This is a genomic window from Mesorhizobium silamurunense (assembly GCF_014843905.1).
In the GTDB taxonomy this organism is placed as follows: domain Bacteria; phylum Pseudomonadota; class Alphaproteobacteria; order Rhizobiales; family Rhizobiaceae; genus Mesorhizobium; species Mesorhizobium silamurunense.
The window spans coordinates 109,552-165,996 of record NZ_LPVS01000027.1; the positions used below are offsets into that span (position 1 = coordinate 109,552).

A 56,445-nucleotide genomic window follows, 5' to 3' on the forward strand; every position below is an offset into this window, starting at 1 on the left:
CCCATCACCACTTCCGGGATCGGGAAGGACACGATGTAGCCGGCAAGCCCCTTCTTCGATTCCTTGGCCGCGATCTGGCCGAGCACGTAGCGGCCTTCATAGAAACGCGCATTGTAGATGCCGAGATTGTCGCCGGTCTTGTAGCCGGTGGCATGCTCGAACATCACCTTGGGAAACTTCTTGGCGACCTTCACCTCGGCGTCCATGAAGCCGAACGAGGTGCCGAAGATGATCTTGCACTTCTCTCGCGCCAGGCGCTCGAAGGCGCGGTCGGCGTCGGGGCCTTCCGAGACGTTCTCGAGATAGGCGGTCTCCACCTTGTCGCCGAGTGCCTTCTCCACCTCGAGGCGGCCCTGGTCGTGCTGGTAGGAATAGCCGAAATCCCCGATCGGACCCGTATAGACCCAGCAGGCCTTCAGCTTGCCTGCCGCTTCGGCGGTCGCCGCCAGCGATAGGGCCCCGGCCGTGGTCATAAGGGCAATAAGCAGTTTTTTCATCGTGTTACCTCTCTGAGTTAAGCCTTGGAGCTTCCCGTCTTTTTGTTGTCGTCAACGATCCGGAACGAATGGCTGCCCCAAAGAAGCCGGCGTGTTCATCATCGTCAGACGCTTGTTGCGCGAGATTAGAACGAGAACCACGATAGTTGCCAGATAGGGGAGCGAAGAAAGAAACTGCGAAGGCACGGGAATGCCAAAAGCCTGTGCATGAAGCTGACCGATCCACACCGCGCCGAAGATATAGGCGCCGGCAAGCACCCGCCACGGACGCCAGGAAGCGAAGACCACCAGCGCCAGCGCGATCCAGCCCCGGCCCGCGCTCATGTTCTCGACCCATTGCGGTGTGTAGACCAGCGACAGATGTCCGCCGGCAAGGCCGGCGCAGGCGCCGCCGAAGATCACGGCGAGATAACGATAGCGGATGACCTTGATGCCCAGCGCATGCGCCGAAGAGTGGCTGTCGCCGATCGAGCGGAGCGTGAGGCCGGTGCGCGTCTTGAACAGGAACCACATCACGGCGGCGGTGAGCGCGATCGAGATGTAGAACAGAGGATCCTGGCCGAAGATCAGCCTGCCAACGACCGGGATCGAGCTCAACCCGGGGATGTCGAGGTTCGGCAACCTGACGCCCGGCTGGCCGACAAAGCTGGTGCCGATCATGCCGGACAGGCCAAGACCGAGCAGCGTCAGCGACAGGCCAGTCGCCACCTGGTTGGTGGCCAAGGACAGCGTCATGACGGCGAAGAGCAGCGAAAACAACGCGCCGACGATGATCGCCGCAAGCAGGCCGATCCAGGGCGAGCCGGTGAGATAGCCGGCGCCGAAGCCGCCGACCGCGCCCATGATCATCATGCCCTCGACGCCGAGGTTGAGCACGCCGGAGCGTTCGACCACGAGTTCGCCGATCGCCGCGATCAGCAGCGGCGTCGCCGCGGTGGCGATGGTCAAAAGGATGTTGACGGTGATGTCCATCAGCGTGCCTCCTCCAGCTTGGGCGCGGCCTCGAGTTTTGGCGCGGCAAAGCCGATCAGACGAATGCGGTAGTGAATGAGCGTGTCGCAGCCGAGCACGAAGAACAGAAGCATGCCCTGGAACACTCGCGCCACCTTGTCGGAGATGCCGAGCGCGCTCTGCACCGCCTCGCCGCCGAGATAGGTCAGCGCCAGCACCAGGCCCGCGGCGACGATGCCCAGCGGATTGAGCCGTCCGAGGAAAGCGACGATGATGGCGGTGAAGCCATAGCCGGGCGAGATCACCGGCTGCAGCTGGCCGATGGCGCCGGACACTTCCGAGATGCCGGCAAGACCAGCCAATGCCCCGGACAGCAGGAAGGTGAAGAACACCATCTTGTTGAAGCCGAAGCCGGCGAAGCGCCCTGCCCTGGGGCTCGAGCCCAGCACACGAACCTCAAAACCCTTCAACATGCGGCTCATCATCAGCCAGATCGCTATCGCCGCGACGAGCGCGAAGACGAAGCCCCAATTGGCGCGGCCGGCATCCGGCATCAGCTCCGGCAGGACGGCCGAGTCGCCGAACTGGATGGTCTGCGGGAATCCGTGGCCCTGGGGGTCGCGCCACGGTCCGCGCACCAGCCAGTCGAGGAAGAGCTGCGCCACATAGACCAGCATCAGGCTGGTCAGGATCTCGTTGGTGCTGAAGCGGGTCTTGAGCAGCGCCGGGATGGCCGCATAAAGCGCGCCGCCGACCATGCCGAGCAAGAGCATCAACGGCAGCACCAGTGGGCCTTCGAATTCGGGGAACAGCACCGGGATGATCGAGCCGAAGATGCCGCCCAGGATGAATTGCCCTTCGGCGCCGATGTTCCAGATATTAGCCTTGTAGCAGACCGACAGGCCGACCGCGATCAGGATGAGCGGCGCAGCCTTGATGGCCAGCTCATGCAGTTGCCAGACTTCGCTGACCGGCTGAATGAAATAGATGTTGAAAGCCTCGAGCGGATTGACGCCGAGCAATGCGAACAGAACCGCGCCGGCAATCATCGTCAGGGCGAAGGCGATGAAGGGCGAGAGCACCGAAAACAGCGCCGAGCGCTGCGGGCGTTTGACCAGTTCGAGGCGCATCATGCCGTCTCCATGGTGTGTTCGGCGTGGCCGGGCTCGGCGCCGCCCATCAACAGGCCGATCTTTTCGAAGGTGGCTTCGGCGATCGGCAGCGGCGCCGACAATTCGCCGTTGTGCATGACCGCGATCGCGTCCGACAGTTCGAACAATTCGTCGAGGTCCTGGCTGATGACGAGAACCGCCGACCCGCTGCGGGCAAGCTCGATCAGCGCCTGGCGGATATGGGCGGCGGCACCGGCATCGACACCCCAGGTCGGCTGGTTGACGACCATGACGCTCGGCTTGCGGTCGAGCTCGCGGCCGACGATGAATTTCTGCAGATTACCGCCGGAGAGTGCCGCGGCCTCCGGATCGGGCGCGCTCTTGCGCACGTCCATGGCCGTGATGATGCGCTGGGCGGCGCTGTAGACGGAGGCGTTCTTGACCATGCCGCCGGAGCCGACGAAGGACTTGCCGTCGGTGGCATGGCGCGACAAAAGCAGGTTCTCCGAAAGCTTCATCCGCGGCGCCGCGCCATGGCCGAGGCGTTCCTCCGGCACGAAGGCGGCACCCATCAGCCGACGGCCCGTGATCGAGAGCGCGCCGGCATCCTTGCCGCGGATGCGCACGGACCCGGCATCCTGCTGCAGCACCTCGCCGGAGACGGCTTCGAAGAACTCGCCCTGGCCATTGCCGGCGACACCGGCGATGCCGATCACTTCGCCGGCACGCACGTTGAGATTGACGTTCTTGAGCGGGATGGCAAAAGGCGTCGCCGGCTTGCGGGTAAGCCCGCGGATTTCGAGTAGCGCCGGCGCGGTTTCGATGCCTTCGGCCGGCGCGCGCACTACCGCCTTGACCTCGTTGCCGACCATCATGCGGGCGAGCGATGCGGCCGTCTCCTGGCGCGGATTGCAGTGGCCGACCACCTTGCCGTGGCGCAGCACGGTGGCGCGGTCGCAGATGCGTTTAACCTCCTCCAGCCGGTGCGAGATGTAGAGGATCGACTTGCCTTCCGCGCGCAGCCGCTCCAGCGTCTCGAACAGCTTGTCGGCTTCCTGCGGCGTCAGCACCGAGGTCGGCTCGTCGAGGATGATGAGCTGCGGCGTCTGTAAGAGGCAGCGGATGATCTCGATGCGCTGGCGCTCGCCGACGGAAAGATCGCCGACCAGCGATTCCGGATCGAGCGGCAGGCCGTAGCTGTAGGAAAGCGCCCGCGCCTTCGCGGCAATGGTGCTGATCGGCGAGCCGTCGTTCAGCGAGAGCGCAATGTTCTCGGCCGCCGTCAGCGCCTCGAACAGCGAGAAATGCTGGAAGACCATGCCGATGCCCAGCCTCTTGGCGACACCGGGGCTGGTGATATTGACGGCCTTGCCGTCCCAGAATATCTCGCCCGAATTCGGCTCGAGCGATCCGAACAGCATCTTGACCAGCGTCGACTTGCCGGCGCCGTTTTCGCCGAGCAACGCGTGGATCTCGCCCTTCGCGATGTTGAGGTCGATATGATCGCACGCTGTCAGCGTGCCGAAAATCTTCGTAAGGCCACGAACCTCGAGCAGGTTCGCCCTGTCATGATTTGCACTCACAGTGCCTCCCATCCAGTTACCCGGATATGTTCTGTGTTCCCGCTGGTATCGTATGCGCGGCCGGCTTCTGTCGGAAAGCGGCACCCAACTTGAAAGAGCTTCAAGAATTCCAGCGGAAACTCAAGGGGTAAGATATACCTATTGAGGGTGCAGGAAAGACTGGCTGGCTTTTCGGGTAAACCGTGCCTTCGCGCCTGGCAGGGCGCTGAAAAACAAGGCAGCCGGCTCAGGGGATGAGGATGGACGTACCCGTCGTCTTGCGGCCCTCGAGATCGGACTGCGCTTGTGCCGCATCCTTCAGCGCGTAGCGCTGATTGATCTTGATCTCGACGGCGCCGCTCAGCACCACATCGAAGAGCGCCTCAGCCGACGCCACTAGATCCTCGCGCTTTGCGTTGTAGACGAAGATTGTCGGCCGGGTTGCATAGAGCGAGCCTTTCTGCGCCAGAAGCGACATCGAGAATGGCGGGATCGGCCCCGACGACTGGCCGAAGCTGACGAACATGCCGAGCGGCCTCAGGCAATCGAGCGAAGCGGGAAAAGTGTCGTTGCCGACGGAATCATAGACGACGTCGCACTTTTTGCCGCCGGTGATGGCGGCGACGCCGGCGACGAAATCCTGCTCCTTGTAGTTTATGACATGGTCGAAACCATGCGCTTTCGCGAGCTCGATCTTGTCGGCGGAGCTCGCCGTGCCGATCATCGTCGCGCCGAGATGCTTTGCCCATTGGCCAAGGATCAGGCCGACACCCCCGGCGGCAGCATGGTAGAGGATCGTGTCGCCGGCCTTCACCTTATAGGTACGCCGCAGCAGGTATTCCGCCGTCATGCCTTTCAGCATCATGGCGGCCGCCTGCTCGTCGCTGATCCCGTCAGGCACCTTCACCACGCGGTCGGCGGCGATCACACGTTCTTCCGAATAGGCGCCGACATTGACCGCGTAGGCGACGCGGTCGCCGGGCTTCAGCCAGTCGACCTCGGCGCCGACGGCCAGCACCACGCCTGCCGCTTCACCACCCGGGATCAGCGGGAACCCACCGGGCGGCGGATAGAGACCCGAGCGGTGATAGACGTCGATGAAGTTGAGGCCGATCGCCGTGTGCCTGATCAGGATCTGCCCGGCGCCCGGCTGGCCGGGATCGGCATCCTCATAGGTCAGGACTTCGGGGCCGCCATGGGCGTGAATGCGGACTGCCTTGGACATCGCTCAATTCTCTCGGGAAGGGACAGAAGCTAGATCTAGGGTCAGGATTTCTTGGCGCCAAGATCGGGGAACAACTGCATGATGCCCCCAATGCAGGCGAGATAGAAGCCGGTGAAGGTGATGCCGATCTTGGTGAAATCGCTGACCTGTTCTCCCAGGACGCCAATCTGGTTGTAGAAGCTGGCGAGCGCTGCCTGTGCCAGCGCAAGCGCGCCGAAGGCACACCATAGAAGGGTCATGCCGAGATTGAGCGGCCTGAGCCTCACCACCCGCACCGGATGGATGAAGTTGATGGGCATGAAAGTGAGGATGCCGGCGACCACGACTACGGCAAAGGAAACCCATTGGCCCGGTTCGATAACGAAGAGCGTGAACACCACCATGTTCCAGACGACCGGGAACCCCTTGAAGAAGTTCTCCTTCGTCTTCATGCCGGTGTCGGCATAGTAAATCGCGCTCGACACCACGATGATTGCCGCCGACAGGAACGATAGTCTCTCACCCATGAAGCCGCGCTGATAAAGCGCGAAGGCCGGGATAAGGACGTAGGTGACGTAGTCGATGATGTTGTCGAGGAGCTCGCCCGACCATGTCGGCAGGATCTCCTTGACCTCGAGTTTTCTCGCGATCGGGCCGTCGATGCCGTCGACGAAGAGCGCAAGCCCCAGCCACCAGAACATCGCCGTCCAGCGCTCCTCGCTCGCCGCCACCAGCGATAGGAAAGCGAGGAACGAGCCGGACGCAGTCAGAAGGTGCACGGAAAAAGCGCGCGCCTGCGGCCATGTCACCTTCTTCTTCGGTCGCGGAATCCGCTCCGCGATTTTCTTGGCCGCTTTCCTGGCTGCTGTGTTCTTGCTCACGGGCCTCGCCAATCCAGCTTGCAGATTTCGGCCGAGCGGCCGGCGAAATTCCAATTGCGGCCGAAGGCGCGCATCTTGCTCTTGTCGGACTTCGCCACGATGATTTCCGGCGCGATCCAATATTCGGAATTGGTGATCACCGTATCCTTCTCGCGGTCTTTGCCAGATATAGGTGTCACCGCGCCGTCAATGATCTTCGGTATCTGGAAAATGCGCGTCTTGTCACGGGTCTCGTAGGTGATCGGCACCTGCTCGACGCCGAGGAATTTTCCGACCAGGATCGACAGCAGCGACGTGGTACCGCCGGCCTTGCCGGTGAAGATCTTGGTCAGCGCCTTCACCGCATAGACCGAGGCGCGCTTGTCGATGAACAGGCCGGCGGTCCAATTGCCGCGGCTCATATAGCCGGGGATTTCCATGATCAAGCCGAGATTGAGACCGGACAGGTCGACCTCGCCGAAATGGCCGGCATCGATGCGGAACCCGGCCCAGGTCTGGCAATAGCCCTCGGTCGGCGGATGGCTGCCGAGTGACAGCACGCAAGGGCAGAAAACCGTGCAATTGCAGGAGAGTACCAGCTCTCCTTTCATCGCCCAGCTTTGATCCGTCATCGAATTCTCCCCTCACGCCGAAACTAATAGCAGGGCGGCGGCCCACACAAGCAGTATCGCACCGGCAACCCGGCTGGCCACCCTGCCGGTGGCCTGTTTTTCGATCACGGTGAACAGGCCTATCAGCGCCATCCAGAAGATGTTCATCGCGCCGACGGCGAACATCACCAGCATCAGCGCCCAGCAGCAGCCGAGGCACCAGACACCCTGCTCCATCCCCAGGCGAAAGATGCGGCCCGATTTCGCGCTCCAGTTGGCGAACAGGATCGAGAACGGGTTCCGGCATTTCTTCAGGCATGCCTGCTTCAAGCCGCTGAATTGATAGAGGCCGGCAATCGCCAGCGCGGCGGCCCCGGCAAGCCCGACGACGGGATCGAGCACCTGCCCCGAGGCGGCAAGACCATAGACCGCGAGCGTCAGCGCGGCGAACGCCGCCGAGGCGGTAAGCCAGGTCGCAAGGTATCCCGCCACCAGAACCAGAGGATGGACGACGGGCTCGCTCTTGATCCGGGCGGTGTCCGCAATCTCGCAATAGGTGCGGATCATCGGCGCCGCCGAAGGCAGCATCGCCGCGACCGCCATCAGGAACCACATCAGGACGAGCGCCAACGCCTGCACGCTTGCGGTACCGGCAAGCGGTGCCGGCGCAAGGCACAAAGCGAAAAAGCGATCGAGGAAATCCGGCAGTGGCAATCGCGGCAGGTCTTTGAGCAGCGCATCACCCGGAGCGCCGCCGGCGAGGCGGCTTTCGGCGCCGCGAATCGCCGTTGCAGCGAGAATGAACCAGGCAAACAAGATGCCCGCACCGATGGTGAGCATCACGGCAAGGCGTGGGCTGCGCGCGAGTCCCGCCGTGGCGCGGCCGGCGCGGTCGAGATGGCTGAAATCGTGCTCCTGGCCGGTCATGGCAATCGAATGGGCCGAATCGCCGCGTTGATCAAGCCCGCCGATCTGCCCTATATCGCATAGAGGCCGACGGCCGCCTATCATCGTGGAAGCCTGGCGTGGAGCAGAACGACAAAGCCCGCATATTGGTTGCCGGCAGCGGGCCGGCCGGCCTGATCGCGGCGCTCGGCTTCGCCGAGGCAGGCTTTGCCGTGATACTGGCCGGCCCCGAGGCAGCCGGCGGCGACCGCCGCACCACTGCCCTCATGAACCCTGCCCTCAAGGTGCTGGACCGGCTGGGCGTATTGGACGAGCTCAGATCGCAGGCTGCGCCGTTGAAAGTGATGCGCATTGTCGACGCGACGCGCCGGCTGATCCGCAGCCCGACCGTCACCTTCCGCGCCAGCGAGATCGGCGAGGAGCAGTTCGGGCTCAATCTGCCGAACAAAATCATGATCCCGGCGTTAGCCAAGGCCGTTGCCGCTCACGCCGGCATCGAGTGGCGAAAGGCGATGGTCGGGACGTGGCGGCTCGAGGCCGATCAGGCGCATGCCATACTGGGAGATGGCAGCGAGGTCTCCGCGTCGCTGGCGGTCGCCGCCGACGGACGCCTGTCGCCGGCACGCGAAGCCGCCGGCATCAAAGCCTCCGCGCGGCCCTACCCCCAGTCGGCGCTTGTTCTCAATTTCAGCCATCGCAGCGAACACGGCTTCATCTCGACCGAATTCCACACCGAGACCGGGCCGTTCACGCAGGTGCCGCTGCCGGGCAAGCGCTCAAGCCTCGTCTGGGTGGTGAAGCCGGAAACGGCGAAGGAACTCGCCGCACTCGACGACGCCTCCCTGTCCGTCCGGGTCGAGGAGCAGATGCAGTCGATGCTCGGTCGCGTTTCGGTCGAGCCCGGCCGCCAGGTCTACCCGCTGTCGGCGGCCTCGCCCGGCCGCTTCGCGCAAAACCGTGTGGCGCTGGTCGGCGAAGCGGCGCATGTTTTCCCGCCGATCGGCGCGCAGGGCCTCAACCTCGGTATCAGGGATATCGACGATCTGGTTGGAATCGCCAGCGAAAACCGCGACGATCCCGGGTCAAGGCTGAGCCTCGCCGCCTATGACACAAGGCGCCGCCCCGACATCCTGGCGCGCAGCAGCGCGGTGAACCTGCTCAACATGTCGCTGCTATCCGACATGCTGCCGGCGCAACTGGCGCGCAGCGCCGGCCTCAACGTGCTGGACAGCTTCGCGCCGCTGCGCGCCTTCTTCATGCGAGAAGGCCTGCGGCCCGGCGGCGGTTTTCGGGCGCTCGCCGGCGGCTTAAGGAAGCAAGCCGCGCGCTAAGGCGACGCATTTTGGACCTTGCGCTTTCCGCCGCGAAACCATTGTGTGCGCCGATCCGTAACTTGGTGGCAAGGCAGCGCTGCGGCATTGAATCGCGACAACGTCTACGCCAAAAGAACCAAGCCGAAAGTCGGGCTCGATTTTTGGCTGCGTGATGTGTAAATTCAAGACCTTAGGCGCCCTGCGCACAAGCCACCGACGGCGCCTCGGACAGCGCATGACCCCGAAAATCGGAATCGATTTTCGGAAAGGATCATGTGCAAAAGCAAAGTGCTACAGCGTCCTTTGCGCGTCCGAGAGGAGCGGCGGCGCTGTAGAGGGTGAGTGCGATGAAAACGGCCAAATTCGCGATCGGACAAGTGGTTCGCCACCGGCTGTTTCCCTTCCGTGGCGTGATCTTCGACGTCGATCCGCAGTTCGCCAACACCGAGGAATGGTACGAAGCCATTCCCGCGGAGATGCGTCCGCGCAAGGACCAGCCTTTCTATCACCTCCTAGCAGAGAATTCCGAGACTGAGTACATCGCCTACGTGTCCGAGCAGAACCTGCTCGAGGACCGGTCCGGCGAGCCGGTGCGGCATCCGCAGATCGGCGAGATGTTCGACAAGCTGCCCGACGGGCGCTACGAGCCGAAACGCCACTCGAAGCATTAAAAGAATGGACGTGCGGCAACAAAAAAGCGGGGCGCCTGCCCCGCTTTTTGCATGTTGGAGAAATGCTCCGGCGATCAGTTGGCGGTCTTCGCCTTGTCCTGCTCTTCCTTGAGCTTCTTGGCGAAGTCCTGATTGTTCTTGGCGACGAAGTCCTGCAGCTTCTTCTGGCGGTCCTCGATGTCCGACTGCTGCAGCGGCGGACCGTCATAGGCGCCGCTGAAGCCGGTCAACGCGACCTTGATCGGGTTCGGCTGGTTCTGGAAATTGACCGAGGTGAGCGTGATCTGCTGGCCCTTCTTGAAGGACGCGACAAGCTGGTCGGTCAGCGGCACTTCGGCCACGCAGCGGTCCGGGAAGCAGATCACGTAGTCGAGTTTCTGCGCCTTGCCGGCATCGATCTGCAGGCCGATGCCGGGAGGCACGAGGCGGCCGGTCGGGACCGTCACCTGGAACACCTTGCGGTTCACCTTGCCCTTGAGCTCGATCAGGCTGACGCCGGTGACGAGCTGGCCATTGCCGGCGGTGACGATGTTCTGGACGTTGCAGATGTCGACGTCTTCCTGCTTGGTGCAGGCCTTGAACCAGCCCTGCGGAATCTGCGGCTGCTGCTGCGCGGAGGCGGTGAAAAGCCCGGCGCCCAGAACGCCGACCACGCCTGCGGCCAGCACCGAAAGGCGATACGCGTTGCTCGTCATATGGTGCACTTTCCTCTCAAATGATCCCGGGGAACCGGCTTCTTGGTGCCGTGTGGTCCCGCTACCTGTTGCCCAAATGAGGCAACAGCATGACTTCGGAGCGCGTGTTACACTGCCAGCGGCGCCGAATCCAGCCCGGTTTCCGCGATTTCTTCCTGGTTTCTCCTCCCTGGACGATCCTCGATTGGCAATGAGTTGGCTGAACCCAATTTCCACCGGTGCGCGCCGATTCAATCGGCTGGCGAAATGCTCTAGGGTGCGTGCCGAATCACAAGCCGCCCGGCAAGGAGACGGTCATGGACCGCGTTCTCGTTCGGCTGATCGCCGCGACCTCGTTTCTGGCCCTCTCGCTGCTTCCGGCTTTGTCGGAACCGAAGCACGGCATCGCCATGCAGGGCGAGCCGGCGTTGCCCGCCGATTATTCACATTTCGACTACGTCAATCCCGATGCACCGAAGGGCGGCAGCGTCACCTACTGCGTCGTCGGCAGTTTCGACAATCTCAACCCCTTCATCCTGAAGAGTCTGCGCACCACTGCGCGCGGCATGATCGACACGGTCTACGGCAACCTCGTCTTCGAGCCGTTGATGCACCGCAATTACAACGAGCCGTTCAGCCTCTACGGCCTGCTCGCCGATAGCGCCGACATGGATCCCGAGCGCAAGAGCATCGAGTTCCATCTCAATCCCAAGGCCAAATGGTCGGACGGCCAGCCGGTGACGCCGGAGGATGTGCTGTTCACCTACGATGTCTTCACCGACAAGGGCCGCCCGCCGTTCAGCGATCGCATGAGCATGATCGCCAAGCTGGAGAAGACCGGCGACCACAGCGTGAAATTCACCTTCAACGACAAGGCCAATCGCGAATTCCCGCTGATCATCGCGCTGACGCCGATCATCCCCAAGCACGCCTTCGACAAGGACACCTTCGACAAGACCACGTTGAAGCCGCTGATCGGCAGCGGCCCCTACACCGTGGACAAGGTGCAGCCCGGGCAGCGCATCGTCTTCAAGCGCAATCCCAATTACTGGGGCAAGGATATCCCCTCGAAGCGCGGCTTCGACAATTTCGATCAGATCACCATCGAGTATTTCCTCAACGCCAACGCCAAGACGGAAGCGTTCAAGAAAGGCATCTGCGCCCTCGACGACGAGACCGATCCGGTCAAGCGCGACCGCGATGTCGACTTCCCGGCCTTCCGCAAGGGTGATGTGAAGCAGGAATATTTCGACACCGGCATTCCTCCCGTGGTGACGGGATTCCTGTTCAACACCAGGCTGCCTAAGTTTTCCAATCCGGTCGTGCGGCGGGCGCTCGGCATGCTCTACGACTTCGAGTGGGCGAACAAGAACCTGTTCGCCAGCAAGTTCAACCGCACCATGAGCTTCTGGCAGAACTCCGAGCTGTCCGCGCTCGGCCATCCGGCCGACGACCGCGAAAAGGCCCTGCTTGCCCCCTACCCCGGCCGCGTGCCGGCTGAGGTGATGGACGGCACCTGGCGGCCGCCGGTCACCGACGGCTCCGGCCAGGACCGCAAGGTGCTGCGAGCAGCCTTCGAGATGCTGAAAGGCGCCGGCTATCATGTAGAGGACGGCCGGATGCTCGATCCTGAAGGGAATCCCTTCGGCTTCGAAATCATGACGTCATCGCAGGACGAGGAGCGGCTTGCGGCTCTCTATCAGCGCACGCTGGAGAAGATCGGCATCGATGTCACCATCCGCAGCCTCGACGGCGACCAGATCCAGTCGCGCAAGCAGCGGTTCGACTTCGAGGTTCTGATCGGCACAAGCGGCTTCAACAATTCGCTGTCGCCCGGCAGCGAGCAGGTCGGGCGCTGGGGATCTGTCGCGGCCAGGCAGGAGGGCTCGTTCAACCTGGCGGGCGTTGCCGACCCCGCGGTCGACGCGGCGATCAACGCGATGTTGAATGCCCGCGCCAAGGAAGACTATGTCGCCGCGGTGCGCGTTCTCGATCGGCTGCTGATCTCCGGCAACTACATCGTGCCCATGCAATACAACACGCAGCAGTGGGTTGCTTACTGGAGCTACCTGGAACATCCGCAAAAGACCCCCATATTCGGCTATCAGCTGCCGGCATGGTGGCGAAAGCCCAACTGACGAAACCCCACCGGACACGGATCAAGCAAGGAGACGAGCATGAGCGCCGAGAACTCCATCACCGTCGATGTGGTGTCCGATGTGGTCTGCCCCTGGTGCTTCATCGGCCAGAAGCGGTTGGATACGGCGATCGCCGCTGCCGGCGATGTCAACGTGCATGTGCGCTGGCGGCCGTTTCAGCTCGATCCGACCATTCCGCAAGGCGGCATGGATCGCCGTGAATACATGCTGGGCAAATTCGGCAGCGAGGAGCGCATCCGCCAGATCCATGCGCGCATAGAACCGCTCGGCGAAGCGGAAGGCATCCATTTCGCCTTCGGCGCCATCAAGGTCGCGCCCAACACGTTGGACGCGCACCGCGTCATCCGCTGGGCGGGCGCCGCCGGCGAGGACGTGCAGAATCGTCTCGTGCGTCGCCTCTTCCAGCTGAATTTCGAGGAAGGCGCCAATCTTGGTGACCACGCCGTGCTGGCCGAGGCCGCCCGCGAGGCCGGCATGGACGCTTCGGTGGTCGAGACGCTGTTGCCGACCGACGCCGATGTCGACGCCGTGCGCAACGAGATCGCCACCGCCTCGCGCATGGGCATCACCGGCGTGCCCTGCTTCCTGCTCGAAGGCAAATATGCCGTGATGGGCGCGCAGGACGCCGACACGCTTGCCGACGCAATCCGCCAGGTCGCTCAGGCCAAGGCGCGCGGCGAGCTGGAAACGGCGGGCTGAGCATGTCTCCCGAAACTGGGACCCGGTTTCGGGACAAAGACATGCGTAAATCAAAAACCTAAAGCGCACGGAGCGAATCTGGAAGATCGCGACGCGCGCTTTAGAGCAATTCCAGGAAAAGTGTGAAACGGTTTTCCGTCCGGAATTGCGTCAAAACACTGTGTCTACTTTACCGTCACCTTCGCCTTGCTGACGAAGAAGCCGTGGCCGCTGCTGCTCGTGCAGGTCAATCCTTTCGTCGACGACAGGCAAGTGAATGACCCCTTGCTCCAGCTGTTGCCGTAGCCAAGCTTGGTCGCGTCGCCGCAGCAGCCCTGCTCGCCGGGGTTCTTGATCAGTGTCGCCTGTCCCTTCGGCCCCAGGATCACGGTCACATAGCTCGGCTCGACACGGGAACAGGAAAGCTCCGGTCCGCCGTCCTGCGGTTGGTAGGTGCTGGTGCCGCCCTTCGGCGTGTAGATGCAGCCGATATTGCCGGACGGCGTGTTGAATTCGACCTGGCCTTCGGCGCTCGCCGGGATCGTCTGATTGCCGGCATGTGCCTGCGGCAGCCAGGCGAAGGCCGCGAGCACCGCGGCTGAAAAGATCCGTGCAGACATCCTGACCCCCCTCGATGCGGACTGATCGCCCACGCAGATTCCATCCTGACGGATGAAATTGTCAAATGCCGTCGATCGCAGGCAAGCGCCCCAATGCCCTCGTGGAAGATGATTTTAAGCAAGCCGCAGGTGATCGACGGCGGCTCTTTTTCAGGTATTTCGGTCACCGACTCTCGTGAATCGGGCTGATTGCCGCTCCATTTTCTTCACAAAACCGTGTTTTGAGCTTCCCTTAGGGAAAGCTGATCCAGGGCGAAATTCATATCGCTAAGCAACTGGAATAAAACACGAATCTGTTTCCGATAGCTATTAGCCGGCAATGTACTTCTGTTGCCCTCATGCCACTACGGGTAACCCTGTTCACATTCGGGGGCAGAAAATTAATGGAAAATGATCAATTGGTGTTACCATGTGTAACAAAACAAGAAAGGTTTGGGCGGGATCGTGATTCGGGTCGGTAGACCGCGACGTACAGTACCGGAGCAAACATTCAGCGAGGCGGCAAAGCCCTCGCCCCTGACGCCGGTATCGTCGATGCGCACTTTCTGGGGGCTGATGCGAGCCTACTGGTTCTCCGACCGGTGGAAGGAAGCTTGGACCCTCACCCTCGTGATCGCGCTGCTAACAGCGCTCTCCAGCAAGGCCGGCGTGTGGTTTGCCATGGCGTTGGGCGAGCTCGGCAATTCGATCGCCTTCCTCCATGATGCCGCCAACACCCACCCGTTGCAGACAATTCTGACCAATGCCGGCATACTGGTGCTGCTGGTTGTGCTGAAAGATGCCGGTTTCACCGGCGTACGCAATCTCGTTTCAACGACCTTGCACCGTAAATGGCGAGGCTGGCTGAACAGCCAATTCAACCAAGCCCTGCTCGACGGCAATCACACGCATTTCCATGCCCAGCATGGTTCGGCGGCCGGCGGCATCGTCGCTCCTGATAACATCGACCAGCGCATCCAGGAATCGATCAAGGACATGACCGGCGGCGCAATCGGCCTCGCCATGGGCGTGCTGGGTGTCGCGACCTCGCTCTATTTCGTCGGCGAGAATCTCATCGGAGCCTCGGTGGAGGTCAAAGGGCTGGAGTTTCTCGGCAGCTACGGCACTGCGGTGCTGGCTTTCCTTGCCGTCGCCACATACGTGCCGCTGAACACCTGGATCGCGGTCAAGTTGGGGCGGCTGCTTGAGCGGCTCAACGTCCGCATGCAGCAGGCAGAGGGCAGCTACCGCAGCGAACTGACTACATTCCTGCGCCGCAGCTTCCACGTCGCCGCCTCGCATGGCGAAGGCGTGCAAAAGTCGATGCACGACAGGCTTTATGTCGATATCGACAAAACATGGGGTCGGCTCAATGTCGTCAACACCAGCTACACCTCGTTCGAGCTGATCTACAATTTCATCGGCGCTCGTATTGTTGCCTACGGACCGGGTCTCGTATCGTTCATCCATAACCGCCTGGACTACAAAGGCTACATCACCGGCTCCGAAATGGTCGCGCAGCTGATCAGCCAGTGCTCATGGTTCATCCACGTGATGCCGGCGATCGCCACGCTTCGGGCCAACAGCCAGCGCGTGACCGAACTCGCCAACGCCATCGAGAACGTCCAGCAGCCGCAGGAGTTCTATCGCCAAACCGGCCGCTCCGACTTCGCCTATGGCAGCCAAAACCCTGTCTTCGGCCTCACCATCCAGAAGCTCGAGCTGGCGCATCAGGGCGAAGACGCAACGCCCTTCCTCAGCGCCGCCAACCTGCGCTTCCGTCGCGGCGAATGGACATTCCTCAAAGGCGAGTCCGGTTGCGGCAAGACCTCGCTTATCAAGGCGATCAATGGCCTGTGGCCCTATGGCCGCGGCACCATCGTGTTCCCGGAAGGGGTGACGAGCTTCTACGCCGCCCAGGAGGTCAAGCTGCAGCAGGTCTCGCTGAAGCAGCTCGTCTGCCTGCCGGGCTCGGAAAACGATCACAGCGACATGCAGGTGGCGGCGGCGCTGCACAAGGCGGGCCTCGGCGAATTCATCGGCCACCTGACCGATGAGAGCCGCGAGGGCAAGATCTGGGATCAGGTCCTGTCCGGCGGCCAGAAGCAGAAGCTGGTGGTCGCCCGCATCATCCTGCAGCAGCCTGGGCTGCTGTTCCTCGACGAAGCGACAGGCGCGCTCGACCCCGAAGGCAAGATCGCCTTCCACGAGGCGATCAAGGCCAATTGCCCCGATGTCACGGTCATCAGCGTGATGCACGAAGCCGTGCCGCCGCGGTCGCTCTCCGGTGAGGAATTCTACCACAGTGTCGTCGCGATCACCGACGGCGTCGCGACCAAGAAGCCGCTGGTCCCCACACTGCCACGCGAGCTCACCACCATCCTCGCCCAGCCGCCGCGGCCGACCGAGGACAAATGGCTGCGCTTCCGCCGGCTGAAGCAGAAATAGCAGTCATACCAAGCCTTTGACCGGCCGCCGCGGTGTGGCGACGGTTGCTGTCGATCACAGTCTCGCGATCCGGCGTCCCTTCATCCATTTTTCGCGCTCTCCGCGATTGACTCGGCAACATGCGCTCCTATGTTGCGCCCGCTCGCAGATTTCAAAACGCGAACCCCGCGAGCAGAAAGGTCAACCCGCCATGCCTGGCGACAGTCACAGTCGAACGCAACCGCCGTCCGCCTTGACGTGACCTGACGGCTCGCGTCCTGCCGGACGGCAAGGAGTGAGCCATGAACGAATTCGCACCCGTATTGGACGACGAAGCCGTCGCCGTCGCCCGTGTTCTTGCCAACGATCACGTCGCCGACGTCGTCGAAGCCCTCAACCACGAACCTCGCGAGACGGCGATCGAGCTGCTCTGCGCGGTGCCGTTCGAGCGGCTGGTCGAGATCTTCGACCAGCCGGAGCTCGAAAGCGCCCCGGAGCTCGCCGAAGCCCTGCCGCGCGCCAAGGCGGGCAGGCTGCTCACCGCCATGTCGGTCGACCGCGCGGCCGACATCCTGCGCGAGCTGGATGAGCCTGCGCGCTCGGAACTGCTTGGCGCGCTTGCTCCGCCGCTGCGCGCCACATTGCTTTCCATTCTCGGCTATCCCGAAGAGAGCGCCGCCTCGATCATGACGACGGAGTTCGTCAGCGTGCCTTCGGACTGGACCATCGGCCGCACGCTCGACTACATCCGCAAAGTCGAGCGCACCCGCGAGACCGTCTATGCGATCTACATCACCGACCCGCAGACGCAGCTCCTGCTGCGGGCGACGGGCTTGCGCAGGCTGATCACCGGCGAGCCGGAGGATTCGATACTGTCGGTGGCGCCGGATCGCATGCCGGTGACGGTCACGCCGCTGACCGATCGCGAAACGTTGGCGCAGACGATCTCCAAATATGACCTGCTCGCCGTGCCGGTTGTGGATCACGGCAAGATCCTCGGCATCGTCACCATCGACGACATCATCGACACCATGGTCGAGGAAACGACCGAGGACGTGCATCGTTTCGGCGGCATGGAGGCGCTGGACGAGCCCTATATGAAGATGGGCTTCCTTGCCATGATCCAGAAGCGCGCCGGCTGGCTCTGCGCGTTGTTCCTCAGCGAAATGCTGACGGCGAACGCCATGCAAAGCTATGAAGGCGAGCTGGAGAAGGCGATCGTGCTCACCCTCTTCATCCCGCTGATCATGAGCTCGGGCGGCAATTCCGGCTCACAAGCGACCTCGCTGGTCATCCGCGCGCTGGCGCTGCGCGAGATCGGCCTTGGCGACTGGTGGCGTGTCGCCTTGCGCGAGTTGCCGACAGGTTTGGTGCTCGGCTCGATCCTCGGCATGGTCGGCATCTGCCGCATTGCGCTCTGGCAGTATTTCGGCTTCTACGACTATGGCCCGCACTGGATACTGATCGCGGCAACGGTAGGTTCGGCGCTGGTCGGCATCGTCACCTTCGGCTCGCTGTCGGGCTCGATGCTGCCGTTCGCGCTGAAGCGCATCGGCTTCGATCCGGCCAGCGCCTCGGCGCCGTTCGTCGCCACGCTCGTCGACGTCACCGGGCTGGTCATCTACTTCTCGGTGGCGCTGGTGATCCTGCGCGGCACCTTGCTTTAAAACCCTGTCCTCACCGTCGCCGGCCTTGCCGGCGGCGACCTCCACCTGATTCAGAAACCGTAGATCGCGTCGCGCACCGCATCCGGGTAAGCCTCTGCGCCGGCGGCAGGCATGGTTCGCTCCGGCAGTTCAGACGCGCTCGCCGTTCTTCACGCGGTAGGTCGGCTTGTACATGGTGACCAGTTCCTCCGCCGCGGTTGGATGGACGGCCATGGTACGATCGAAATCGTCCTTGGTCAGCCCCGCCTTCAGCGGAATGCCGAGAAGCTGCGCCATCTCGCCGGCATCAGGCCCCAGAATATGGGCACCGAGCACCTTCCGCGAGGCGCCGTTGACCACCAGCTTCATCAGCATCTTCTCGTCGCGGCCGGACAGCGTGTGCCGCATCGGACGGAAGGAAGCACGATAGACCTCGATATCCGGGAAGCGCTTGACCGCCTCATCCTCAGACAGGCCGACCGTACCGATCTCCGGCTGCGAGAACACGGCCGTCGCGATGGTGTCGTGGTCGGGCGCCGTCGGGTTGCCCTTGAAGGCGGTCTCGATGAAACACATCGCTTCGTAAATCGCCACCGGCGTCAGTTGCACGCGGTGGGTGACGTCGCCGATCGCCCATATGTTGTCGATATTGGTGCGGGAATATTGGTCGACGACGATCGCGCCGGTCTTGCCGAGTTCGACGCCGACGCCTTCGAGCCCCATGTTCTCAGTATTCGGGATGCGGCCGATGGCCAGCATGACCTGGTCGACCGTCAGCGTCTGGCCGCCGGACAGCAGCACGTCCAGCCTGCCGTCCGGGTTCTTGCGCACCCATTCGGAAACCGCGTGGCAGAGGATCCTGATCCCCTTCTTCTCCATGGTCTCGTGCAGCGAGCGGCGAAGGTCCGTGTCGAAGCGCGAAAGAATTTCCTGGCCGCGATAGACCAGCGTGGTCTCCACGCCTAAACCATGGAAAATATTGGCGAATTCGACGGCGATATAGCCGCCGCCCTCGATCATGATCGCCTTCGGCAGTTGCTTGAGATCGAAAGCCTCGTTGGAGAAGATGCAATATTCGTGGCCGGAAAGCGCGGGATGCGGGGCCGGCCTGCCGCCCGTGGCGATCAGGATCTGGTCGGCGGTGACGGTGCGGTCCTCGGCGGTCAGATAGACGGCATGACGGTCCACGAGCACCGCGCGCGAATGGAAAGTCTCGCCGCCCGCGCCCTCCACATTCCTCTTGTAGATCGCCTCCAGTCTGGCGATCTCCTTGTCCTTGTTGGCAACCAGTGTCGACCAGTCGAAGCTTGCCTCCGGCACCGTCCAGCCATAGCCGGCCGCATCAGTGAAATGCTCGGGGAACTGCGAGGCATAAACATAGAGCTTCTTCGGCACGCAGCCGCGGATGACGCAGGTGCCGCCATAGCGATATTCCTCGGCGATGGCGACGCGCTTGCCGAGCGAGGCAGCAACGCGAGCCGCCCTCACCCCGCCGGAGCCGCCGCCGATGACGAAGAGATCATAGTCGTAACCGGCCATCGGATGGGCTCCTGCGAAGTGAAAGGTCGCGTCAGAGGTAGGCTGCCGGCAGGCAAAAGAAAAGCCCGGGAAACCCGAGCTCTTCTGGTCCAGTCGACAGTGAGCCGCCTGAAGCAATCAGTTCTGCGAATCGTCAGCCGGAGCCGAGTTGTCGGCAGGTGCCTGGTTGTCGGCCGGAGCGGCGCCGTCGGCGGGAGCGGTCGCATCCTGCGCAGGCTTGGCCGGCGCCGCGGCCTTGGCGGCGGCGGCGAGTGTCTCGCCGACCTGCTGTGCGAGATCGCGGGCGACACCGTTCTGCCAGATGTCGGCCGCCTTCACGAGGTCGCGCGTGACCGCCGGGCCGCTGTCGAGCAGCTTCTTGCCGGCATCGGAGCTGTAGAAGGTGGCGATATCGTTGAGGTCCTTTTCAGAGAACACCTTGGCGTAGGCGAGCGCCGCCTCCTTCTCGAGGTCGGCGCGCCGCGAAGCGAGGCCGATCGCCTTCTCGGTAACGGTCTTGCCGATCAGCTCCTGCATGTCGGGGTTTTTCTGGATCAGCTGGTTCTCGAGCGCGGCCGCCGCCTGCGGCAGTATGTTGTCGAACGGGTCCGTGGCGTGAATAGCCGCAACGGCGGCCTTCGCGGCCTTGAGATGCGATTCGCTGATATCCTGAGAAAACGCCGGCGAGGACAGCGCAAGGACGGCTGAGGCCGCCAGAAGCGTCGAAAGGCGGCGAACCCGTTTATGCAACATCATGGTCGATAGAACTCCCTGGTTTTCGGGCGGCATGGACGGTTTGGATGCCGTCGCCGCCGGCGATGATGGCCGCTGACGCCAGCCCGATGAATAGACCGTGCTCGACAACGCCTGGAATGGCGAAGAGAGCATTCGAAAGCGCTCTTGTATCCGGAATGCGGCCAAAAGATGCATCGAGGATAAAGTGGCCGCCGTCTGTAACAAAAGGCTGGCTTCCCGTCATCCTCAATGTCACCGGGCCGGCAAGGCCGAGGCGTACCGCCGCCGCGCCGACCGCGATCTCGGTGGCGCGCAGGCCGAACTTGTTGACTTCGATCGGCAGCGGGAAACGGCCGAGGGTCTCGACCATCTTGGACTGGTCGGCAATCACGATCATGCGCCGGGACGCCGCCGCGACGATCTTTTCGCGCAGGAGCGCCCCGCCGCCGCCCTTGATCAACGTCAGCGCCGGGTCGATCTCGTCGGCGCCGTCGATGGTGAGGTCGAGCTCGGGCGTTTCCTCCAGCGTCGACAGCGGCACGCCAAGCTCGCGGCACAGTGCCGCGGTGCGCTCGGATGTAGGCACGCCGATGACGGCAAGCCCGGTCGCGACCTTCTCGGCCAGCAGCCGGACGAACTCGTCGGCGGTCGTGCCGGTGCCGATGCCGAGCCGCATGCCGCTGCTGACATGGGCAAGGGCCGCGCGCGCGGCCTCGACCTTCAACTGCCTTGCGTCCATGCCGCTCTCTTGCCCCGATTTCGCTGGTTTCGCGCGCCTCCTAGCATTTTTGCCTGTCCCGTCAAAGGCTCTGCCTGTGGACCGATAGAGGCTGCTTGCTTGACCACCGCGCAGCCTGTATCGGCTGCGGCACCTCAATCGCCGCAGGACTGGCCATGACTCGACCGATCATCGTGTTCGACCTCGACGGGACGCTCATCGACACCGCGCCGGACCTGCTCGACAGCCTCAACCACAGCCTGGCGGCAAGCGAGCTTGCCGCGGTCGACGAGGCCGGCTTCAGGCGCTTCGTCGGCCATGGCGGCCGCGTCATGATCGAACGCGCGCATGCGGCGCAGAACAAAGCGCTGATGGCGGAAGAGCACGACCGGCTGCTGAAAGTCTTCCTCGACCATTACACGATCAACATTCCAGGCAAGTCGTGTCCCTACCCCGGTGTCATCGCGGCGCTCGACCGCTTGCAGGCCGCAGGCTGCCTGATGGCGGTCTGCACCAACAAATTCGAAGCGAATTCGGTGGCGCTGATCGGCGCGCTCGGCATGGAAAAGTACTTCGCCGCGATCTGCGGCCAGGACACGTTCGCCTTCCGCAAGCCCGACCCGCGCCACCTGACCGAGACGATCAAGCTCGCCGGCGGCGATCCGCACAGCGCCCTGATGGTCGGCGATTCGCAGACCGACATCGACACCGCCAAGGCGGCCGGCATTCCGGTGGTGGCGGTCGATTTCGGCTACACGGACCGCCACGTGCGAGAGTTCGAGCCGACGCTGGTGATCTCGCATTTCGACACGCTGACGCCGGAACTGGCCGAACGGCTGATTGCCGCCGCGCGCTGAGTCTGCTTTTCCGACCTACCGAGGCCCGGCAAATCGATCATGGCAGATCGTCGGCACATTGCCTTGACTTCGCGCACCCGCCTCCCTTATATCGCGGCTCGCTTCGGCCTTCGGGCAACGAGCGGGCGATTAGCTCAGCGGGAGAGCACACCCTTCACACGGGTGGGGTCGCAGGTTCAATCCCTGCATCGCCCACCATCTTTTCAAACACTTAGCCATACCGAAAATCCCCGCGTACCAAAACCGTACAGCAAAGCCTTACTTCGGCCGAGACTGATAGACTTGATTGCGCCGATCGGGACCTGAAGCCACGGACGTCAGCCCCGGAAGTCGCGGGCAGATGCGGTCGGCCGAAACCGCCGATTTCGACCAGGCGCGCGACGGCTGCAAGAAGGCCGAAGCCGAATCGAATGGCGCCTTGGAATGCATGTATATCGGCCCCGGCGAGCATGGCGGCGGCGACGAGCAGGTGCAGATCGTGCAGGATCTCGTGGCCAAGAAGGTGGACGGCATCGCCGTGTCGCCATCGAACGCCGCGGCGATGGCGGTTGCGCTGCAGGCCGCCAAGGAAGCCGGCATCCCGGTCCTCACCTGGGACTCCGACCTGCTGCCCGAGAACAAGGATCTCCGCGTCGCCTATATCGGCACCCACAATTATGAGATCGGCGTGAACCTTGCCAAGCTTGCCATGCAGGTCAAGCCTAAAGGCGGCACGATCTGCATCCAGTCGGGCGGCGCGGCGGCGGCCAACCACAATGAACGCATGCAGGGCATTCGCGATACGCTTTCGGGCACCAAATCGACGGCCTCGCCCGGGGACCGGCTGACGGGCCAGAACGGCTGGACCGAAATCGAAGGCTGTCCGCTCTACACCAACGATGATTTCCCGCTTTCGGTGCAGCAGTTTGAGGACATCATGGCGAAAAATCCGAACCTTGATGCATTCATCCCAACTGGTGGCTTCCCGCAGTTCATTCCTGATGCCAACCGCGCCGCGGTCGCACCGTACAAAGACAAGATCGCCTCGAAAGCGCTGGCCCTTGTCGTCGCCGACACGCTTCCCGTGCAGATCGACCAGATGAAGGAAGGCCTCTCGCTTGGCCAAGTCGGCCAAAGGCCGTTCGAAATGGGCTACAAGACGATGATGGCATTGAAGGACATGAAGGACGGCAAGGCGCCGCCGGCTGACCCGACCTACACAGGCCTCGACGTCTGCACTCCGCAGACGGCCGACACCTGCGTCGCCAAATAGTGCTTTAGGGCGGGAGAAAAGTCCCTCCCTTTCATTGGAGCGAGATGCGGTTAGATTGAAGCATTCTCATCTCATCTCGCTCCGGGGATTTCAATGTCGGAAATGTTCTCGCTCGAAGGCCGGGTCGCGTTGGTGACAGGTGCTTCGCGTGGCCTCGGCTTCGCGATGGCAAAGGCGCTTGCGGAAAACGGCGCAACAGTGATCGTCAATGCCCGCGACATGGACACCCTCTCCGTGGCGGCGCAAAAGATCGGGGCAGAGGCCCTGCCGTTCGATGTTGCCGACGCGGCGATCTCAAGGGCGGCGCTTGAGGGAATCGTCGAACGCCACGGCCGCCTCGATATCCTGGTCAACAACGCCGGTATCCAGCATCGCAGCCCGTTGATCGAATGGGAGGACGAGGACTTCGACCGCGTGATTGCAGTCAATCTTTCGGCCTGCTTCCGCATGATGCGCGAGGCGGTGCGCCTGATGCTGCCGAACAAATTTGGGCGCATCATAAACACTGGATCGGTTGCAGCGATCCTTGGCCGACCCACAATTCACGCCTATGTGGCGGCAAAGGCGGGGCTGCATGGACTGACACGCTCGACCGCCGCCGAGATGGGCCGTCACGGCATCACCATCAATGCGATTGCCCCCGGCTATTTCGCCACCGAGCTCAATACCGCACTTATCAACGACGAGGCCTTCACCAAATGGGTCGAGGCGCGAACTCCTGCTGGCCGCTGGGCCCAACCTGAGGAAGTCAGCGGAGCCGTGGTGTTTCTCGCGTCCGACGCTGCCGCCTACGTCAACGGACATGTTTTGGCGGTCGACGGGGGGCTATCGGTCTCCCTCTGACCTGCGAACTGGCTTCAACAGTATGGCAGCCAGACAACAAACGGTTGGCGGCGCCCGACGCTGCTCAGATCAACCCTCTGCGCACAGTCAAATGCGTCACCGCCGTCACCAGGATGGCGCCGGTCATGAAATAGAGCGTGGCCACCATGTTGCCGTGATGGAAGTAAATCCCTGCGAGAAGCAAGGCCATGGCCACCGCAAGAAAAGCAATGATGCGCGAGAAGTTGTCGGGCATGGAGCGACGAACCTATGCAGATAGGATGGATGGCCGCCCTCAATCAGCCGTGCGCTCAATAGTGCGGTTTTCGATTTTTCGCAATCGGCATGATGCGGGAAACTGACAGAACCCGCGCCTGGAGCGTGCCGCCGCCGACGCTCCCTAGACGAAATCGACTTCGACCCAGAGCCCGCCGGGGCCCCGAGCAGGGTCGCGCGGCGCGCTGCGCACCGCCAGGATCGAGCCTGAGGGCGAAGCAAAACCCGGTTTTCCATTTGCACCGGCCAGCCAGGCATCGTCGGCACGGATGACGCGGCCCTTGGTCTTGGCTTCGAGCGCGGTCAGGATCGGGTCATAAGGCATCTCGCCCCAATGCACCTTCACCGCATCCAGCTTGTTGGTGGGAATGAAGGCCGAAAGGTCCTGGCTTGTCATCAAATCGAGGCCCTGTTTCTGCGGCGTGGCGTTCTGGCTGCCGTGATGAGCGACCTTGAGATAGACGGTACGAGCGAGCAGATCGGCCGTAGTGACGGTCGCCTGCCCCACCGGCCATTTCAGGTCCTTCCAGCTCAGCCAGTTGCCGATCTGGGCGTCGCCCGGAAACAGGAACACCCGGCCGCTGTCGACGAATTCGAAGGCCAGCACCAGGCTGGTGTTGTTGACGCCGCGGTCGAGCTGCAAGGCGAGGTCGGCGGCGATCGCCATCCAGTCTGCGTCGATGCGGCGCCACGACTGGTCACGATCCTCCATGGGAGCCGCGCTAGAGACCGGCCCGGAATAGTGCTTGCGGGTAAAGGCGCCGATATCGACGGCCGGATCGCTGCCCTTCTCGCCGTTCAGCGCCGCCGAGAGCGGCGTGCCGATATTGCGTTCGAAGGGACTGAGCTCGTCGATATAAGTCGGATCGTCGGCCTGGTTCATCCTGAGCCCGGATGAAAGCGCCCGCGCGAACGGCCCGCCGCTGGCGAGCGGGAACATCTCGCTCGCCTTTTCCTCCAGCCGGAGCGCCGCCTTGTCGCGCGGCGGCCCGAGCACGTAAATCCGAAGATTGGGAAGTTCCACGATCGATTGCGGCGCCCCGCCGGGCTCGAAATAGGTGGGCGATGGTTTTGCCGACAACTTTGCCGCGGCATCGCGCGCGGAGCGCACCCGCTCGCCGGCGGCGCCGAACTGAAAGCCGAGCACAGCCTGCAGCCCATCGCGCACCCGCTCCATGTAGGGGTTGAGCCCCTGCATGCCGTCGAGCTTCTGGCTTGCCCCCTGCAACGCAGCCAGCGCCTGGCCCTTGAACTTGTCAAGTTCCATGGCATCCGGATCGGCCGGGTTTTCGCTCCACGCCATCCACACGTCGCCGACGGAAAAATCCTTGAACAGATCCTTTGCGGTCAGGAAACCCGAAACATGGTCCCAATGCTCGTGGGTGATGACGAGCACGTCGAGCTTGCCGCCCGTCTCCTTCTTGAGGTCGGCGACGATGTCGGCGACCAGCGCCGGGCCGCCCGTGATCGAGACGTGAATGCCGCAGTCGATCAGCATCCGGAACGGCGAGCCGTCGGGCCTGATGAAGGTGAGCAGATGGCAGTCGCCGATGCCTTGGCAATAGTGCCGGACGGTGACAGAAGGCGTGCGTGCCGTGGAGGCCGCGGCCCCTCGACGCCGCCTTGTTGCCGCTGGCTTCCTAGACATGGTCGTCGTCTCCGTCGCTGGCGTGCAGCATGGCGAAGGGCTCGGAAACCTCGCCGCCAAAATAGAGCGCCCGGAGCGGTGACAGATAGTTTGCGCTCACCGTCTGAGCCTGGCGCTTCTGCCGGTCCGCGCTGCCGGTGTTCTTGATGATCGCGTACCGCATTTCCTCAAAACCTTCGCGCGGGTCGATGATGATGGTGGCGCCGCCGCGGAACCAGAAGAAGCCGTCACCCTTGTTGACGCCTTGCGGGGCCGGCGAGCCGTCGAAGGTGATGGGTATCCGCTGCTGGATGACCGCGACCACTTCGACGCGGAACGAGCCGTCCGGCTCGACGCGCCGGGTGGGACGAACGCTGTAGATGTCGAAGGTCGTCTCGCCCTTCTTCGGCGGGTGCATGACCGTGCCGTCCTCATTATAGCGCGGCAGGTCGGGCAGCAGGCCGAACTGCTTGTAGAGGTCGGGATCGGAAGCGAAGGCCTTGTGCATCGCCTTCCACAGCGCGTAGCGATTCCTGTCGTTGAGGGCGAAGATCTCGGAGCGTTTCAGCTTCTGGTTCCAGCCGAGGTCGACCTTGGCGAGCAAGCCCTTCAGCCAGGGAGGCGAAGGATCTTCCGGCGCGCTCCAGGCTAACGTCTCTTCCGAAATGGTGCGCACGTCGCGCGGCAGAAGCTTCCACTTGCGGAAGGATTCCAGGAACGCCAGCCTATAGTGCAGCGGATCGTCCGGGTAGGCATCGCGGTCGGCGGTGATCAGCGCCCGCAGGTATTCGCCGAAGGTGATGTCGACGGCGGGGCAATAGTCGAGCGCGCGGATGCACATGGTCAGCATCTGCCTGGCGGTCTTGGCGACCTCATCGGTGAGGCGCTCGACCAGGTTTGGATGCAAGGTGCCCGCCGGCAGGATACCGGTGCCGCCGGTGGCAAGCTGGATCAGATCGTCTGTGCGGCGGTCGGCGATGGCGATGAACGCCTGGTAGACGGCGAAGACGAGGATGGAGCCACGATCGTGCGCCTCGAACGTCTTGTCGTAGTCGAGGTCGGCCATGCCGGCGCCGCCATATTCGCGCAATGGCCCTGCCCTGCCGCTGCCCTCTCCGAACTGCTTGGCGATGCCGGAGAGCAGCGATGCCGCCGACACATCGCCCCTCGCGTTGCCGATCTCGAAATTCACCAGCTCCTTCAGGGTAAAATGCTGGAACAGCGCGACGATGTCGGCAAAGGCCTCATGGAAGGCCGGAACGTCCGGGTTGGATGCCTCCTGGAAGCGGCGATGCAGCCCGTCGAGCAGCGCATGCGACATCTCGTGCGCGATGATATCGCTGGACAGGCAGGAAAACACCGTCGTCCCGGGCGTGGTGACGTCGCCCTCATTGCTGGTTGCCGGGAAATAGCCGAACAGCAGCGCCTTCTTTTCCGGGCTGTAGTAAGCGTTCTCGGCGCGAAGCGCATGCGGATAGATGCGCAGGCGCGGCACATAATGCGCCTTCACCGTCATGTCGCCACTGCGGCCGGGGCTTTGCGAATAATGCGGCGCCCATAGCGCCCGCCGCCCGAGCGCGCGCTCGAAATGGCCGATCGTGGTCATGGCAACCGCATAGACCATCTGCTGGTGAAACTTCGGATTGCCCTCCGAAGGCGGCAGGCCGTCTAGCGCCAGAAGCACCTTGTCGTTGAGGTCGACCGGGTCGTAGACACGGTCGGAGGCCGGATCGACATCGACCACTTCGAGATATTCACCGATAGGGCCGGGCTGCAGCGGCTTGTCGGCCGATGGTTCGTCGTCCCAGGGAACCGAAAGCGTCGCCTGGTAGACCGACACCGAGTCCAGCCGCTTGGCGACCGACGGGTCGAGCGCATAGATGCGCAGGCGTCGCTGCGGCGGCGGCAGCGGCCGCGGCTTGCGCTTGATCGGCGCCGGACTTGCGGCGGGAGCGGCGACCGGCACCGGCTTGGCGCGGGCCCTGCCCAGCAACCCTTCGAGAAAGGCCTTGAGCGGTTTCGACGGATTGCCTTCGTCGAGAGCGGCTTCGAGATAGCGGTTGCGTGCCGCGGCCGAAATGGCGGCCGGGTCGCCGTCCGGATCGGCGATTGCCTGGTCGACGGCGGCCGTGCTTTGCGCCATCTGCATCAGTTCCAGCCCCAGCATCCTCTGCCGTTGCAACGCAGCGGGCGACTGGACTGCAAGCGAATTGCCGCCGGTCAAGAAATCGAGCCAGCTCCACGTATAGGTCGCCGGCGGCAGTTTCTGCAGCAGGTTCTCCGCCGGCGGCGCGATCGCCAGCGCGTCGAAGGCGCGCACCACCCCCTGCCCGATCTTCTCCAGCGTCTCGGAGGCGTTCATCTTCGGCGTCGATTTCTGCGCCGCCTTGAACAGCGCGAGGCGCACGGCCTCGATGCGCATCCAGGGCCGCGAATAATTCTTCACGACGTCCCAGTGCTCGGCCAGCCAAAGCGCCGCCGCGGCGGCGACCTGGGGCGTCGCCGCCGAGGTGCCATTGCCGTCCATGTCGACGACCTTGGCGCAGTTGATCTCCGCCCAAGGCACGTTCGGCGTGTAGGCGCCAAGCGCCGTCTTCATCTTCGAGGCCGGCCCGTAATTGCCCTGCATGGTGCCAAGGTCGAGGCCGGCATAGGCGCGGCCGTCGCCCATCACCCCACATGCGGCCAGCACACGGTTGTAGCGGGCTGGATAGACGATGCTGCGCGGCGTGATGGTAAAATTGTTGCCGGCCGCGGTGACCATCACCAGGCCGTCGTCGTAAGCGAGGTTGACCGCGTCGACGAGAGCCTGCGAGGCGAGGCCGCCCATACTCATCGACAATACCTGGGCGCCTTGCTGGCGCGCATAGTCGAGGCCTTGCACCATCGTGCCCGTCGTCAGCCGCACCACCCAGTCGGCGATGCGGACCGGCAGGATCTTGGTCTGCGGGGCGCCGCCGACGAAATCGGTGAAGCCCGGCCAATGCGGCGACGTGCCGTCGAGCTTGTTGCCGGCAAGCAGGCTGAGCGTGCCGGTGCCATGGCCGCGATTGCTGGCGAGCGTGCCGGCAGGCGCATGATCGGTCGCGTTGTTCGGCCCGGTGCCGTCATCGACGAAATTGCGCTGCTTGGCCGCGAGAAGCCCGGTCGGCAAGGTGCGGTGACCAGGATCGAAACCGGTATCGAGATGGGCGATGGTAATGTTGGCCTGCTTGGCGCCAACCTTGTTGCGAGCAGCCGCGAACTGGCTGAAGGTGGGGCCAGCGTTCCACGCAACCACGCCCGGCACCGTCGCCTGCCTGCCGCTCGGGTTCTGGTCATCGAACACGCAGACCGGGCTGGCGCTCATCGCCATGCCGCGGTCGCCGCCGCTGTTCTTGTAGTCCCATTGCTGAACCATGTCGGGTTCGATCGCCAGGACATCGCCACCGGCCGCTAAATCCCCGCCGCGGGCGACGAGTTCATGGGCATCGTCCCAGGGATTGTCCGAGACCCCGGCCTTGGGAGAAAGCCGCAGCCACGTCGCGCCGCGGTCCGCCGCCGTCCCGAAGTCGGCGCGGGCAGCACCGAGCGGCACCGTCAGGATCGGTTCGGCGTCGGTTCCTCCGATACCGAGCGAGCGCTTCCGGGCCGCGAACCCGGCGCCGTCACCCCGAACCTTGATAAGGAGTCTCCTCGCCATGGCGTGCCCCTCCTCGGAAGTGGAAACCATGGCGTGGACTGTCAATCCCAGTCAAGCCAAGTCCCAACCCATGCTTCGATCGATCTGTTTGCCAACTAGGAAACCGGGCCGATTGTATTTCCGCGCCAATATGCTTGGCGACTGAAACATACATTCGGCAAATGACAATCGCGCCGGTCGACAAGCGCTTCTGTGATCGCCTTCACATACGCCGGGCGGGCTTCGCGCGCAGATATCGCACCGGGTGGCACTGGCTTCTGCTTCAAATGCACTGGCTCGAATGGCTTCCGGGCCTGAAAGTGGGTCGGTCCTCGGCAGGGAATTTCGATCACCTAGCCATTTTCAGATTTGCTGTTCGCGCGCGTCGGTCACCTCCCGCCACGCGCGCGGACGGCGTTTCGCAGATCGGTTCGCGTCCGCCAGCGCGCTCCGATTCCCGTTGCAAGGGAAAGTTGCCGGCTAAATTCTATGCCGGCAGCGCACGTCTGGCGCTCGATCTCCAAAGGCCGTCGTGTGTTGCCGTAATCGCCACGAAAGGAGACCAGGCCTTGATCGAGCATGCACTTGTCATACAATTTCCGCTCAACGAGAGGCGGAACCGCATCATGTCCACAGCCGGCGCAGACGACAGGAGCACCCTGCCGCGTCTGGCGCGGATCGATCCGCGTCAGTTCGATCTGCTTTTCGGCGGCTGCAAGATCGAACGTTATTCCGCCGGTCAGCACCTGTTCGTCCAGGAGGACGCGTCCGACCGCATCTACGGCGTGATGAGCGGGACGGTCGAAATTTCGCTCTATTCGCCGGGCGGACAGAAGCTGGTGGCCAATATCGAGCTGTCGCGCAGCCTCGTCGGCGAGATCGGCGCCCTGGACGGACGCCCGCGCACGGCAACCGCCATCTGCCTCACCCCATGCGAGCTGGTATCGCTTAACCGGACGCAACTCTTTGATCGTATTGAAAAAAATCCACCGCTGGCGCGCGCCATGATCGAACTCCTGTGCACGCGGCTGCGCTGGGTCAGCGGCGAACTCGGCGACCAGGCCTTCTTCGGCATCGAGGCCCGGCTGGCGAAGCGGCTGGTGTTCCTCAGCGGCGTTATGGCCGATCCCGCCGGCTGGGTTCCGATCTCGCAATCGGAACTCGGCGAGTTCCTCGGCGCGACGCGCGAATCCGTCAACAAGACGCTCAACGACTGGCGCAACCGGCACATGATCGCCATCAAGCGTGGCGGACTGCGCATCACCAATGCTGCCGCGCTGAACCAGATCGCCGATTCGCAGGACGGCGACTGAACGATACAGACCCGAATCAGAGCCGCGAAATCAGGTAGCGCAGCGCGGACCGGCTCGGCATGAAGAAGTAGCCGCCGCCCTTCGTGGTGACGAATTGCGGCATGTCGCTGAGCATCGTGACCTTTTCCCAGGACGGGATGCTGAAACGGCCACGATTGCCCCCTTGCGTGCCGATCATCGGGTCCTTCTCGGCGACCAATCCCTGGAACGAGGTAGACGATACCCAGGTCTGCTGGATGAATTCGTACTGGCGCTCAATATCGGCGTTGAGGCACATGAAGAGCAGCCCCTTCTCGACCTTGCCGCCCCTCTTCTTTTTCTCATAGGTGCGACCTACGCGTAGGATACGGTGGCGCTTGCCGATCTGGATCTGCGTCTCGCGGTCCTCTCCCAGCGAATCGCGCGGGTTGGAACGGCGTATGTGGGCACCCAGAGGACAGTGATGCCCCTGCGGATCCTCGGCGCCGAGGGCGAACTCGTTGTCCACCGCGCGGCCCGGGCGCTCAGGGTTGCGCACCAGCGAGCTGCCGTTCTGCCAGCGGCCGAGCAGCTTGGCGGCGACCCAGTCTTGCGTGGCGGACGCGTTTCCGGTCTCGCGGGCCAGGCGTGCAGCCGCCTCCCGGCAATAGTCGTGAAAGTTGTCGACGTGCTGCTCGAATTGTCGCAAGACCAGGAACGAGCCGTTGCGGCCGAAGTCGCGCGGGGGCGGGGGCAGACCTGGGATCTGACGGCTGCGGCGGACCTGTGACAGGATGCCGGTCCGATCCTGCGAAGCAGAGACGGAGGGCGAGGACGGATAAAAACCATGCTCGTCGCGGTAGCCGAACAGGAACTCGCCGGGCGCGACAAGATGCATAGGCGCCGCACCTTTGTTGGCGCGCGACGTACCCCGCACGATCGGCTGCGAGATGCCGTCGGCAAAGCCGAAATGCTCATAGGCGCGCTCGCGTTGCGGCTTGCCGCCATGTTTTGTGGTGTCGCCCTGCTTTGCGGCGCGTGAAAGTTCAGCGCCGTCTGCATCCGGCCTGCGCTTTACGGCGAGCGGCAGTTCCGCGGCGATCTTCATCCCTGCGCCGATCGTTTCCCGCGTGACGGCGGCAACGTCGGCCTGCAGTCTCTCGGGCGTTTCGGCGTAGCAGACTATGACCGCGTCAATCGGCTTGTCGAGCGAACCCCATTCCCATTTGTCAGGTGCATCGCGACCGGTGTCGTCGAGAATGCGGCTGCGTTCCGGATTGCCCATGCCGTGCCGGAAGGCGACCGGGAAGGTGTCCAGCGGGTCGTCATCGACGCCGCCCTGCAGGCCCAGTCGCCTGAGCCCGTCAGGGCCAAAGGCCACAATCATGGCCCGCTCGGCCGGCACGCCATCGCCGAAGCTCGTCCGCGCGAGCACGAAGTCCAGCCACGCCTTGCAGCTGGTTGTCTGCAGATTGTCCGGCACACGGATCGCCAGCATATGCCCTTTGCCGAGCGCACCGAACGGGCCGAAGAAGATGGACTGGATCTCACCGGTTTCCAGCTGCTGTTCGAGAGGCATCGGAAAGGCTGAACTGATGTTGGTCAGCAGCGAGGTGGTCTTTTGAACGGTCGTCTTTTCGCTCGCCGGGCGCGGCAGCGACCCGAACAGGCTCAGCCAGTCGCGCGCTTGGTTCCCAATGGCGGAGGCTATGGCACGCCTGATCCTGGAATTGATGCGGATCCGCGCGGTGTTGAGGTGTGGATAGGCCGAATACCAGAACAAGGTCGGCACCTGCTGACGCCGCGCCCAGCGCTTGAAGCGGTCGCCGTCGCGCGCGCCGTCTAGAAAGAGCCAGCGCGTGCGAGGATAGCCTTCGGTGTTGCTCCACACGCCGGTTAGGCCGGCCGAGGCCTTGGCGATGAAGTCCTCCAGATAGCTTTCCCAGCTGCCGCCGTAATTGGAGAAAAACATCAGCCTCTTGCTGCCGGGCAGCAACACCCAGCGGGCGAAATGGATGGTGCTGATGGTGTTGAGGAAGCCTGGCCTGAACACTTTCTGCGCCGCTATCGAAATCAGGTAGAAGGAGAATCTGAGCGCCAGTCTCCGCAGCATGCCTGGCTTCATCGTCGAGATCGCCGTCAGGTGGTTCTGCGCGGTGTGGTCCTCATTGGCCAGGATCTTGTCCAACGCCTGCATCCCGATCGAGGCGCTTTGTGGCCTATCCTTATCCTCGCGGCGCCGCAACAGCCAGAAGCAGAGCCCCAGCAACAACACGGCGCAAAACAGAATCCCGAGCGCGCTCAGCAACAGCGAGGTGCCGGCGATCCACAAATTGCGCGAAAAGACGCCGCCCGGGTCGTCGAACACCTTGACATAGGTCAGCCACGCGCAGCCGAGCCAGACCGCCAGCAGGCTCACAAGCACCGCCGGCGCGAATAGCGTCGCCTTGATGGCATCTCGCCAGCGGCCAGGCGGCCCTTCCAAGGCGCTTTCGGCCGGTTCGAAAGCCCAAGGGAAGGTACCCAGCGATTGGATATGACGGCGCGCCTCGGCCAGCACCGCGGGAGCATCGCCGTTGCCCTCACGCGGCCGTTCGACGATGCCGCGCACGGCTTCGAAAAGCTCCTGTTCGGCCTTGATGCGCCGGACCGAGTGCCCCGGAGTCCCCGAAAAAACCAGTCCTGCCGTGCTGCCGAAGGACGGCGATATCTCGATGTGATTCTTCTTCAGGAAGCCCTCCAACGAAGCGCCGTCGGGCAGGCCGCACACGTCCCTGAAGATCGGCCGCAGCCGGTGGCCTATGGCCAGCGTGATCGCGCCGATGACATCGTCGGTGCTGCCGTCGCCCGAAATTTCGAATACGAGCGCGCCGGTCTCAAGGCCCGAGTTTTCGTCCTTGCCGGTGGCGGCGACGGCCAGGCTGGTGAAATGAACCGTGCCGACGTTGTCGAGCGCGTCGCCCACCTCGTCGATCGCCGGGTTGCCGAGCGCGCCGACCTTGTCGCGCACCGCATCCAGCGGCACCCCGCGCCTGATCGGGCAAACCACGGTGACCATCGACTGGTCGACCGTGCGGCAAAGCGCAGAGCGCTCGAAATCGACCTTGAGGCTCGCCGGATAGGCGCCGACATAGCCCAATTTGCCGGCCCTGCCCCGGGTGCGATCGAGCTTCGGTTTGCTGAACAGGGCGCGAACGCATTCGCCGATCTGGATGCGGGCGATCTCGGCGCCGATGCACAAGTGGATGCCGTGGCCGAAAACCATGTAGTCGCGATGCGGCCGTGAGGTGTCGAATTCGTTTGGCCGCTGCACGATTTCCGGGTCGAACATGGCCGACAGCGTCGCCGGCATCACAACCGTTCCGGCCTTGACCAGACGCTCGCGGCGCGTGCCCTGGCCGATCACCGCATCGCGCCTGGTGTAGCGCCAGGGTCCGATCCAGATCGGCTTGAAGCGCATGGCTTCGAGTATCGCCCGGTCGAGCTTTTCGATGCTGTTTTCTGCAATCGCCGCGTCGACTGCCTGCCGCGCATCGGCGCGCGACAGGATCACGTCCAGGCAATTGCCCCCGGCAAGCACGTTGGTCGGCACGAAGCCGGCGATCATGCCGAGCATGATGGAGTGGATGTCGGGCAGCGACAGACGCTTCTGATCGAGCAGGGCGACAAGGCGCGCTAGCGGTCGGCCGTCTTCTTCCTGGCGGTTCCTGATGGCGGCGATCGAACGATCGATGACTTTGATCAGGCGATCGCCGCCGACGACCGCGAGCTGGCGCGTGGTGGCGTTGGCCATCGGATCGGAAAAGAACAGCGCGCTGAGCGCGATCGACCAATCGGCGAATTCGGTCTCGTCGTCGATCTCAAGGCCGAAATAGTCCCGGCAGATGCGCACCGGCACGATCTTCATCAATCCGGCGACGGCGTCGAAGCCGGGGCTGGCGCGGGTCATGATGTCGCGCGAATGCCGCTCGGCGATCGGCCTGACGGCGGCTTCGACTTCCGACGGCGGAAAGGCGCTGAGCACAGCCGACTTCATCTGCCGATAGGCGGCGCTGTCCTGCATGCCGAGAATGAAGTTCGATCCCCTTGCCAGCTCGGTCATTTCCGGCCCGTAGGGGGTCTCGAATTCGTCGCCGCGCTCCAATATGTCGCGGACGTCCACGCCCTTGGTGACGAGGAGAAATCTGCTGCCTATGGCGAGGTTCGGGTGGAAGCGCCGCAGGAAGGCCAATCCCCAATGGGGATGATCCCGGAGAAAAAACTCGGCGATGCGCGCCGACAGGCCTTTCGTGCGCAACCGATCGATGTCGAACGGCGGCATTGCCGACACGGGCCCCTGTTTTTTCTGGGCCTCGTGTATACCCTTGAAGTACTTCCACCTGATCATGCGCGTTCGAGCCCCCCGGCTGTCCAAGTCACTGCGATGCCGGCCATCCCTTGGCCTAGGTTTGCTTCGTTCCGGCGTATGTGATTTTTTTCACAGTCGTCTGTCTTCGGTTCCAGCAATCATGCAATGGACTTGGCCTGTTCGAAATTGGCGATCAGGAAGTTGTTCTTCGCCGGGTCGATGAACGGTATCCAGCGAATCCTCTGCTCGGAAAAATCCGGATGCCTAGTCGCGAAAATGGCGAGTTCCCGTTCGGCCTCGTCGCGGCGGCCGCTCCGCATCAAGGCGCCGATCTTCAAGAACCTGGCGTAGAAGTAGCCCGGCGAAAGGTTGAGCGAGCGGTCGGCAGTGGCGATTGCCGCCGGCCAGTCCTCGACGAAGCAGTTCGCGGCGGCCAGCTCCCCCAGGTTGTGGAAGCGGTAGAGGTCGAACGGGCTCAGCCGCTCGGTATCCAGGAAGAACGGGATCGCGCCTGCGGCATCGCCGAGCAGCAGGCGCGCGCTGCCCATCGCCGAGCGGGCAAACGCAAAGCTCGGATTGATGTGGATCGCTTCGGCGAGATGCTCGGCGGCCGATGCCGGCAGGCCGCGCATGATGTCGGCCGCGCCGAGATAGGCGTGCGGGCGCGCGTCGAGGCTGTCCATCAGAAGCGCCTTGCGGGCCAACGCCTCGACCTTGTCCAGGTCGTCGCTGTCGCCGAAGCGCAGCCATGCCCGCCAGAAGTACCACCATGCCAGCTCGTTCAGCACGGCGCTGGAATTCGGATCTTCCTGGTAGGCCTTGTCGAAGAATTCGAGTGCGATCTCGGTGTCTTTGCGCGTGCGCCTGTTCATGTGCCAGCGGCCCCGCCGCACCAGCTGCCAGGTCTCGAGGCTTTCCCAAGGCACCTGGAAGGTGCGCACCTGCTCGGCCCGGTCGACCTCCTTGTCGAGGATCGAAACGATCTCGCTGCCGATCTGGTCGCGCAGGCTGAAGATGTCGACCAGGTCGCGGTCGAAGCGCTGCGACCAGACAAGGCGCCCGTTCGACGTATCGGTGAGCGAGGCGTTGAGGCGGATCTGCCCGCCCAAACCTGTCAGCGTGCCGCTGACGATGTAGCGCGCGCCAAGCGCGTTGCCGATGAGCCTGGTTCCGAGGCCGTCGTCGCGGAACTGGAAGCTGGAGCCCTTGGCAATCACCGAAAGCCAGCGGGTATTGGACAGGCCGTAGATGATGTCTTCGGCAACGCCATCGGCCATGTAGCCGACATCAGGCTCGCTTCCGTTGCCCTGGAACGGCAGCACCGCGATTGCCGGCGGTCCCTTGGGGAACGGTTTGTAATGGCCGGGCGCACTGGAGAAGGCGGCCAGGGGAGCAGCCATTGCCGCGCCGTTGCCGCCGCGCCCGGCTATCAGGACGCGCACCGGCAGGGCGATATTCTTGAGCATGAACTCGCCGAGGTCGGTGAAAACCGCCGCCGTCTTGTCCTTCACGTGGTGCCAGGTCGTCTCCGAAATGGCGAGGCCGTCATGCGGAGCGAATTCCTGGAGACGAGCGGCAATGTTGACGTCGTCGCCATAGAGACGGCCCTCGCGGACGATGACGTCACCGGTGTTGATCCCGGCCCGGAACGGCATGCGCATCTCCTCGGCGGCCGAGGCATTGAGCGCCATGATCCGATCCTGGAAATCGAACGCCGCGCGCAAGGCTTCGATCGGATTGCCGAATTCGGCCATGATGCTGTCGCCGGCAACGCCGAACGTGCGGCCGCCAAAGGCGCCGCAGCTGTCGGTGATGATATCGCGCCTTTCCTCGAAGGCCGCGACGGCGCGTTCGTCGTCGATGCCCATCAGCCGCGAAAAGCCCACGGCGTCGATAGAAATGATTGTCGCAAGCTGACGGGTATAGTTCCGTTCAGCCATGGTTGAGCCCCCGGTCCCTGTTTTCGGTCCAGAACAGGCGACTTCCGCTCTCGATACACTTCGCCGTTTGCCGACGGAAAGATCCCCGGCAGGCTCGGCGCGCCGTTGCCACCCTGTTGGTTCGCAACTCTAACAGGGTCTGGCCAAAAGCTCTACCACGAACAGCTAATGGAACGCGGCTTCGGCCCAACCCATGGTTAGCCGTTCGTTACCTGAAGCTCCATGTCGCGAAAACCTCCCTACCTATTAGAATCTCGAAGTTTTATTTATTTCAGCTTTCGCGAATGAAGGTGACATCGGCCGTGACAGACCAGCCGTGGAGCAAGGCGTCGTCCGCCCGTGGCGGAACCAACGGGCGGGATTCGAGTTTTTTCGGTGCAGTCATGCCAACACGAGATTGAGGGGCAGTCATGCGCGCTGTTGTTTTGGCAAGTGGTATTGCGTTCTTCGTCATCGGCGGGCCGGCTTTTGCGGCCGACCAGCCAGCGATGCCGCCGCAAAATGCCAAGAAGCTCTCGGAAATCGTCGCCAAGGTCGAGAAGCGGAACGACTTCCAATATGTGAAGGGGGTCGACTGGAGCAGCGACGGCTATACCGTCACCTATTACACCACCGACAGGGCCAAAGTCGAAATCACCTATGATCCGGTGACTGGCGAACCGAAGTAAGCGTCCTCAATCAGGCCAACTCCGCCTGATCAGAACTTGCGCCGACGCGTGTTTGATGGCTGACTGCGCGCCACGATTGCGGGCACGGGGGTGCATGGCAATGGTTGGCTACGTCCTGAAGCGCATCCTGATGGTGCTCGCCGGCTATCTGGTCGCGGTGCTCGTTGGGTTGATCGCGTTGGTCGTGATCTACGCGGTGCTGAGTTCGCTACCCAACGCTCCAAGCTATTTCGAGCTGATGCAGCTCACGCCCGTCGCGGTGCTCGTGGTGCCGCCTCTCGGCATGTTCGTCTATTTCCTGACGATCGTGGTCACCGGGATGCAGACACTGGTCTTTGCCCTGATTGCCGAGTTCTTCTCGCTGCGGAGCTTCTGGCTGCACATGCTGTTCGGCGGCGCGGCCGCGGCTGCCGGCTTCATGCTGTTCTGGCCGGATGCGCCGGACGATCCGGAACGCTTGGCCGACCTGAGCATCATTGTCGCGGCCGGGCTGGTGGCCGGTTTCGTCTATTGGCTGATTGCCGGACGCGACGCCGGTTTCAGGCGCCCGCTCATCGAGCGTTTAGGTTGACGGTGCGCGCGCCGCTTCGGTCGCATCCAGCGCCTGCATCAGTTTCGAATCGCGATCATAGACGTCGTCGAAATATTCGACCTTGCCCGACATGTCCGGCCAAGCGGTGAAATAGGCGACATAGACCGGGATGACGCGCGTGACGTTTTCGGTCGAGTGGCCGTGCTTCAGCTTCTCGGCGATATCGTCGACCGAGGTGCCGAGCACCGCCGCCGCCATGCCGCGAGGATCCTGCAGGCGGATGCAGCCGTGGCTCAGCGCACGCATGTCGCGCTCGAAGAACGACTTCTGCGGCGTGTCGTGCATGTAGATGGCGTGCTTGTTGGGGAAGAGGATCTTCAGCTCGCCGAGCGCATTGGCCTCGCTCGGCTGCTGGCGCACGCTGAAGGGGATTTTGGAGCCGTAGGCGCCCCAGTCTACCGCGGCCGACGGAATTCGCCTGCCGCTGGAATCCGCCACCTCATAGCCGGCGCGGTCGAGATAGCCCGGATCGCTGCGCAGCCGCGGCAGCATCTCGTTGACGATGATCGACTGCGGCACGCCCCAATAGGGGTGGAAATCGACCTGCTTGATCTGGTTGTAGAAGAAGGCGGTCTGGTTGGTAACCTTGCCGATGACCGCGCGGGTCTTCAGCTTCTCCTCGCCATTGTCGATGTAGCTTGCGGTGAAGGCCGGCTGGTTGATGAAGACGCGCGGGCTGCCAAGGTCGGAGGGGAGCCAGCGCAGCTCTTCGAGCGCGACCTTGACCTTCTCGATCTTGTCGGCCTTGGAGGCTCCCGCAAGCGAGGCGACCGTGCGCGGGCCGATGACGCCGTCGCCCTTCATGCCGGACCGCTTCTGCACCGCCTTGATCAGCGGCACCAGTTCGGGGTCGTAGACCTCGCTCTTGCCCAGCCTGGCGAGGACCTCGCCGTAGTCGCCGCCCATCTCGTCGTCGAGATTGCGCGCGATCAGCGTCAAAAGCTTTGGCAGTTCTGGGCTGGTTTCACCGGGCTTCAGGAGCAGCTTCGGATCGACGACGATCTCGTTCTCCTCGCTGGCCTGGAGCGACTCCAATTCGACGCGCAGTGCCTGATACTCCGGGTTCTGCGGGTGCCGCGATTCGAGATAGGTGCGCACCTCCTGTGTGTGCGCCAGCGTCTTCAGCACGCCTTCGAGATCGAGCGGCTTGGCCGGGAAATCGTAATAGCCGGTCATGCGGTTCGGGTCGATGCGGCCGCTCTGGGCGTCATGGGCATAGCGCAGCACGCGCGCCGACAGCGCCATCTCGAAGCGGACTAACTCCTTGGTCCGCTCTTCGGGCGTCGCGGAAGCCGTGGTCGGCGGAACATCGACGGAGTAGTCGGCCGGCGTCAGGCCGTAGCTCGCCGCCTCGCCAAGCACCCGGACGGCATCCTGTGCCCGAGTGTTGGGTGCATCCCCTGTCACCCAGATGAAATCAGGATTGGCCGAGTAGTAGGCGATGAGCGCCTTGGCGATATCCGGTTCGGCAAAGAGTTCATAGTCGCTCAGGCCTGCCAGCGCGTCGCGAAACGCGCTTCCGGTCACGGACGGCACAAAGGCTGCGTCCTGCGCGGTCGCGGGCGGCGGAGCCGGTAGCAGCGACTTGAAGTCGACACGCACCAGCTTGTCGGCCCTGTAGGTGTTGTAGGTCGGGCTGCTGATCCTGGCGCCTCCGCCGTCAGGCACCTTGCGCGGTTTCGGCGGCGGGGGGAATTCACCCTGAGGATTGTATCGGATGCCGCCGCCAAACAGCATGTCGAACAAGCCTTGCGCGCTCGCTGGCTGCTGACCGAAGGCAAGTGCCGCCGCGATCGCGATCGGCATGACGGCCGTTTTGTTCCCGAGGATTTTCATGCTTCACCCGCACCGGTTGAAACCGGTTCCCGTTCCGCGCCGCTAGACGGTCCCGCCCTCCGCATGGCGGATGTAAGGCGCGACTATACCGATTCATACTGATTTCGTTAAGCTTCCATAAATTTCCACGGCCGTGTTGCAGAACAGTTTCACATCCCTGTGAGACCCAACGCAGTCGGGCCGCTCCGGGTTTCAGAGGCCCGACGACAATCAGGCGTTGGCGCCGCCATCGATGGTCAGCGCCGCACCGGTGACGAAGCGGCCTCGGGGTCGGCCGGCGCCCGGGCGTGACAAACATCGGTCCGTGACAAATCGCGGTCTTTGTGATCGAAATTCCAGCGGCCTCGAGCCATGGCCGGGAGGATATGCAGTGAAGAAGGGATATCGCGAACTTCTCGATGAGGCGAATGCCGAGATCGAGGTGGTGTCGCCTGAGGAAGCGGCCGGGCTGCTGGAGGATGACGGCACGATCTTCGTCGATCTGCGCGATCCTCGCGAGGTCGAGCGCGACGGCAAGATCCCCGGCGCCAAGCATGTAACGCGCGGCATGCTCGAATTCTGGATCGACCCCGAAAGCCCCTACCACAAGCCGTTCTTCGCCTCGGGCAAGACCTTCGTCTTCTTCTGCGCCGGAGGCTGGCGCTCGGCGCTGGCAACCAAGACGGCGCAGGACATGGGCCTCACGCCGGTCAAGCACATCCTTGGCGGCTACACCGCCTGGAAGGCCGCCGGCCTGCCGGTCGAGCCGGGTCAGAAGGAGAAAGCCGACTGACCGGGTTTTTCGCAATTCCGGACGGAAGACCGCGGCAGGATTCTCCCGCAACCATTTTCAATGCAGCGCCGACTGGCGTTCCTCGGTGACGAAGCCCACGGCGCGCGCGACGACATCCTTGTCGGCGAGGATGCGGCGATGGCCAAGTCCTTCGGCCCAATGCAGGCGGACATGATCGCCGGCTTCCGCATATCGTTTTGCGTGATCGGCATGGACTTCGCGGTCGTCCGGCGCATGGATGATCAGCGTCGGCACCGGCGCCTCGGCAAGCTGGCGGTCGCCGGTGAATTCACTGAGCGGCCGTCCCGACAGGTGCGTCACCCGATCCGCCATGGCGACCCGGGAACGTGGCCCGACATTGAGCCTGTGGCTGAAATCGTCGAAGATCGCAGGCATGGAACTGGGCGCAGCGATCAGCACCAGTTTTTGTGCCGCCAGCGGCGGCATGCCTTTCACGGAGGCGGCGACCGCGTTGGCGGCGATCGCGCCACCGAAGGAATGGCCGACGGCGGCGACAAACGGACCGAACCACTCGCCGGCGACTCGCGCCGCGTCGACCGCGTTCACCATGTTGAGACGGCGGCCGAGCGAATGACCATGCCCCGGCAGGTCGAGCGAGACAACTTTGAAGCCGGCCTCGCGAAATCCCTCGATCAGCGTGCGCATATATTCGGTGCGCGAGCGCCAGCCATGGATGATGAGCACTGTGCCGCGAGAGCCCCTGCCCGGCTCCGGCCGGAACTCGTGCACCGCAACGCAATCTGTCTTGGTTTTCAGACGGTGATGGCGCGCCTCGGCCATGAAACCGGCAGCGCGCTCGACGGCGCGGCGCTCGCCGTCGCTCAGCGCCTTGACGTTTGGCGTGCGGCAGAACAATTCGAACGCGGCGCGACCGCTGAGACGCGGAGCGATATGCTCGGCCGCGCCGAACACGCCCCGGATGACCTTCAATCCAAATGATGCCATAGTGGCGGTCCATCCATTCGTTCAAGCATGAACATAATAGTTCAAACATGAACATTAAACAAGAGCTGCCCTGGGACAATCCGCGCTTTCGCAACTGGGTTGCGGTGGCGCGCGCCTGCCATGTGCTGGAGCGCACGTTGGCGACGAAGCTCGCGCCGCTCGACTTGAAGCCGGCCCAGCTCGACGTGCTGATGAACCTCTATCGTCATCCCGGCATGTCGCAGCACGACCTTGCCCGCAAGCTGCTTGTCGGCCGCTCCAACGTCACCATGCTGTTGCCGCAGCTCGAGGCGCGAGGTCTGCTGCGGCGCGAAGGCGACGAGAAGGACAAGCGGGTGCTGCGGCTCAATCTCACCGAAGCCGGCGAGGCTCTGCTGATGCGAGCGCTGAAGGTGCATATGGCGCTGATCGAGAAGGCGATGAGCCAGTCGACGCCCGAACAGTGCGACATGATCGGCGAGCAGATGCGCAAGATCGCCGACGTGCTCAAGGAAGCCTAAGCCCAGGCTCCCAATCACCACATCGTCTTCTTCGCCCGCTCCGGCCATTCCTTGTCATAGGTGACGCCGTCGATTGTCTTGCGGCTGGTAATCTCGAGGATCTGCCCGGGCGTCGGCAGCGACTTCGGGTCGGCATGCTTCGCCGGGTTCCAGAGCTCCGAGCGCACGATGGCGCGGGCGCACTGGAAATAGACGGTGTCGACCGAAATCACGGTGACCGACCGAGCCGGCTTGCCGTCGACGGCGAAGGACGCGCAAAGTTCGGCATCGGTGGTGATGTGGGCGCGGCCGTTGACGCGCAGCGTCGTACCAGAACCCGGCACCAGGAAGAGCAGCCCGACGCGCGGATCGCGAATGATGTTCTTCAGCGAATCGGCACGGTTGTTGCCGCGCCTGTCGGGCATCATCAGCGTCTTTTCATCGACAAGGCGCACGAAGCCGGCAAGATCGCCGCGCGGTGAGCAGTCCAGCCCTTCCGGCCCGCTGGTCGCCAGCGCCACGAAGGGCGAGGCTTCGATGAAGGCGGCATATTCAGGAATCACGTGGTCGAGTTCCTTGACGATCGAGGCCTCGCCAGGCAGCCCGTAAAGGGCCTCGAGCTGTTCGACCGACGTGATGAGCGACATGTTTTTCGCCTCCTTACCTTTTGCCGGCGCTACTCCATGTCCATGACGCTTTGACGACGGTCGGCTGCCGAGATTGAATTTCCGGACGCTAGGCTAGCGGTCTCTGCTAAGCCCCTTCTCGGCAAGCTCGGCGAGATAGGCGTTCCAGCGTTCCTCCCTCTCATGGCCGAGCGTATGAAGATAGTTCCAGGTGAAGATGCCCGTATCGTGGAAATCGTCGAAGGTGATGCGCACCGCGTAGTTGCCGACCGGCTCGATCTTGAGGATCGCCACGTTGCGCTTGCCGGGCACGGTCACCCGCTGTTCCGGCGAATGGCCCTGCACCTCCGCCGAAGGCGAGGCAACGCGCAAAAGCTCCGCCGGCAGCTCGAATGGTTGACGTCCAGGAAAAGTCACGGTGAGCAGCTTGCGGTCTTTGGAGACCCTCAGTTCCTTCGGCGCCGTCATATTTGGTCCTGCGTGAGATTGCGCCCTTCCCTACGCCGCTTTGCGCGGTGCGGAAAGGTCCTAGAAGGCAGCCGACACGCGATGTCGGTCGGGGGATGTTACCAAAGATCAAGACCTTCTATCTTGAATGCGCGGTTAGATCGTATCACATAGCTATATATAACGACGCCGTTCAGGCTACGGGAAGCGTTTGCAAATGGACATGATCGACCCCTTCGGTCGCACGATCAGCTATCTGCGCGTGTCGGTTACCGACCGCTGCGATTTCCGCTGCACCTATTGCATGGCAGAGGACATGACCTTCCTGCCTAAGAAGGATCTGCTCTCGCTCGAGGAGCTTGACCGGCTCTGCAGCGTCTTCATCGAAAAAGGTGTGAGGAAGCTGAGACTTACCGGCGGCGAGCCGCTGGTGCGCAAGAACATCATGCATCTGGTGCGCCAGTTGTCGCGACATCTCAAAAGCGGCGCGCTGGAAGAGCTGACGCTCACCACCAACGGATCGCAGCTCTCGCGCTTTGCCGCCGAGCTCTCCGACTGTGGGGTCAAGCGCATCAACGTTTCGCTCGACACGCTCGACGCCGGCAAGTTTCGCCAGATCACCCGCTGGGGCAATCTCGGCAAGGTCATGGAAGGCATCGATGCCGCGCAGGCCGCGGGCCTGAAGGTCAAGCTCAATGCTGTGGCGCTGCGCGACTTCAACGACGCCGAAATCCCCGAGATGCTGCGCTGGGCGCACGGCCGCGGCATGGATCTGACCGTCATCGAGACCATGCCGATGGGCGAGATCGACGCCGACCGCACCGACCAGTACCTGCCGCTGTCGCTGCTGCGCGCCTCGCTCGAGCGTCAATTCACGCTGACCGACATCCCCTACAAGACCGGCGGCCCTGCCCGTTATGTCCATGTCGCCGAGACCGGTGGCAGGCTCGGCTTCATCACGCCGATGACGCATAATTTCTGCGAAAGCTGCAACCGCGTGAGACTGACCTGCACCGGCACGCTCTATATGTGCCTCGGCCAGGAGGATGCCGCCGACCTGAGGGCACCGTTGCGCGCATCCGAAAGCAACGAGCTGGTTAGCGAGGCCATAGACGAGGCGATCGGGCGCAAGCCGAAAGGCCATGATTTCATCATCGACCGCCGTACCCGCCGTCCCTCCGTATCGCGCCATATGAGCGTCACCGGCGGCTGATTTTTCCCGGAAATTGGTGCAGGATTATCCTTGGTCACTGACCTAGGGGGCACCATGAAACGTCTTCATCTCACCTGGGGCGCGCCTTTCGCGATCGCCTTGTCGTTGCTGCCGATTGCGACGACGACGGCAATCGCGAAGCCATTCACCTACGTCAATGCGCGCTTCGGCACCTCCTGCACATTCCCCGACGAGATATTCAGCATCACCGAAGCCGAGCCGGAGAATGGCGACGGGCAGCAATGGAGCGCGCCCGACGGCGCCAGCCTGACCTGCTCCGGCATCTACAACATCGACAACGACACGCCGAAGAGCTTCGTCGCCGGCGAAAAGGCAAACACCGGACCGGGCTACAAGATCACCTACAGCAAGACCGGCAAGAACTGGGCAGTGCTCTCCGGCGTCAAGGGCGACAAGGTCTTTTACGAGCGGCGCCTGTTCGGAAAGGACGGCGTCATCCGCACCGTTTGGGTCGAATATCCTTCGTCGCTCAAGGCGAAATACGATCCGCTGGCCAGCGCGATCGCCGCCAGCCTGCGCGGCCCTTGAGGCGCGCGACGCGTTGCGAATGAAGCTTCCGCGCGGACTTGCGCCCGGATTTACCGCCGACCCGTTCCGGCCTAGCCTCCGGAAGCGATTTCGCACCTAGGGGGAATTCTCATGCGCAAATTCTTGGCTTCACTTGCAATGCTTGGACTTGCATCGGTGCCGGCGGCCGCTCAGTCGATCGGTGGCACCTACACCGTCGCCGGCACCAATTTCGACGGTTCGAAGTATGGTGGCGAGGCAACCATCACGCTGACCAGCGACACCACCTGCACGATCCATTGGGAACCGGCGGCTCGTCCTCCGACGGCATCTGCATGCGCAACGACAATGCCTTTTCAGCCGGCTATGTGATGGGCAAGGAAATCGGCCTCGTCGTCCACAAGGTGGAGAAAGACGGCTCGCTGCACGGGTTGTGGACCATCGCCGGCCAGAACGGCAACGGCACCGAAGTGCTGACGCCGAAATAAGCATCGGCCGCCGTTGCAGATCGATATTGTGGCCACGGAAAGTTCCGTGGCCCATTTCTTTGGCGTTGCTGTTTTCCGGCTGCCTGCTACAGGCTTGGTCTAAAATCTGGAAACGCCCTTGCCTCTTTCGCCCAATCTTCGCGGCGCGCTGTTCATGGTCGTGGCCATGGTCGGCTTCACCCTTAACGACGCGATCACCAAATTCTCTTCCGAATCCATGAACATGGCGCAGGTCATGCTGGTGCGGGGCGCTTTCGCATCGCTGTTCGTCGGCCTGCTTGCTTGGCGTCGCGGCGCGCTTTCCGATCCCCGCGCCAGGATGCAGCCCATGGTCGCGGTGCGCGTCGCCGGCGAAGCCGGCGCCACGGTCTCCTTCCTCGTCGCGCTGGCGCATCTGCCGATCGCCAATGTCTCCGCCGTTCTGCAGGCGTTGCCGCTCGCCGTGACGATGGGCGCCGCACTGGTGTTCGGCGAAGGTGTCGGCTGGCGGCGCTGGCTAGCCATCGCCGTCGGCTTTGCCGGCGTGCTGATCATCGTGCGGCCGGGGTTCGAGGGTTTTAGCGTCTATTCGCTGCTGGCGCTGACGAGCGTTGTCTGCTGCGCGGTGCGCGACCTCGCCACCAAGCGCATCCCGCAGGCGATCCCGACCATGCTGGTATCGACCGCGACAGCTCTGGCCATGACGGCACTCGGCGCGCTGCTGCTGTCGCCGATGGGCGGCTGGACGCCGATGTCCGGCCGGGCAACCGCGCTGCTGGCGCTGGCGGCTGTGCTGGTCCTCATCGGCTACCAGTTCATCATCATGGCGATGCGCTCCGGCGACATCTCCTTCATCGCGCCCTTTCGGTATACGGCGCTACTCTGGTCGATCCTGCTCGGCCTCGTCATCTTCGGCGACATCGCCGACCTGCCGATGATCGTCGGTGCCGCGATCATCATCGGCTCCGGCCTCTATGCGCTCTACCGTGAACGCGTCGTCGGCAGGCGGCAGCCCGCCGCCGAAAGCGCTGGACCGGACATGGCGCCGGACGGCATATAGGCCCGATGGACCGGAGCATTGCAGGCATCATCCTGGCGGGAGGCCAGTCGCGCCGGATGGGCGGCGGCGACAAGCCCCTTCTGCCGCTGGGCAAAGGCAGGCTGATCGACCATGTCGCCGCGCGTCTCAAGCCTCAGGTCGGCACGCTGGCGCTCAACGCCAATGGCGACCCCGCGCGCTTTGCCGACATGAACCTTCCGGTGGTCGCCGATACGGTGTCCGGCTATGCCGGCCCGCTGGCTGGCATCTTGACCGGCCTCGAATGGGCGGCAACGAACACGGCTTGCCGGTCGCTTCTAAGCGCGGCCGGCGACACGCCGTTCTTCCCCGGCGATCTCGTTGAACGGTTGGTCGCCGCCGCTCACGAACGGCCGGGCGCGATCGCCGTCGCCAGTTTTGACGGCAGATGGCATCCGACCTTTGCGCTTTGGCCGCTTGGCCTGCGCGATGCCCTGCGCCATTTCCTGGTCGACGAGGACAATCGCCGGGTTTCGGCCTTCATGGAACGGCACGGTTTTGTCCAGGTGGAGTTTCCGATGATCGAAGCCGAAGGCCAGCGGATCGACCCGTTCTTCAACATCAACACGCCGGACGACCTTGCGGAGGCCGAACGTCTGTTGCAAAGCCTCCAGCCATGAGACGCGTATTCGGCATCACCGGCTGGAAGAACTCCGGCAAGACGACCCTGACCGAAAAGCTGGTCGCCGAACTGGTCCGGCGCGGCTGGACGGTCTCGACCGTGAAGCACGCCCATCATGACTTCGACATCGACAAGCCGGGCGCGGACTCCTTTCGCCATCGTCAGGCCGGCGCAACCGAGGTCGCGGTCGTGTCCGGCCGGCGCTGGGCGCTGATGCACGAGCTGCGCAACGAGGGCGAGCCGTCGCTGGACGACATCCTGTCGCGCCTGGCGCCCTGCGACATCGTGCTCGTCGAAGGCTACAAGCGCGAGGCGCACAAGAAGATCGAGGCGAGACGGCTGGAGGCCAAGGACCGGACGCCGCTTTCGATCAACGACCCGAACATCGTCGCCATCGCTGCGGATTTCAAAGTCGAAGGCGAAACCCTCCCCGTTTTCGACCTCGACGATACGAAATCGATAGCCGACTTTGTCGAGCGCGCGACCGGTCTCAGTGCTCAGACCAAGTAACGCAAGGGCAGATGGCGGTTGTCGTTTGCTGTTGTTTTGCAGTTGCTTTTTTCTTCGAAAGAGTGGGAGTATCCCGCGCAGCGGGCGGACAAAGTAGCTCCGCCCACAAGAGCCGCACGGGACAGCGGCCATGGACAATATGAGAGGATTATCATGCGTATTGCACTGCGTATCGCGCTCGCCGCTTCGGCCGCGCTGCTGACACTTGGCGTTGCCCAGGCTCAGGAGAAGACCCTAAGGATCGGCACCGAAGGCGCGTATCCGCCCTTCAACAACCTGACCTCGGACGGCCAGCTGGTCGGTTTCGACATCGACATCGCCAAGGCCCTCTGCGACGAAATGAAGGTGAAGTGCACCTTCGTCGCTCAGGACTGGGACGGCATCATTCCGGCGCTCCAGGCCGGCAAGTTCGACGCCATCGTCGCCTCGATGTCGATCACGCCCGAGCGGCAGGAAAAGGTGGACTTCACCCACAAATACTACAACACGCCCTCGGCGATCGCCGTGCCGAAGGATTCGCCTCTCAAGGGCGTGACCAAGGAGGACCTCGCCGGCAAGGCGATCGGCGTCGCCACCACGACGACGCATTTCAACTATGCCTCGAAGACCTATACCGACAGCACGATCAAGGGCTACCCGAGCAGCCCCGAGGAACAGGCCGATCTCGCCAACGGTCGCCTCGACGCCATCGAGGACGACATCGTCGTGCTGCAACAGTGGCTGGATTCGCCTGACGGCGCCTGCTGCAAGATCCTCGGCCAGCCCTCGCCGCAGCCGGTCGATATCTTCGGACCAGGCGCCGGCATTGCCGTGCGCAAGGGCGAGACCGATCTGGTCAACAAGCTGAATTCCGCGATCGACGCCATCCGCAAGAACGGAAAGTACAAGGAAATCAACGACAAGTACTTCAAGTTCGACGTCTACGGCGCCGAGTCCTGATCATTGCGCTCAAAGGGCGGTGAGGAAGACCTCACCGCCCTTCTTTCATTACGGGATCGCCACGGAGAACAGACCCGTCAATGCCAGCCCAAAGCATTTGGACACTTCTCAGTTGGGGACCGGATGGCTGGAGTGACGACATTGCGTCTGGTGTGCTGGTCACGATTGCGCTGGCGCTTGCCACGCTGCCGATCGGCCTGACGATCGGTTTTTTCGTCGCCTTCGCCAAACAGCAAGAAGAGCCCTCGCTGCGGCTTGCGGCCAACATCTACACCACCGTCTTTCGCGGCCTGCCCGAACTGGTCACGCTATTCCTGTTCTTCTTCGGCATGCCGCTGCTGCTGCAGTACCTTGTCCGGTTGTTCAATCCGGATGCGACGGTCGACGTGAACAGCTTCATTGCCGGCATGATCGTGCTCTCGCTGATCTTCTCGTCCTACGCCAGCGAGGTTTTTCTTTCGGCCTTTCGCGCCATTCCCAAGGGCCAGTATGAGGGTGGCTACGCGATCGGCCTTTCGAAATGGCAGACGATGCGACTGGTGATCCTGCCGCAGTTGCTGCGCATCGCTTTCCCCGGTCTCGAGAATTGCTGGCTTAGCCTGCTCAAGGACACCTCGCTGGTCTCGGTCGTCAACCTCGCTGAGACGCTGCGCAATGCCGGCGTCGCAGCCCGCGTCACCAAGCATTCCTTCCTGTTCTATAGCGTCGCGGCGCTGGTCTTCCTTGTGCTTGCCATCCTGTCGTCGATCGTCACCGGCTATATCCTGCGCTCGCTAGGGCGGAGGGAAGCGCGATGAGCGTCAGCCAGGCTATCGCCATCGACAAACCGCCGCCGCAGGCACGCGGCTGGCCGCGCGCGCGTATCGTCGGCTATGCGCTGGTAGGCCTGTGGGTGCTCTTCGGCCTTGGCATCGTGGCCTACCTCGTCCACGCCTGGAATGCCGAGTTCTTCGCCAGATACGCGCCGGCCTATCTGCAAGGACTTGGAACCACCCTGTCGCTGGTGGCCATTTCGATGGTGACCGGCGCGATTCTGTCGCTGCCCGTCGCCTACGGACGCATGTCGAAGAACAAGATCCTGTCCGGGCTCGCCTATTGCTACGTCTATTTCTTCCGCGGCACGCCGCTGCTGGTGCAAACCTATCTGGTCTATTACGGTGTCGGCTCCTTCCGGCCGGAATTGCAAACGATCGGGCTGTGGTGGTTCTTCCGCGAGGCGTTCTACTGCGGCGTCTTTGCCTTCTCCCTCAACACCGCCGCCTACCAGGCTGAAATCCTGCGCGGCGCCATCGAAAGCGTTCCGCGAGGCCAATGGGAGGGTGCGGCCTCGCTCGGGCTGCACAAGCTGCAGACGCTGCGCAAGGTCATCATGCCGCAGGCGATCATCGTGGCGCTGCGGCCTTACGGCAACGAACTCATCCTGATGATCAAGGCTTCGGCGATCGTCGCCATCATCACCGTCTACGATCTCATGGGCAATGCGAAGCTCGCCTACGCAAAATCCTTCGACATCCAGGCCTATATCTGGGTGGCGATCGTTTATCTGGTGTTGGTCGAGATCCTGCGTCACGGCGTCGAATGGATCGAGCGCCGGATCACCATTCACCTCAAACGATAGAGCGCCTGAGCTATTCCACGAAAGTGGGTGGCGGTTTTCCGTCCGGAATCGCGGAAAACAAAATTAATGCATGTCGCGCAAAAGTGTGCAGCGGTTTTGCGAAAACGACATGCATAAAACAAGACCTAAAGCGCGTTGCCTGAATCCGTTCCAGCGCGACGCGCTTTAGAGCGGTTCTCTAAACTGGGCCGCTCTGGCTCCGGTCTGCACCAGTCGATGCGGCTCTGCGCACCTTGACGAATTTTTCGCATGGCCTAGACCTTCCGCCGCTGAAATCTCTCTATTGTTGGAAGGCAGGCTTATGGCATCGGTTGCATTTCTCGGTCTTGGCGTCATGGGCTATCCGATGGCCGGGCACCTCAGCAACAAGGGCGGCCACGACGTCACCGTCTACAACCGCACTGCGGCAAAGGCCGAGCAATGGGTCGCCCAGCATGGCGCCAAGCTGGCGCTGACGCCGGCTGAAGCGGCCGAAGGCAAGGACTTCGTCTTCTCCTGTGTCGGCAATGACGACGACCTGCGCTCGGTGACGATCGGCGCCAAGGGCGCCTTCGCCGCGATGAAGAAGGGCTCCGTCTTCATCGACAACACCACGGCCTCGGCCGAAGTCGCGCGTGAACTCGCCGCAGCCGCCGAGAAGGCCGGCTTTTCCTTCCTCGACGCGCCGGTGTCCGGCGGTCAGGCAGGCGCCGAGAACGGCGTGCTGACGGTGATGGTCGGCGGCGAGCAGGCTGCCTTCGACCGGGCCAAGCCGGTCATCGACGCTTTTGCCCGCATGGTCGGGCTGATGGGGCCGGCCGGCGCCGGCCAGCTCACCAAGATGATCAACCAGATCACCATCGCCGGCCTCGTCCAGGGGCTGGCCGAGGGCATCCATTTCGGCAAGAAGGCCGGCCTCGACATCGAGAAGGTCATCGACGTGATCTCCAAGGGCGCTGCCGGCTCCTGGCAGATGGAAAACCGCCACAAGACGATGAATGCCGGAAAATATGATTTCGGCTTTGCCGTCGACTGGATGCGCAAGGATCTCGGCATCTGCCTCGCCGAAGCCAACCGCAACGGCGCCAGGCTGCCGGTGACCGCGCTGGTCGACCAGTTCTACAAGGATGTGCAGGACATGGGCGGCAGGCGCTGGGATACGTCCTCGCTGCTGGCTCGCCTGGAAAAATAGACGGCGATGGCCCTGCCCGATCCGAGCTGGAGCGCCGACGACATCGTCGCCCATTTGCGCTCGATCGGCACCGAGGAAAACCGCGCTGGTATGGCGCGGTTCGGCATCAACACGAGAACCGCGCTCGGCATCGGCAATTCCGACCTGCGGCCGCTGGCGCGCAAGCTGAAGAAGAACCACGAACGGTCGTTGCTTCTCTGGGACAGCGGCATCCGCGAGGCGCGCCTGGTAGCGGCCTTCACCGGCGAGCCTAAGCATCTCGACGTCGCCCTGTGCCGGCGCTGGGCCGCCGATTTCGACAGTTGGGAGATCGTCGACACCGTTGCCGACCTGTTCGCCGACACGCCGTTCTGGCGTGAGCTGATCGAGGAATTCGCCGAGGACGAGCGCGAGTTCGTTCGCCGCATCGCGTTCGCCATGCTGGCCTGGAGCGCGGTGCATCTGAAGAAGGAGCCCGACGCGACTTTCCTTACCTATCTGCCGCTGATCGAGAAACATGCCGGCGACCCGCGCAACTTCGTTCGCAAGGCGGTGAATTGGGCGCTGCGGCAGATCGGCAAGCGATCCGTCGCGCTGCATGCCCCTGCCCTTGCGCTTGCAGAAAAATTAGCGGCGTCGTCCGACAAGACGGCGCGCTGGATCGGCAAGGATGCTGTCAAGGAACTGACGGATGCCAAACAGCTCGAACGGCCGGAAAGGCTTGATATCGGTCATATCCGCTTCACTGAGGTGACGCGGGAAACGCACAGCCGTTTCGAAGGCCTGTTCGAGCAACCCGGCGCGCCGAAATATTCTGGTGCATGGCCTGGCGCCATTCCAGCCGCGAGCACATTGAGAACGACGAGAAGAAGCGCATGATGATGGCGCTCATCGATGCCGGCACGCCGGTCCGCATCGTCGCCGAGCTCGCGCAAGGTGATCGGCTGGTGCTCGGTCGCGCCGCGCGAGACCTATCGCAGGCTGTCGAGGCAGCAGGACGATAGCGAGACGGACGTCTGGTCGGTCGTTTGCTTCTATGTCCCAAGGGCCTTGCGCGGCGGCGGCTTGGCTTCGGCCTTGCTGGACGCAGCCATCAAGCATGCCTTCGCCAAAGGCGCGCGCGTGATCGAGGCCTATCCGGTCGACGAGGCTGCACCGAGCTACCGCTTCATGGGTTTTCGCGACATGTTCACCGCTCGTGGATTTCAAGAGATCGGCACGGCCGGCACTCGCAGGCATGTGATGCGGCTGAGCCGTTGAGCTTGGCCCCCAAAGCGTTGTCGGGACGCGGGTACTGAACGTGCTATCGACGCAGATCGTGGACGCCGAGTTCTTCCCACATCCAATCGAAGCTGTAAGTTGCCATCGGATCCGTCGGAACAGGTCGCTTGGCAGTCTGGTTTTCAAGATATTTCAGCCAATCGGCAAATTTTCGGCGACCGGCTGTGGTTTTGGCGGCCTGACGCGGCGTCTTGTTCCCCAACATTTTGACCGGCTGATCGAGCGTTTCCGGATAATGCCGATCCAAGTATTCGTGGATGCCCTGTTCGGCGACTTCCGGCGGTATGTTCGATGGCGATGTTTCGGCACCTTCACGTGGTCGTTCGGCTTTCATCTGCTCGACAGTTCGGATTTCGGTTAGGGGTGTCCGGACAAGATCGCCGAGGACCTGCTGGATCAAAGCCGTCCCTCTTGTCGCCCGAGCTGCGGAGTTGGCCGACAGATGCAGGAAACGGCCCATCAACTCGACATTACCCAGCACGAGCGGACCGTTGTCCATCGTGGTGTCTATGGTAGGGGCGGCCGCTGCTTTTGGTTTGTTCCCACCTTTCGGCGTCTCTTCCAGCCAGTTCCAGAATTTCGCGTCCGCCTGCGACAAGGCTGGAATATTGTTCAACCGGGCGGCGATGTCCTCCTGTTTCACGCCGGGTGCAAGTGGAAAGCGAACGTTGTGGAATACGATTTCGTCGCCATCGGTGTTTTGCAGCCGGGGCCCCGCCACCCTTCCAAGGGTGTCGAACAACCATGCGAGCGTGAACATGAATGCTGCCGCCTGCAGCTCGTCATCTTTGATGGCGGGTAGCTTTTTTGCATTTCTTTTGCCGAACAGGCCGCGCAGCCCATCGAACAATGTTTCGGTGGCCTGCGGGGTAAAGGGCAACACACCGCCAGCCATGACGTTTTTGCCCATGACGGGTACGATCCGCGCGGCAAGCCTGTCCCACTGCTTCAAAGTCTTTGTCGCGCTGCCCTCGCTGACGGACGATCGGCTCGCCGCCGCGGATAAGGTCACGCGCCATGAAAGACAGTCCCGGAACGACGTTACTCACCTCATACAAGCTCATGACGGAAGTGCGCAGCGCCGCCATGTAGGCCCTTGATTGCGCTCTTTCCTTCCAGCCTCGGCGCTTGAGATATTCGTCGACGATGTTGGCAGGTTCGCCCTCGAAATTTTCTGCGTCAGGAAATCCTCGAAAACGCAACCCCAAAGGGTGTTCGTCCAGTGATCACCGAGGACTTCGGCAAGGTGTTCAAACTCCCTTTCACCCTCGTCGAGGATTGAGCCGAAATGTTCGTTGAAAACTTCCTCAAAGCATTCGCGCCATTCGTCACGGGCAAGAAATTTCATCAGTCCGCTAAGATCATGGCTGGTCGGCATGGAACTTCTCCAGGTTCTTGCGCGTCGGGCATCGCAAGACGCGGGTTCGCTGCCATTGCTTGTCGGGCTATTTTCAGCGCCGCTCCCGCGATCAGGCAAGGCGTGGGCAACGATTTCCCGGTGTTTCTTCCGCGCGACTTTCCGCTAGAGCTTTTCTGCGGCGCACACCAATTTCATCGGGCCAAAAAATGCTTCAGAGATCACGGCAGTTTTACTCGCTCGCAATTACGGACCGGCCAGAATGGAGCCAATGAACAACCCTCTCAACACAGGCACGATCATCGCCGCGGTACTTGGCCTTGCCGTCAGTCAGGCCTCGGCAGAGACCGCGCACATCTTCTGGAAGGATCTACGCCCCGCGACGCAGGCGGTCGCCGAGGACGCCAACCTGCCGATGATCGCAGCCAAACTGCCCGATCACGGCGAGACCTTGTCGCTCAATCTCCAGGACAGGACCATTCAGTTGGCCGGCTATGCATTGCCGGTCGATCGCGAGGGCGACCTTGTCTATCAGTTCCTGCTGGTCCCTTGGACCGGCGCCTGCAGCCACATGCCGACGCCACCGCCGAACCAGATCGTGCTGGTCACGCCGACGCATCCCTACAGTATGTCGGAAGCATATGAGCCGGTCTCCGTTACCGGCGTGCTGAAGCCAGGCATGGAGAAAAGCCAGCTCTTCATCCTCGACGGCGTCTTGATCGTCCAGTCCGGCTACACCGTGCACAAGGCTGAGGTGGCGAGCACCGACACAGTGCCCGACGCCGTCACACTCCCGGTCAACTCCCCGTGGAATTTCCTCCACAAAAAGAAGAACTAAATCTCGCCGCTTCATGCATAGCAGGAAGCGGCGAGCGCCCGATGCTCAGGCCGCGTTGGCGCCCGACTCCTTGTCCAGGATCATATAGTCGAGCGGAATCTCGGTCGTGTACTTGATCTGCTCCATGGCGAAGGACGAAGACACGTCGCGGATCTCGATCTTGGCGATCAGCCGCTTGTAGAAAGCGTCGTAAGCGGCAATGTCAGGCACCACCACGCGCAGCAGATAATCGACGTCGCCGCTCATGCGGTAGAACTCGACCACTTCAGGAAATTCCTGGATGACTTCGGAGAAGCGTCGCAGCCATTCATGGCTGTGCGAATTGGTGCGGATCGAAACGAAGACGGTGACGCGCACATTGACCTTCTCGTGGTCGAGAATAGCGACGCGCCGCTTGATGACTCCCTCTTCCTCGAGCTTCTGAATGCGCCGCCAGCATGGCGTGGTCGACAGGCCGACTTTCTTGGCAACATCGGCGACCGCAAGCGTCGCGTCCTCCTGCAGGAGGCGGAGAATTTTTCTGTCTAGGCGGTCCATTGGGAGAACTCCAGGGGAATAGTTTCGCTATAATCCCCCTTATCAGGGCCTTTCACAAGAAAGAAATTCTGCCAACGGCGGCAAAAGCGAGTGATATCTTGCCGAATGCCTAGCCGATGCGATAGCGGATTTCCGACCGCAGGAAAGGCAGCAAATCCATTTCAAACCACGGATTCTTCTTCAGCCATCCGGTGTTTCGCCAGGACGGATGCGGCAGCGGCAGCACTTTTACGCTGGCGGCCGCGTCCCAGATGGCGCGCCAGTTTTTGACCGTTTCCGTCAGCGAGGGCCCGCGCGCCAGGCCCATGTGCCAGGACTGCGCGTAGCCGCCGATCGTCAGCACCAGGTCGATCTGGGGCATCAGCGCCATCAGCTCAGCGCGCCAGGCCGGCGCGCATTCGCGGCGCGGCGGCAGGTCGGCGCCCTTGGCATCCTGGCCGGGAAAGCAGAAACCCATCGGCACGATGGCGAATTTTCTTGTATCGTAGAACTCTTCGTTGCTGACGCCGAGCCAGTTCCTCAGGCGATCCCCGGAAGCGTCGGTGAACGGCATGCCCGATATGTGCACCTTGGTGCCCGGAGCCTGGCTGGCGAGCAGGATGCGCGCGCTCGACGACGGCCTCAGCACCGGACGCGGCTCATGCGGCAGGGGCCGACCGTGCGGCTGCTCGACACAGATACGGCAGGCCCGCACCCTGGTGGTGAGGCTTTCCAGCGCTTGGGTCATGCTTGGCAAGTCGTCCAAGTGCGGCCTCAGGCAGCGGCGCTTGGCCGGCTGGAGAGCGCAGCGTGCCAGCGCAGCACGTTCGCGCATTCCTCGGGCACCTTGATACGCGCCGGCTTCATGAAATCGATGGCGATCAGCCCGGTGATGTCGGCAACCGAATAGGCATCGCCGGCGGCGAATTCCCTGTCGGCCAGCTCACGATCGAGCAGATGCAGAAATTCGACGGCTTTGGGTTTGTTGGCCTCGCCCCATTCAGGAATCTGCGGCACCTCCCAATCCTTCATCGCCGGGTGGATGTG

General features: G+C 62.9%; 53 protein-coding genes, 1 tRNA gene and 1 pseudogene (2 of these 55 cut by a window edge). 28 read left to right on the forward strand and 27 right to left on the reverse strand.

Annotated features, from left to right (window positions below; translation table 11 throughout):
• From AU465_RS06430 to AU465_RS06465, 8 genes are all read right to left on the reverse strand, one after another.
• Positions 1–497 carry the 5' portion of a BMP family ABC transporter substrate-binding protein gene (locus AU465_RS06430; protein ID WP_192245064.1) on the reverse strand. 571 nt of this gene lie to the left of the window's left edge, so the window shows 497 of its 1,068 coding nt (coding positions 1–497); the start codon lies at positions 495–497; its stop codon lies beyond the left edge, outside the window.
• A gap of 51 nt (positions 498–548) precedes the next feature.
• Complete coding sequence (locus tag AU465_RS06435; protein WP_192245068.1) at positions 549–1,469, reverse strand: ABC transporter permease; 921 nt, start codon at positions 1,467–1,469, stop codon at positions 549–551.
• Positions 1,469–2,581, reverse strand: a complete 1,113-nt coding sequence (locus AU465_RS06440; RefSeq protein ID WP_192245070.1) for an ABC transporter permease — start codon at positions 2,579–2,581, stop codon at positions 1,469–1,471. Before AU465_RS06440 ends, AU465_RS06435 begins: the two co-directional genes overlap by 1 nt.
• On the reverse strand, positions 2,578–4,155 hold the full coding sequence (locus AU465_RS06445; RefSeq protein WP_192245072.1) for an ABC transporter ATP-binding protein: 1,578 nt from the start codon (positions 4,153–4,155) through the stop codon (positions 2,578–2,580). Before AU465_RS06445 ends, AU465_RS06440 begins: the two co-directional genes overlap by 4 nt.
• 214 nt (positions 4,156–4,369) lie before the next feature.
• Positions 4,370–5,347 carry a quinone oxidoreductase family protein gene (locus tag AU465_RS06450; RefSeq protein ID WP_192245074.1) on the reverse strand — a complete coding sequence of 326 codons (978 nt, stop codon included), beginning with the start codon at positions 5,345–5,347 and terminating at the stop codon, positions 4,370–4,372.
• A gap of 41 nt (positions 5,348–5,388) precedes the next feature.
• The gene (pcsA, locus tag AU465_RS06455; RefSeq protein ID WP_192245291.1) at positions 5,389–6,156 is read right to left on the reverse strand and encodes a phosphatidylcholine synthase; all 768 of its coding nucleotides are present in this window, start codon (positions 6,154–6,156) and stop codon (positions 5,389–5,391) included.
• A gap of 47 nt (positions 6,157–6,203) precedes the next feature.
• The gene (locus tag AU465_RS06460) at positions 6,204–6,818 is read right to left on the reverse strand and encodes a DUF1326 domain-containing protein (RefSeq protein ID WP_192245076.1); all 615 of its coding nucleotides are present in this window, start codon (positions 6,816–6,818) and stop codon (positions 6,204–6,206) included.
• A 12-nt stretch (positions 6,819–6,830) separates the two neighbouring features.
• Positions 6,831–7,724: a DUF2182 domain-containing protein gene (locus tag AU465_RS06465; protein ID WP_192245078.1), complete on the reverse strand. Its 894-nt coding sequence runs from the start codon at positions 7,722–7,724 to the stop codon at positions 6,831–6,833.
• A gap of 98 nt (positions 7,725–7,822) precedes the next feature.
• Here AU465_RS06465 and AU465_RS06470 point away from each other — a divergent pair, with 98 nt between their 5' ends.
• Positions 7,823–9,034 carry a UbiH/UbiF family hydroxylase gene (locus tag AU465_RS06470; RefSeq protein WP_192245080.1) on the forward strand — a complete coding sequence of 404 codons (1,212 nt, stop codon included), beginning with the start codon at positions 7,823–7,825 and terminating at the stop codon, positions 9,032–9,034.
• 329 nt (positions 9,035–9,363) lie between these two features.
• Positions 9,364–9,687 (forward strand): heat shock protein HspQ, encoded by a 324-nt coding sequence (gene hspQ, locus AU465_RS06475; protein ID WP_168247349.1) that lies wholly within the window; start codon positions 9,364–9,366, stop codon positions 9,685–9,687.
• A gap of 74 nt (positions 9,688–9,761) precedes the next feature.
• Here the strand turns inward: hspQ and AU465_RS06480 are convergent, their stop codons facing one another.
• Positions 9,762–10,382, reverse strand: coding sequence for an invasion associated locus B family protein (locus AU465_RS06480; protein WP_210325009.1), 621 nt, complete (start codon positions 10,380–10,382; stop codon positions 9,762–9,764).
• A 296-nt stretch (positions 10,383–10,678) separates the two neighbouring features.
• On the opposite strand from AU465_RS06480, the gene AU465_RS06485 reads away from it, so the two are divergent.
• A complete protein-coding gene (locus AU465_RS06485; protein WP_192245082.1) occupies positions 10,679–12,499 on the forward strand; it encodes an extracellular solute-binding protein in 1,821 nt (606 codons plus the stop codon).
• Positions 12,500–12,538: 39 nt separating this feature from the next.
• Positions 12,539–13,219, forward strand: a complete 681-nt coding sequence (locus AU465_RS06490) for a DsbA family oxidoreductase (protein ID WP_192245084.1) — start codon at positions 12,539–12,541, stop codon at positions 13,217–13,219.
• A gap of 164 nt (positions 13,220–13,383) precedes the next feature.
• Here AU465_RS06490 and AU465_RS06495 read toward each other — a convergent pair whose 3' ends face one another.
• Positions 13,384–13,818 carry a hypothetical protein gene (locus AU465_RS06495; protein WP_192245086.1) on the reverse strand — a complete coding sequence of 145 codons (435 nt, stop codon included), beginning with the start codon at positions 13,816–13,818 and terminating at the stop codon, positions 13,384–13,386.
• Positions 13,819–14,352: 534 nt separating this feature from the next.
• Between AU465_RS06495 and AU465_RS06500 the strand changes: the two genes are divergently transcribed.
• A complete protein-coding gene (locus AU465_RS06500; RefSeq protein ID WP_192245088.1) occupies positions 14,353–16,245 on the forward strand; it encodes an ABC transporter ATP-binding protein/permease in 1,893 nt (630 codons plus the stop codon).
• Between the two features lie 281 nt (positions 16,246–16,526).
• Positions 16,527–17,891 (forward strand): magnesium transporter, encoded by a 1,365-nt coding sequence (gene mgtE / locus AU465_RS06505; protein WP_192245090.1) that lies wholly within the window; start codon positions 16,527–16,529, stop codon positions 17,889–17,891.
• Positions 17,892–18,020: 129 nt separating this feature from the next.
• On the opposite strand, the gene gor is transcribed toward mgtE, so the two are convergent.
• The 3 genes from gor to rpiA form a co-directional block, all read right to left on the reverse strand.
• On the reverse strand, positions 18,021–19,409 hold the full coding sequence (gor, locus tag AU465_RS06510; protein WP_192245092.1) for a glutathione-disulfide reductase: 1,389 nt from the start codon (positions 19,407–19,409) through the stop codon (positions 18,021–18,023).
• A 117-nt stretch (positions 19,410–19,526) separates the two neighbouring features.
• Positions 19,527–20,144, reverse strand: coding sequence for a DUF2059 domain-containing protein (locus AU465_RS06515; protein WP_192245094.1), 618 nt, complete (start codon positions 20,142–20,144; stop codon positions 19,527–19,529).
• Positions 20,131–20,862, reverse strand: coding sequence for a ribose-5-phosphate isomerase RpiA (gene rpiA / locus AU465_RS06520; protein ID WP_192245096.1), 732 nt, complete (start codon positions 20,860–20,862; stop codon positions 20,131–20,133). Before rpiA ends, AU465_RS06515 begins: the two co-directional genes overlap by 14 nt.
• Positions 20,863–21,017: 155 nt before the next feature.
• On the opposite strand from rpiA, the gene AU465_RS06525 reads away from it, so the two are divergent.
• From AU465_RS06525 to AU465_RS06540, 4 genes are all read left to right on the forward strand, one after another.
• On the forward strand, positions 21,018–21,698 hold the full coding sequence (locus AU465_RS06525; protein WP_192245098.1) for a phosphoglycolate phosphatase: 681 nt from the start codon (positions 21,018–21,020) through the stop codon (positions 21,696–21,698).
• Positions 21,699–21,821: 123 nt separating this feature from the next.
• Positions 21,822–21,896: transfer RNA gene (locus AU465_RS06530), tRNA-Val, on the forward strand.
• Between the two features lie 142 nt (positions 21,897–22,038).
• Positions 22,039–22,950, forward strand: a complete 912-nt coding sequence (locus tag AU465_RS06535; protein ID WP_246505896.1) for a substrate-binding domain-containing protein — start codon at positions 22,039–22,041, stop codon at positions 22,948–22,950.
• A gap of 102 nt (positions 22,951–23,052) precedes the next feature.
• Positions 23,053–23,793 carry a glucose 1-dehydrogenase gene (locus tag AU465_RS06540; protein ID WP_246505897.1) on the forward strand — a complete coding sequence of 247 codons (741 nt, stop codon included), beginning with the start codon at positions 23,053–23,055 and terminating at the stop codon, positions 23,791–23,793.
• A gap of 64 nt (positions 23,794–23,857) precedes the next feature.
• On the opposite strand, the gene AU465_RS06545 is transcribed toward AU465_RS06540, so the two are convergent.
• From AU465_RS06545 to AU465_RS06555, 3 genes are all read right to left on the reverse strand, one after another.
• Positions 23,858–24,028 carry a hypothetical protein gene (locus AU465_RS06545; RefSeq protein WP_192245102.1) on the reverse strand — a complete coding sequence of 57 codons (171 nt, stop codon included), beginning with the start codon at positions 24,026–24,028 and terminating at the stop codon, positions 23,858–23,860.
• Between the two features lie 144 nt (positions 24,029–24,172).
• Positions 24,173–25,696: an MBL fold metallo-hydrolase gene (locus tag AU465_RS06550; RefSeq protein ID WP_192245104.1), complete on the reverse strand. Its 1,524-nt coding sequence runs from the start codon at positions 25,694–25,696 to the stop codon at positions 24,173–24,175.
• Positions 25,689–29,357, reverse strand: coding sequence for a S8 family serine peptidase (locus tag AU465_RS06555; protein ID WP_192245106.1), 3,669 nt, complete (start codon positions 29,355–29,357; stop codon positions 25,689–25,691). The genes AU465_RS06550 and AU465_RS06555 overlap by 8 nt, the downstream gene beginning before the upstream one ends.
• Before the next feature lie 605 nt (positions 29,358–29,962).
• On the opposite strand from AU465_RS06555, the gene AU465_RS06560 reads away from it, so the two are divergent.
• Entirely contained in the window at positions 29,963–30,649 is a 687-nt protein-coding gene (locus tag AU465_RS06560; RefSeq protein ID WP_192245293.1) for a Crp/Fnr family transcriptional regulator, read from the forward strand.
• 16 nt (positions 30,650–30,665) lie between these two features.
• On the opposite strand, the gene AU465_RS06565 is transcribed toward AU465_RS06560, so the two are convergent.
• A complete protein-coding gene (locus tag AU465_RS06565) occupies positions 30,666–34,994 on the reverse strand; it encodes a cytochrome P450 (protein ID WP_192245108.1) in 4,329 nt (1,442 codons plus the stop codon).
• A 119-nt stretch (positions 34,995–35,113) separates the two neighbouring features.
• Positions 35,114–36,895, reverse strand: a complete 1,782-nt coding sequence (locus AU465_RS06570) for an adenylate/guanylate cyclase domain-containing protein (RefSeq protein WP_192245110.1) — start codon at positions 36,893–36,895, stop codon at positions 35,114–35,116.
• 410 nt (positions 36,896–37,305) lie between these two features.
• On the opposite strand from AU465_RS06570, the gene AU465_RS06575 reads away from it, so the two are divergent.
• Together AU465_RS06575 and AU465_RS06580 are read left to right on the forward strand one after the other, a co-directional pair.
• Complete coding sequence (locus AU465_RS06575) at positions 37,306–37,563, forward strand: PepSY domain-containing protein (protein WP_192245112.1); 258 nt, start codon at positions 37,306–37,308, stop codon at positions 37,561–37,563.
• A gap of 100 nt (positions 37,564–37,663) precedes the next feature.
• The gene (locus AU465_RS06580; RefSeq protein WP_376774827.1) at positions 37,664–38,134 is read left to right on the forward strand and encodes a hypothetical protein; all 471 of its coding nucleotides are present in this window, start codon (positions 37,664–37,666) and stop codon (positions 38,132–38,134) included.
• On the opposite strand, the gene AU465_RS06585 is transcribed toward AU465_RS06580, so the two are convergent.
• Positions 38,126–39,991: a L,D-transpeptidase family protein gene (locus tag AU465_RS06585; protein WP_192245114.1), complete on the reverse strand. Its 1,866-nt coding sequence runs from the start codon at positions 39,989–39,991 to the stop codon at positions 38,126–38,128. The two genes, AU465_RS06580 and AU465_RS06585, sit on opposite strands and share 9 nt — an antisense overlap.
• A 370-nt stretch (positions 39,992–40,361) precedes the next feature.
• Here AU465_RS06585 and AU465_RS06590 point away from each other — a divergent pair, with 370 nt between their 5' ends.
• Positions 40,362–40,763 carry a rhodanese-like domain-containing protein gene (locus AU465_RS06590; RefSeq protein WP_192245116.1) on the forward strand — a complete coding sequence of 134 codons (402 nt, stop codon included), beginning with the start codon at positions 40,362–40,364 and terminating at the stop codon, positions 40,761–40,763.
• A gap of 57 nt (positions 40,764–40,820) precedes the next feature.
• Here the strand turns inward: AU465_RS06590 and AU465_RS06595 are convergent, their stop codons facing one another.
• On the reverse strand, positions 40,821–41,729 hold the full coding sequence (locus AU465_RS06595; protein WP_192245118.1) for an alpha/beta hydrolase: 909 nt from the start codon (positions 41,727–41,729) through the stop codon (positions 40,821–40,823).
• A 47-nt stretch (positions 41,730–41,776) separates the two neighbouring features.
• On the opposite strand from AU465_RS06595, the gene AU465_RS06600 reads away from it, so the two are divergent.
• Positions 41,777–42,229: a MarR family winged helix-turn-helix transcriptional regulator gene (locus tag AU465_RS06600; RefSeq protein WP_192245120.1), complete on the forward strand. Its 453-nt coding sequence runs from the start codon at positions 41,777–41,779 to the stop codon at positions 42,227–42,229.
• Between the two features lie 14 nt (positions 42,230–42,243).
• Here the strand turns inward: AU465_RS06600 and AU465_RS06605 are convergent, their stop codons facing one another.
• Both AU465_RS06605 and AU465_RS06610 read right to left on the reverse strand, forming a co-directional pair.
• Positions 42,244–42,855, reverse strand: a complete 612-nt coding sequence (locus AU465_RS06605) for a pyridoxamine 5'-phosphate oxidase family protein (protein WP_192245122.1) — start codon at positions 42,853–42,855, stop codon at positions 42,244–42,246.
• Positions 42,856–42,948: 93 nt separating this feature from the next.
• The gene (locus tag AU465_RS06610; RefSeq protein ID WP_192245124.1) at positions 42,949–43,302 is read right to left on the reverse strand and encodes a gamma-butyrobetaine hydroxylase family protein; all 354 of its coding nucleotides are present in this window, start codon (positions 43,300–43,302) and stop codon (positions 42,949–42,951) included.
• Positions 43,303–43,498: 196 nt separating this feature from the next.
• Between AU465_RS06610 and moaA the strand changes: the two genes are divergently transcribed.
• The 12 genes and pseudogenes from moaA (at position 43,499) to AU465_RS06670 (ending at position 52,666) form a co-directional block, all read left to right on the forward strand.
• A complete protein-coding gene (gene moaA / locus AU465_RS06615; protein ID WP_192245126.1) occupies positions 43,499–44,494 on the forward strand; it encodes a GTP 3',8-cyclase MoaA in 996 nt (331 codons plus the stop codon).
• Positions 44,495–44,548: 54 nt separating this feature from the next.
• Positions 44,549–45,043: a hypothetical protein gene (locus AU465_RS06620; RefSeq protein WP_192245128.1), complete on the forward strand. Its 495-nt coding sequence runs from the start codon at positions 44,549–44,551 to the stop codon at positions 45,041–45,043.
• A 314-nt stretch (positions 45,044–45,357) separates the two neighbouring features.
• Complete coding sequence (locus AU465_RS37710; RefSeq protein WP_246505898.1) at positions 45,358–45,510, forward strand: hypothetical protein; 153 nt, start codon at positions 45,358–45,360, stop codon at positions 45,508–45,510.
• A 118-nt stretch (positions 45,511–45,628) separates the two neighbouring features.
• Complete coding sequence (locus AU465_RS06630) at positions 45,629–46,549, forward strand: DMT family transporter (RefSeq protein ID WP_192245130.1); 921 nt, start codon at positions 45,629–45,631, stop codon at positions 46,547–46,549.
• 5 nt (positions 46,550–46,554) lie between these two features.
• Entirely contained in the window at positions 46,555–47,187 is a 633-nt protein-coding gene (gene mobA, locus AU465_RS06635; protein ID WP_192245132.1) for a molybdenum cofactor guanylyltransferase MobA, read from the forward strand.
• Positions 47,184–47,699 (forward strand): molybdopterin-guanine dinucleotide biosynthesis protein B, encoded by a 516-nt coding sequence (gene mobB, locus AU465_RS06640; protein ID WP_192245134.1) that lies wholly within the window; start codon positions 47,184–47,186, stop codon positions 47,697–47,699. The genes mobA and mobB overlap by 4 nt, the downstream gene beginning before the upstream one ends.
• A 153-nt stretch (positions 47,700–47,852) precedes the next feature.
• Positions 47,853–48,638: an ABC transporter substrate-binding protein gene (locus AU465_RS06645; RefSeq protein ID WP_192245136.1), complete on the forward strand. Its 786-nt coding sequence runs from the start codon at positions 47,853–47,855 to the stop codon at positions 48,636–48,638.
• Positions 48,639–48,718: 80 nt separating this feature from the next.
• Positions 48,719–49,435 (forward strand): ABC transporter permease, encoded by a 717-nt coding sequence (locus AU465_RS06650; protein ID WP_192245138.1) that lies wholly within the window; start codon positions 48,719–48,721, stop codon positions 49,433–49,435.
• Positions 49,432–50,256, forward strand: coding sequence for an ABC transporter permease (locus tag AU465_RS06655; RefSeq protein ID WP_192245140.1), 825 nt, complete (start codon positions 49,432–49,434; stop codon positions 50,254–50,256). The genes AU465_RS06650 and AU465_RS06655 overlap by 4 nt, the downstream gene beginning before the upstream one ends.
• Positions 50,257–50,557: 301 nt before the next feature.
• Positions 50,558–51,427, forward strand: a complete 870-nt coding sequence (locus AU465_RS06660; RefSeq protein ID WP_192245142.1) for an NAD(P)-dependent oxidoreductase — start codon at positions 50,558–50,560, stop codon at positions 51,425–51,427.
• A 6-nt stretch (positions 51,428–51,433) separates the two neighbouring features.
• Positions 51,434–52,117 (forward strand): annotated as a pseudogene (locus AU465_RS06665) (DNA alkylation repair protein); the annotation flags it as partial.
• Between the two features lie 183 nt (positions 52,118–52,300).
• On the forward strand, positions 52,301–52,666 hold the full coding sequence (locus tag AU465_RS06670) for a GNAT family N-acetyltransferase (protein WP_192245146.1): 366 nt from the start codon (positions 52,301–52,303) through the stop codon (positions 52,664–52,666).
• 43 nt (positions 52,667–52,709) lie between these two features.
• Here the strand turns inward: AU465_RS06670 and AU465_RS06675 are convergent, their stop codons facing one another.
• Both AU465_RS06675 and AU465_RS37400 read right to left on the reverse strand, forming a co-directional pair.
• On the reverse strand, positions 52,710–53,639 hold the full coding sequence (locus AU465_RS06675; protein WP_312891219.1) for a hypothetical protein: 930 nt from the start codon (positions 53,637–53,639) through the stop codon (positions 52,710–52,712).
• Positions 53,640–53,747: 108 nt separating this feature from the next.
• Entirely contained in the window at positions 53,748–54,065 is a 318-nt protein-coding gene (locus AU465_RS37400; protein ID WP_312891220.1) for a hypothetical protein, read from the reverse strand.
• A gap of 250 nt (positions 54,066–54,315) precedes the next feature.
• On the opposite strand from AU465_RS37400, the gene AU465_RS06680 reads away from it, so the two are divergent.
• The gene (locus AU465_RS06680; protein WP_192245147.1) at positions 54,316–54,882 is read left to right on the forward strand and encodes a DUF3299 domain-containing protein; all 567 of its coding nucleotides are present in this window, start codon (positions 54,316–54,318) and stop codon (positions 54,880–54,882) included.
• A gap of 45 nt (positions 54,883–54,927) precedes the next feature.
• Here the strand turns inward: AU465_RS06680 and AU465_RS06685 are convergent, their stop codons facing one another.
• The 3 genes from AU465_RS06685 to AU465_RS06695 all read right to left on the reverse strand — a co-directional run.
• Entirely contained in the window at positions 54,928–55,419 is a 492-nt protein-coding gene (locus AU465_RS06685; protein WP_066992738.1) for an Lrp/AsnC family transcriptional regulator, read from the reverse strand.
• Positions 55,420–55,528: 109 nt separating this feature from the next.
• Positions 55,529–56,233, reverse strand: coding sequence for a uracil-DNA glycosylase family protein (locus AU465_RS06690; protein WP_192245148.1), 705 nt, complete (start codon positions 56,231–56,233; stop codon positions 55,529–55,531).
• Positions 56,173–56,445: the 3' end of a glutathione S-transferase gene (locus AU465_RS06695; protein WP_192245150.1), read on the reverse strand. 339 nt of this gene lie beyond the right edge of the window; only the last 273 of its 612 coding nucleotides appear in the window; its start codon lies off the right edge, out of view; the stop codon is at positions 56,173–56,175. The genes AU465_RS06690 and AU465_RS06695 overlap by 61 nt, the downstream gene beginning before the upstream one ends.

Excerpts from the sequence above, each read along its gene's own strand:
- AU465_RS06575 (WP_192245112.1), top strand. The coding sequence starts at position 37,306 with ATGCGCGCTGTTGTTTTGGCAAGTGGTATTGCGTTCTTCGTCATCGGC.
- AU465_RS06545 (WP_192245102.1), bottom strand. The coding sequence starts at position 24,028 with ATGCCCGACAACTTCTCGCGCATCATTGCTTTTCTTGCGGTGGCCATG.
- AU465_RS06610 (WP_192245124.1), bottom strand. The coding sequence starts at position 43,302 with ATGACGGCGCCGAAGGAACTGAGGGTCTCCAAAGACCGCAAGCTGCTC.
- mgtE (WP_192245090.1), top strand. The coding sequence starts at position 16,527 with ATGAACGAATTCGCACCCGTATTGGACGACGAAGCCGTCGCCGTCGCC.
- AU465_RS06650 (WP_192245138.1), top strand. The coding sequence starts at position 48,719 with ATGCCAGCCCAAAGCATTTGGACACTTCTCAGTTGGGGACCGGATGGC.
- AU465_RS06535 (WP_246505896.1), top strand. The coding sequence starts at position 22,039 with ATGCGGTCGGCCGAAACCGCCGATTTCGACCAGGCGCGCGACGGCTGC.
- AU465_RS06595 (WP_192245118.1), bottom strand. The coding sequence starts at position 41,729 with ATGGCATCATTTGGATTGAAGGTCATCCGGGGCGTGTTCGGCGCGGCC.
- hspQ (WP_168247349.1), top strand. The coding sequence starts at position 9,364 with ATGAAAACGGCCAAATTCGCGATCGGACAAGTGGTTCGCCACCGGCTG.
- AU465_RS06465 (WP_192245078.1), bottom strand. The coding sequence starts at position 7,724 with ATGACCGGCCAGGAGCACGATTTCAGCCATCTCGACCGCGCCGGCCGC.
- AU465_RS06670 (WP_192245146.1), top strand. The coding sequence starts at position 52,301 with ATGCCGGCACGCCGGTCCGCATCGTCGCCGAGCTCGCGCAAGGTGATC.
- AU465_RS06550 (WP_192245104.1), bottom strand. The coding sequence starts at position 25,696 with ATGTCTAGGAAGCCAGCGGCAACAAGGCGGCGTCGAGGGGCCGCGGCC.
- moaA (WP_192245126.1), top strand. The coding sequence starts at position 43,499 with ATGGACATGATCGACCCCTTCGGTCGCACGATCAGCTATCTGCGCGTG.
- AU465_RS06540 (WP_246505897.1), top strand. The coding sequence starts at position 23,053 with ATGTTCTCGCTCGAAGGCCGGGTCGCGTTGGTGACAGGTGCTTCGCGT.
- AU465_RS06600 (WP_192245120.1), top strand. The coding sequence starts at position 41,777 with ATGAACATTAAACAAGAGCTGCCCTGGGACAATCCGCGCTTTCGCAAC.
- AU465_RS06445 (WP_192245072.1), bottom strand. The coding sequence starts at position 4,155 with ATGGGAGGCACTGTGAGTGCAAATCATGACAGGGCGAACCTGCTCGAG.
- AU465_RS06435 (WP_192245068.1), bottom strand. The coding sequence starts at position 1,469 with ATGGACATCACCGTCAACATCCTTTTGACCATCGCCACCGCGGCGACG.
- AU465_RS06490 (WP_192245084.1), top strand. The coding sequence starts at position 12,539 with ATGAGCGCCGAGAACTCCATCACCGTCGATGTGGTGTCCGATGTGGTC.
- AU465_RS06685 (WP_066992738.1), bottom strand. The coding sequence starts at position 55,419 with ATGGACCGCCTAGACAGAAAAATTCTCCGCCTCCTGCAGGAGGACGCG.
- AU465_RS06565 (WP_192245108.1), bottom strand. The coding sequence starts at position 34,994 with ATGATCAGGTGGAAGTACTTCAAGGGTATACACGAGGCCCAGAAAAAA.
- AU465_RS06555 (WP_192245106.1), bottom strand. The coding sequence starts at position 29,357 with ATGGCGAGGAGACTCCTTATCAAGGTTCGGGGTGACGGCGCCGGGTTC.
- AU465_RS06660 (WP_192245142.1), top strand. The coding sequence starts at position 50,558 with ATGGCATCGGTTGCATTTCTCGGTCTTGGCGTCATGGGCTATCCGATG.
- AU465_RS06605 (WP_192245122.1), bottom strand. The coding sequence starts at position 42,855 with ATGTCGCTCATCACGTCGGTCGAACAGCTCGAGGCCCTTTACGGGCTG.
- AU465_RS06585 (WP_192245114.1), bottom strand. The coding sequence starts at position 39,991 with ATGAAAATCCTCGGGAACAAAACGGCCGTCATGCCGATCGCGATCGCG.
- AU465_RS06655 (WP_192245140.1), top strand. The coding sequence starts at position 49,432 with ATGAGCGTCAGCCAGGCTATCGCCATCGACAAACCGCCGCCGCAGGCA.
- AU465_RS06480 (WP_210325009.1), bottom strand. The coding sequence starts at position 10,382 with ATGACGAGCAACGCGTATCGCCTTTCGGTGCTGGCCGCAGGCGTGGTC.
- rpiA (WP_192245096.1), bottom strand. The coding sequence starts at position 20,862 with ATGGACGCAAGGCAGTTGAAGGTCGAGGCCGCGCGCGCGGCCCTTGCC.
- AU465_RS06460 (WP_192245076.1), bottom strand. The coding sequence starts at position 6,818 with ATGACGGATCAAAGCTGGGCGATGAAAGGAGAGCTGGTACTCTCCTGC.
- AU465_RS37400 (WP_312891220.1), bottom strand. The coding sequence starts at position 54,065 with ATGCCGACCAGCCATGATCTTAGCGGACTGATGAAATTTCTTGCCCGT.
- AU465_RS06450 (WP_192245074.1), bottom strand. The coding sequence starts at position 5,347 with ATGTCCAAGGCAGTCCGCATTCACGCCCATGGCGGCCCCGAAGTCCTG.
- AU465_RS06580 (WP_376774827.1), top strand. The coding sequence starts at position 37,664 with ATGGTTGGCTACGTCCTGAAGCGCATCCTGATGGTGCTCGCCGGCTAT.
- AU465_RS06690 (WP_192245148.1), bottom strand. The coding sequence starts at position 56,233 with ATGCGCGAACGTGCTGCGCTGGCACGCTGCGCTCTCCAGCCGGCCAAG.
- AU465_RS06525 (WP_192245098.1), top strand. The coding sequence starts at position 21,018 with ATGACTCGACCGATCATCGTGTTCGACCTCGACGGGACGCTCATCGAC.
- AU465_RS06680 (WP_192245147.1), top strand. The coding sequence starts at position 54,316 with ATGAACAACCCTCTCAACACAGGCACGATCATCGCCGCGGTACTTGGC.
- AU465_RS06440 (WP_192245070.1), bottom strand. The coding sequence starts at position 2,581 with ATGATGCGCCTCGAACTGGTCAAACGCCCGCAGCGCTCGGCGCTGTTT.
- AU465_RS06495 (WP_192245086.1), bottom strand. The coding sequence starts at position 13,818 with ATGTCTGCACGGATCTTTTCAGCCGCGGTGCTCGCGGCCTTCGCCTGG.
- AU465_RS37710 (WP_246505898.1), top strand. The coding sequence starts at position 45,358 with ATGCGCAACGACAATGCCTTTTCAGCCGGCTATGTGATGGGCAAGGAA.
- AU465_RS06515 (WP_192245094.1), bottom strand. The coding sequence starts at position 20,144 with ATGATGTTGCATAAACGGGTTCGCCGCCTTTCGACGCTTCTGGCGGCC.
- mobB (WP_192245134.1), top strand. The coding sequence starts at position 47,184 with ATGAGACGCGTATTCGGCATCACCGGCTGGAAGAACTCCGGCAAGACG.
- gor (WP_192245092.1), bottom strand. The coding sequence starts at position 19,409 with ATGGCCGGTTACGACTATGATCTCTTCGTCATCGGCGGCGGCTCCGGC.
- AU465_RS06560 (WP_192245293.1), top strand. The coding sequence starts at position 29,963 with ATGTCCACAGCCGGCGCAGACGACAGGAGCACCCTGCCGCGTCTGGCG.
- mobA (WP_192245132.1), top strand. The coding sequence starts at position 46,555 with ATGGACCGGAGCATTGCAGGCATCATCCTGGCGGGAGGCCAGTCGCGC.
- AU465_RS06485 (WP_192245082.1), top strand. The coding sequence starts at position 10,679 with ATGGACCGCGTTCTCGTTCGGCTGATCGCCGCGACCTCGTTTCTGGCC.
- AU465_RS06500 (WP_192245088.1), top strand. The coding sequence starts at position 14,353 with ATGCGCACTTTCTGGGGGCTGATGCGAGCCTACTGGTTCTCCGACCGG.
- AU465_RS06645 (WP_192245136.1), top strand. The coding sequence starts at position 47,853 with ATGCGTATTGCACTGCGTATCGCGCTCGCCGCTTCGGCCGCGCTGCTG.
- AU465_RS06570 (WP_192245110.1), bottom strand. The coding sequence starts at position 36,895 with ATGGCTGAACGGAACTATACCCGTCAGCTTGCGACAATCATTTCTATC.
- AU465_RS06620 (WP_192245128.1), top strand. The coding sequence starts at position 44,549 with ATGAAACGTCTTCATCTCACCTGGGGCGCGCCTTTCGCGATCGCCTTG.